This is a genomic window from Paenibacillus sp. Y916 (genome assembly GCF_056786435.1).
The window spans coordinates 1-56669 of record NZ_JBXCJA010000019.1; the positions used below are offsets into that span (position 1 = coordinate 1).

The window sequence follows — 56669 nt, forward strand, 5'->3', positions numbered from 1 at the left end:
TGTTCTCACTTTCGTGAAAACCACTCACTCGTTGTTCAGTTTTCAAAGATCAATTTCTCTTTCGTTTGTCTCCGATTGTTCTCGGCGACAACTTCTATAATATATCACACCTACCAAATGTTTTGCAAGTACTTTTTTTAAAAAGTTTCAAAGTCATTTGGAATGAAATCTTCTCGCATCTTAATAATTACTATTATGACGCGAGATTTAATTTATCATATATCAATCAATTTAGTCAATAGTTTTTTATTATTATTTTGTTTGAGGAAAACGATTGTTACGAGCATACTTCGATAATTCCTTTTGTGGCGCGAATCTAGCGTACATACGGAACACCACTTTATACCGCCTAGCAATGGATTGTCTTATATCTTGATCTAACCTTTTATCATCTAAATCCATTAACATTTCATCTAATTCTTTGCGAATTACATAATCTAACTCCTTACACTCTTTATCATTAAATAACATCCCTAACATATTTTCTTACCTCCTCATTAAACTCACAAACGGATATACGTCGAACTCCTTCATACCCATCTCATATAACCGTGTTATTGTTATGCACATATTTTGGGAAATTTATGATTTCATTTTTTAATTCTGCTTACTTCATGAGCCAAAAGGTCAATGTACTCTCAATAACGGCAGCGCCTAAGAGCAAGATCACGATCCACATGGAGATAGGACCAACTCTTTTAAAAAAAGAACTCCACTGTTGTCCCACATTCGCTCGCTTCTCCCTACTCCCTACTCCCATACTAATCCACACCAAAGTTCCTAACCGAAGTCCAAAGGCGCACGCAATGATAATGGCTGGAATCTCAATAATACCGTGAGGCAATAGTCCTTTTACAATAACTTCAAACATACTCTCGCCTTGAATCGATAAATGATGTACTAAATATCCTAGAACCATACCGTTCACCATCAAAAATATAATGGGAAGGATGCCAAAAAATATTCCTAAGAAGATAATCATTACACCTTTAATACTGTTGTTTAAAAAAATAAAAACAAAAAAGCTCCACTCTGGGTTGTCTGATTCGCTTAAGCCTTCGCTTATAACACGAATCCCTTCAATTTGTTGATTAATGAACTGCGCTATTGAATCTGTCCCTACCCACCCAATCAGAATCCCTATACCGAATAGCAAGGTAGATAACATCATCGTTCTCTTGATCGAGGTAACATCTTTTATAAAAGTTGAAAATTTAAACATAAGCCATCTCCTTAAAAGTTTTGGAACAAAACTTACATCGTAAGCATAGTCCTTAAAAGTTTTGGAACAAAACTTACATCGTAAGCATAAGCCTTAAGTGTTTTGGGACAAAACTCACTTCGTAAGCATTATCTTAGTTTTGGAACAAAACTCACTTCGTAAGCATCATCTTAGTTTTTCGAAAAAACTACTTCGTTAACTCCTCATTTTAGTATTAACTCCCCTGTACGAGCATAGAATTTGAAGTAAACAAGCTTTCACGCAGGAAAGGGGCGGATTAATCCAATGAATTCATTTTTTTATGTATTGAGCTGGAAGAAAATCAAAAGGTTCTTATTAGTTACGGCGGCTGTAATATTTGCACTTGGAGTAGTCTACATCGAACGGGATCAAATCACCGTGTTCTCTGAAGGGGCTCCCTCAGCTATTTATAGTGTACCCACGGAGAAAAAATTAATTGCCTTGACCTTTGACATTAGCTGGGGCGACACAAGGCCAGGTCCTATTATACAAATTTTGAAGGATAAAAAAGTGCAGAAGTCTACATTCTTCCTTTCGTCACCCTGGAGCAAGAGTCATCCAGACATCGTCAAAGATATTAAGGATAGCGGCTTTGAAATAGGGAATCACGGCCACAAGCATGTCAATTACACGACTCTGAGTGATGATGAGATCCGTAACCAAATTTCAATCTCTAATTCAGTATTAACCGATATGATAGGAAGTGAACCTAGACTGCTCCGGTTACCGAACGGCGATTTCGACAAAAGAGTTCTTCGGATTGCAGATAGTATGAATTATAAAGTGATTCAGTGGGATACCGACTCGTTAGATTGGAAAAACATTGGGGTTCAAAATATCGTCGATCGTGTGTTAAAGAAAGCTCATCCAGGCGATATCGTCTTATTACATGCAAGTGATTCCTCTAAACAAACACATGAAGCACTCCCCATCATTATTGATGAACTGCGCAAGCAGGGGTATGAATTCGTAACGGTTTCTGACTTACTTAACCAAACAGAGGCCAAAGGCACTGAAATCCGTGATCAAGCATTGGTTCAAAATTTCTTCAAAGGTTCAGATGACCTCTAGATTTATTAAAAAAGAGCTAAGTATTCTTAGCTCTTTTTGTTTTGTACTATGCGATGAAGAATTAAAATTTGAAATACATTACAAGCTAATAATGGAATAACAATAAGAACTGTAGCATTATCAACATTAATCTTGAGTCCACCTACAATTTCTATAATTGTAACAGCAATCATAAAGAACATTGTCGGAATCCACGCTGATGTATTCGTCAATCTCGCTTTAATAAAAGCTGTCATTACAGCCACCACGAGAATTACAATACTCAGAATAAGGTCAGATGATTTTCCAGTTTGTCCACCGACAAACGTACGGAAGAACATTAATTCAAGTAATGCCAACACGGTTAGGACCATCTGTATGTATTGCCAGCCTTTTTTTGAGAAAACACCACTACCCATATAATTCAATATTAAATAAGCAAAGAAACCCATTTGAGAGTAAACGCTGGCAAGCATACCAAATCCGGATAAAAAGATGAAATAGGCTACATAATCAGAAAAACCATTAAATGAAATGCCACCACTTCCAAAATTAAATACGATGCCAGTAATAAGCGAAGCTACAGCACCAACTAATACGACCTGCCAGAACAATATGAACCATTTTCTTAATGTCAAAAACTCACCTCCCTAAGAATGTATTGTACCAACGTTTTTTATAAAAAACCATTACCCTCCAAACATATTTTTTGTTCCAGCTTCACATACTACACATAGTGTTCTTATGTTAAGGAGGTGCACATAAATGAAACCAATGGACATACGCTCAATTGTAATGATATTTGTTCTTGTAACAACTCTAACTGCCTGCGGCTCGGAGAGCAGTTCATCTTCCCCCATGGGATATAAAGAAATGAAAACCATGGTTGTGGATATTCTTAAGAGTGATGACGGAAAAAAAGCTGTAGAAGAAGCATTAAGCACTCCCAGTTCTGAAAGCGGCAGTTCTGGCGGAGGAATATTAGGGATGAAGATGTTATCCTCAGCTTCTTCAGAAGAAATTCGAACCGCAGTTAAAGATACAATTACAGCTCCCGAGTATACAAAAGAAATCGAAAAGATTATGAAAGATCCTAAATTCGCAGGAGATTTCGCCAAGGCGCTTAATTCACAAAGTAAACAACTCCATATGGAATTGATTAAAGACCCTACTTATCAAAAAGCTGTTTCCGACATTATGAAATCACCTGAAATCTCAAAGATGTTCCTCGATCTAACCAAGACATCTGATTTCCGCAAACAAACGATGGCCGTCATGAATGAAGCTATGCAAAACCCTTTGTTCAAAATGGAAGTGATGGAATTACTTAAAGCAGTTGTGCTAACCGAACTTCAGCCTAAAGAGGAAGAGAAAAGCGAGAATGGCGATAGTGAAGCTCAAGGTGAAAGTAAGGAGAGTAGTGGCGGTGGTGGTGAGTAAAATGCACACTTATATTCGGCCATATTCCACTATTAGTACTTTTAGTTGCATAAAGGGCATCTAATTATTGGAAAATCATCTATTCTCACGTGATCTTTATGTATGAAGTGTTCTTCCAAATGAAGTGTTTCAACACCCCTGGATGAACTCTATCTTAAGACTCATAATAAATAGGCCTAGGAGAAGAGTCAGCCAAAAACCTTATACTTTTCTATTATATCAAGAAAAGAGTTCCCAACATTATACAGGGAACTCTTTCTTTATTCCTTGAACTACCCTCAGACTAGTTCTGCTCACATTTGCCAATAATGGAATTAGCGATATCTGCATAAATTTTGCCACTCGTTGTTTCAGCCTTATATATTGAGGGAGAGAAATCCGGCTCAGACAGATGATTATTAGGAATACCCAATGGTAATTGGGCTAGTAACTCCGTGTGAAGCGTTTCAGCCAATTGTCCGCCACCGCCTCTACCAAATATATAGTCACGATTCTCGCAGCCAGGACATTCATAATAAGCCATGTTCTCGACTACTCCCAAGATCTCATGATTCGTTTGTAGCGCCATCGCTCCGGCTCTAGCGGCTACAAACGCAGCTGTTGCATGTGGTGTAGTGACAATAATCTCTTTACTCTGAGGCAACATTTGGTGCAAATCAAGAGCGACATCACCTGTACCAGGAGGTAGATCCAGTAACAGATAATCTAAATCCCCCCACCTCACATCACTCAGAAATTGCCGTAACATCTTGCCTAACATAGGCCCACGCCATATGACTGGATTATTCTCGCGGATAAAGAATCCCATCGACATCACTTTCACGCCAAAACGTTCCACCGGTATAATGACGTCGCCTTCAACGATAGGACCCTCTTCCAACCCCATCATATCCGGAACGCTAAAGCCATATATATCTGCATCAATCAGACCTACACGTTTACCTTGACGTGCTAAAGCAACAGCTAAATTGACAGTGACGGTTGACTTACCAACGCCGCCCTTACCACTTGCTATCGCTATAAAGTGTACTCCCGAATCCTCTTTTATTAGAGCATGATCCTCTAATCCAGCAGCATGACCTTTCTTCAATACCGCCTCATCCTCCGGTGACATTTCTTCTCCGAAGGCTAATTTACGATCATAATCCGTAGCTTCACGTAAACGAATATGAATATCCTCTACTCCCGCCTGCTCAAGACGTTGTCGGATTACCTTATCGAGTTCAGCTTGATACTCATCACTAGAATCTATAAATATAGCTGAAAGTGAAACTCGATTATCTTTTATTACAATATCTCGTATGAGCTGCAATTCAATCAAGCTTTTACCACTAGTAGCCTCAGTAATCGGCTGTAAGATTTCCTGCACTTGCTCTCTTGATAACATAACAGCAGCACCTCAATTTCGTATATTAGTATCTGCTTATTATACCATTTCTAATCTTACTCTGACGACACCTAAGGTTTTTCTCCTGAAGTATAACGTAGAATACCTTTATAAATTGAAGCTGCCACTTTCCGTTGATATTTCTCATCTTTTAATAACAATGCTTCTTCCGCATTCGATAAAAAGCCGACTTCAACCAGTGCCGATGGAATCTTCAGAGCCTGAAGGATATACACAGTGTTAACTGTCTTAGCTATTCGATCCGTATTTTCTAAATTACGTTTCATTTCTTCTTGCATGAGAGCAGCCAAGTCTGCGTTATCCGGGTGAGAGGGGTAATAGAACACTTGAGCACCCCTCCAGCGATTGGACGGTATACTATTCATATGAACGCTGATAAATAGATCCGACTCATTTTCCTCTATTACTCTCACACGCTGTTTCAAATCCTCTGTCTTACGTTTAGAATAACCCTTTGTTTCAGGCGAAGCTAAATCATAGTCGCCTTCCCGTGTCATTTTCACAATCGCCCCCGACTGTTGTAAATAATCACGCAAGGTTAAAGTAATAGCAAGGTTAATATCTTTTTCAATAACGCCCTGACGACTTACAGCACCTCCATCAGGCCCACCATGCCCAGCATCGAGGGAGATTACTTTACCCGCTAAAGGCAAGCTCCAATACTTCGTTGCTTGTTCAGCAGGGATTTCATATGTAACTATAGCCACGAACACAATGAGCAAGCTCAGCCCTAACAGTAACTTTTTGATTGTCCTTATCTGAATCCACACCGATATCACATCTCGCTTAGGCTTGGACATACACAAAAACACCCCCTGTCCCACATAGACTCTTATCATCTATATGGGAGGAGGCGGACAAATAGTACCTTATAGAGGAAGTTCAAAAAGTCGACTTTTGAACTCTCAGTTATATCGTAACTTGCTCAGCCATTCCTTCAATAAGAATCTTAGCTACCTCAGGACGTGTGAATTCAGGTGGTGGACATTGGCCATCGCGTAGTAATGCCCGTACCTTTGTTCCCGACAGTGTCATATGATCTTCTTTTCCATGAGGACATGTTTTACTTGATGCCATGTTGCCACATTTGATACAAAAGAAGCTATGCTCAAAAAATAAAGGCGTAATTCCTATTTCTTCGGCTGTAAAGTTCTTGAATATCTCTTGCGCTTCATACGTGCCATAGTAATCGCCAACACCCGCGTGGTCACGCCCTACGATAAAGTGTGTACAGCCGTAGTTCTTACGCACAAGAGCATGAAATATAGCTTCACGTGGGCCAGCGTAACGCATTGCAGCAGGGAACACACCAAGAAAAGCACGATCCTTTGGATAATAGTTTTCTAAAAGTGCGAAATAACTGTTCATTCTTACATTCGCAGGAACATCGTCAGATTTAGTCTCTCCGACAAGCGGATTCAAGAATAGAGCATCAACAATTTCCATAGCACTCTTCTGAATATATTCATGAGCTCGGTGAACAGGATTACGAGTTTGGAATCCAACGACCGTCTTCCAACCTTTATCCGCGAACAAACGGCGTGTTTCAGCAGGAACAAAATAGAACTCTTTGAACTTCGCAGGCTCAGGTCTATTCAACACTTGAATGGAACCACCCACATAGGTTGAAGAACGCTCCATTAGCTTCTTCACTCCCGGATGCTCTGGATCATTAGTTCTAAAAACGTTAATAGCTTCCTCTGCTTGATCTACTACATATATGCTTTCTACAGTAAGTGTTCCGTACACAATTCCATCTGCCTCACCAACTAAAGCAACTTGTTCTTGAAGTGCCAATTTCGAAGCTAGGACTGGATCAATAGCTAATGTAATAGGAATACTCCACACTGTACCATTAGCCAATTTCATCGAAGAAATAACCGATCTATAATCCTCTTCATTCAAGAATCCTGTGAGTGGTGAGAAGGCACCTACGCCGATAAGATCCAAGTCTGAGATGGTCCACGTATTAATAGCAATTTGCTTAAAGCTTTGTGCAGCCTTCAATAACACTTCTCTTTCTTCACCCTGTACAACCCGCTGAACTAATTCTCCGCCATGCGGTAATATTGAAGTCATCTACCCATCTCCTCGTAAACAGTTATATTGTTCAACTCTTTATTTATGAAGTCCACATTCCGTCTTCTCACTACCCGCCCAACGCCCAGCACGAGCATCTTCTCCAGGCATAACTTGGCGTGTACAGTATTCACAACCAATACTAGGATAATTTTGATCATGCAATGGATTGTAGATAACATCATTTGTACGAATATAATCCCATACATCCTCGCTACTCCAAGAAGCGATTGGATTGAATTTAATCAGCCCAAATTTAGCATCATACTCTACTTTTCTACTATTGGCACGTGTTGGCGCTTGATCACGACGAATGCCTGTAATCCAAGCATCGTACTCTGTTAGAATTCGAGTTAGCGGTTCAACTTTACGGATATTGCAACATTGGGTAGGATCCACCTTCCACAAAGCATCTCCAAACTCCAATGCCTGTTCTTCTGGCGTTATCTTAGGAGACACACGAACAAAATCCATACCATACTTCTTTACCATCTTATCGCGTGTCTCATAGGTTTCTTTAAAATGAAAATCCGTATCTAAATAAAATACATCGGTAGATGGACTAATCTTTTGAATCATATCCACTAATACAACATCTTCCGCTCCGAAACTACATGCAAAGGTAATGTTAGGAAATGTCTCTATTGCCCAACGGATGACTTCCTCAGGTGATGAGTGTTCAAATTCATCTGCCTTCTCCTGAATAAGTTTCTCTTTCTCCAATAAATTCATGATTTTATCTCCCCCGTTTCAACTAAATATTAAAGCCGACTATCTTAATATGAATTATATACTATTATAAATCTTAATCCCTTTTTGTCAACAAAACAATAGAAAAAAGCCCTTGACCATGATGGCCAAGGGCTTAAAAATGTTAATAAATAAGTAATATTAACGTTTCGAGAACTGAGGAGCACGACGTGCTGCTTTAAGTCCGTATTTCTTACGTTCCTTCATACGTGGATCACGTGTTAGGAATCCTGCTTTCTTAAGAGGGGAACGCAATTCTGGATCTACTTTAAGCAATGCACGTGAAATACCGTGACGAATTGCTCCAGCTTGACCGGATGTTCCTCCACCATGAGCAATTACGAGAATATCGTATTTACCTAGTGTTTCTGTTAAGTTAAGTGGTTGTTTAACAATCAACTTAAGTGTTTCAAGACCGAAATATTCATTAATGTCGCGTTTATTAATGACAATGCGTCCTTCACCCGGTATAAGGCGTACACGTGCTACCGAATGTTTACGACGACCTGTCCCATAGTATTGTACTTGTGCCATGAAACTGTCCTCCTTTTAAATTAGCCGCGAAGTTCGTAAACTTCTGGATTTTGTGCTACATGTGGATGTTCCGTACCTGCATATACTTTAAGTCTCAATTGCATCTTATCACCCATACGAGTTTTAGGGATCATACCTTTAACGGCTGCTTCAATAATACGCTCTGGGAAAGTCTTAAGCATATCTTGAGCTGTCGTTACTTTCAATCCGCTCATGTGTTGTGAGTGACGGTAGTATTTCTTGTCTGACCACTTTCTTCCTGTCAGATGAATCTTCTCAGCATTGATTACGATAACGAAATCGCCAGTATCAACGTGTGTTGTGAATTGTGGCTTGTGTTTGCCGCGAATAAGAGCAGCAACTTCTGTTGCCAAACGACCGAGCGTTTTACCATCGGCATCTACAATATGCCAGTTGCGCTCTACTTCATTTGGCTTAGCCATATAGGTGGTACGCATAAATATTTCCTCCTTGTTGTCGTCCTAAAATCAAATATATTTCATTTATCTTCGATCATAGTAGTTAGTTAATGTTATTTATTAAATATAATTATACTGTGAATATCTTATTTGGGGCTGTGGGAAAGCCATTAAGAAAACACAATTACTATTGTACAGCATCCACAGACAAATCGCAAGTGATTTATAAAGTTTCATTCGTAAATTCATTGTATTCTACATCCCATAGCATAAGGCCTTTTCCTTCCGCAGTTGGACCCGCCTGTGTTCGATCTAAAGCTGCTATAATACGTGGAATATCCTCCGGAAGTTTCTTGCCTTCGCCAACCTCTAGTAGTGTCCCCATCATAATACGAACCATGTGCTGAAGAAAGCCACTTCCAGTAACGTAAGTATGGATGACTCCTTGATCACGCGATGAAGTCCGACACATTGATTCATCCACTTCGATATAAGCGTCAAACAATGTGCGAATATGAGATGTCTTCGTAGAAGCTCGTGAAGCAAATGATGTGTAATCATAAGTTCCAATGAAATACTTTATAGCACTCTTCATCGCCTCTATATTCAATCTCCCGTGATGATGAAATTGAGTATGACGCTGAAACACATCAATATATTGATTAGCATTTACTGTGTAACGATAAGTCTTGCGCTTGGCGGAGTAACGAGAATGAAATTGTTCAGACACTTCAATTGCTTCTATGACAATAATATCTGTAGGTAGTCTCGTGTTGAGTGCCATAGCCCATCGCTCTACAGGAATGGTAGAACTTGTTGGGAAATTGAACACCTGACCGTAAGCATGCACACCTGCATCCGTACGACCCGATGCTATAATCTTCACATCTTCACCTGAGAGCATCTTAATAGCCTTCTCAAGCTGGTCCTGAATCGTTCTGCCATCAAGCTGTGTCTGAAAGCCGTTATAGTGTGTCCCATCGTAACTGACTTTCATGCATAAGTTGCGCAATTACATCACCCTATTTCATTTAAAAAGGAAGCCCCTTCAGGAGCTTCCTTTTCCCGAAATGAAGTGAAAAAAGGGTTAGTACAGAATCTGTGATTCCTGCTTACCCTTTCAACATTTCGATAGTTACGCGCGGTCTACTAATTCCAAATAAACCATTGGCGCAGCGTCACCACGACGAGGTCCTAGTTTCAAGATACGTGTGTATCCACCTGGACGCCCAGAGTAACGAGGTCCCAAATCGCTAAACAATTTTTGAATAGCATCTTGCTCGCCGTCCACTGTCTCACGACGAACGAATGCAGCAACTTGACGACGTGAATGAAGATCACCTTTTTTAGCTTTAGTAATCAGCTTTTCAGCAATCGAACGAACTTCTTTTGCCTTCGCTTCCGTTGTTTGGATGCGTTCGTATAAGAAAAGGTCCGTTACTAGATCACGAAATAATGCTTTACGTGCACTAGCATCGCGGCCCAACTTTTGGTATGCCATGTTTTTCCCTCCTTCACTAACGATCTTAAGAAGCTATTCTTCTGTCCGAAGTCCCAAACCTAGTTCCTCGAGCTTCTCTTGTACTTCCTCCAAAGATTTGCGGCCTAAGTTACGAACCTTCATCATATCTTCTTCGGTCTTAGTTGTAAGTTCTTGTACTGTATTGATACCAGCACGTTTGAGACAGTTATATGAACGAACGGATAAATCCAGCTCTTCAATCGTCATCTCAAGAACTTTTTCTTTCTTATCTTCTTCTTTTTCAACCATAATTTCAGCATCTTTAGCTTCGTCAGTAAGACCAACAAACAGCATTAAGTGCTCAGTCAAAACTTTGGCTCCAAGACTCACTGCTTCTTCTGGTCTGATGCTACCATCTGTCCAGATTTCCATTGTAAGCTTATCATAATTCGTTACCTGACCAACCCGAGTGTTCTCAACGCCATAATTGACACGAGAAATCGGTGTGTAGATAGAATCAATCGGAATGACACCAATAGGCTGATCATCACGTTTGTTCTTATCTGCTTGGACATAACCACGACCACGATTAGCAAAAATGCGCATATGAAGTCTAGCTCCAGGATTCAATGTTGCAATGTGAAGATCCGGGTTAAGGATTTCTACATCACTATCCGCACGAATATCAGCTGCCGTAATTACTCCTTCACCTTCAGCATCAATCTCGAACACTTTCTCTTCGTCAGAATGAATTTTAAGGGATAGAGCTTTCAAATTCAGAATAATCTCCGTAACGTCTTCTTTTACTCCCGGAACTGTTGAGAACTCATGCAGAACACCATCAATCTGAACAGAGTTAACGGCTGCACCAGGCAAGGAAGACAGTAAGATTCGGCGAAGTGAATTCCCCAATGTCTGACCGTACCCTTGTTCTAGTGGTTCTACTACGAATTTACCATAGTTACCATCTTCGTTTACGTCAATGGTCTCAATCTTTGGCTTTTCGATTTCAATCACGCATGTACCCTCCTTCAAACGTCGCTCCTATATGAACCAGTCACCTTGTCAAGCGTATCCCAAGTAGTATGCCTAAACAACCATTGTTAGCAGATTGCGCCGGTTTTATACCACATTGTTCAGGTTGACCTTATTAGACACGACGACGCTTAGGTGGGCGGCACCCGTTATGTGGAACTGGAGTTACATCCTTAATCAGGTTGACTTCCAGACCAGCGGCTTGCAAAGAGCGAATAGCTGCTTCGCGACCAGCACCAGGGCCTTTGACCATAACTTCTACCGATTTCATGCCATGTTCCATCGCTGCTTTTGCTGCTGTTTCAGCGGCCATTTGTGCAGCAAACGGTGTTGATTTACGTGAACCTCTAAATCCAAGGCCTCCTGAGCTAGCCCATGAGATTGCATTACCATGTGGATCAGTGATTGTTATGATTGTATTGTTGAACGTGGAACGAATATGAGCCACGCCAGATTCAATATTTTTACGGTCGCGACGCTTAGTGCGTACGACTTTTTTTGGTTTTGCCATTGTCTTTTATCCCCCCTTATTATTTCTTCTTATTCGCTACCGTACGACGAGGGCCTTTCCGTGTACGTGCATTCGTCTTAGTACGTTGTCCGCGAACCGGCAACCCACGGCGATGACGCACACCACGATAGCAACCAATCTCAACGAGACGCTTAATATTCAAGGAAATTTCACGACGTAGGTCACCTTCAACTTTAACCGTTTTGTCGATCGTTTCACGCAATTTGCTTACTTCATCTTCTGTCAGATCTCTAACGCGAGTTTCAGAACTAATGCCTGTTTCTTGTAAAATTTTCTGGGAAGTCGTTCTACCGATTCCGAAAATATAAGTTAAGGCGATCTCAACGCGCTTATCACGTGGTAAATCCACTCCAGCTATACGTGCCATTTTACGCTACACCCCCTTCTTAACCTTGTTTTTGTTTATGTTTCGGATTTTCACAAATCACCATTACAATCCCTTTACGACGAATGACTTTGCATTTCTCGCACATGGGTTTTACAGAAGGTCTTACCTTCATGTTAATTACCTCCCTAAAGTTTTGCGAAGCAAAACTAACTTCGTAAGGATTATCTTAATTACTTGTACTATTTACGGTACGTTATACGACCTTTGGTTAAATCATAAGGTGATAACTGTACGACCACTTTGTCTCCAGTCAGAATACGAATAAAATGCATCCGTAGCTTTCCTGAAACATGACCTAATATTTGATGACCGTTCTCAAGCTCAACCTTAAATGTTGCGTTAGGCAACAATTCAAGAACTGTACCTTCTACTTCAATGACATCTTCTTTAGCCACAATTAGTCTCCTTTCTCTTCTACATATGATTCGGTAGATTGTCTAAACTTCATCACTGCATGACGCAGCTTTCCATTTGTCACCCGACCGTTTTCCATTAAACTGTTTGCAACCTCACTGCTAATGTAGGATTGGGTTTCCAAATGAAGAAGATTCTTCTTCTTCGCTTGGTCAAACTTTCGTTTATCCCCATCCGCAATATAGACGAACTTGTTATCGTCATGCGAGAGGACAACCGCCAACTGTCCGGCATCCTTACCTCTCAATATCTTCACAATCTGACCAGCATGGGGTACGGATCGGTTATTCAAGGTCCATCACCAACCACTTCAGTTATTTTGTGAAAACCCACGATACTTCGCTCTAATGTCTAGCATAACAATGTGCCCATCGTTTAATTTACGTTTAGCGGTGGATCCAAAGACTAAGACCGAAGTGTAAATGCTAGTAAGAAGACCATGGTAGCCCATATTGGATGGCACTAATGTTACACTGCGAAAGTACTGGTCAGCAAGTTGACTTGTAGCCACAACAGGTTCTGCTTCATTCATTAGCCCAAGTTCCGTTTCGGACTTAACTATGATCATTACAACTAACCTCTTAATATAGATACGATATCTGTTGAAACCGTATCTATATCTTGTTCACCATTGATCTGACGCAATAAGCTTTTACTCTCATAAAAATCTAGGAGTGGTGCTGTTTTGTTGATATATTCGTCAAGCCGTTTCCCAACACTCTCTTCATTATCATCAGAACGTTGGTATAATTGCCCTCCATCTATATCACATACACCTTCCTGCTTGGACGGGTTAAAGATCACATGATATGTGGCTCCACAGTCCTTACAGATCCGTCTTCCAGTTAAACGCGCCAATAATTTGTCGCGATCCACCTTCAAATTAACGACATGATCCAATTGGGTATTCAATTGAGACAGAATTCCTTCCAGCGCTTCCGCTTGCGAAAGGGTTCTTGGAAAACCATCCAATAAGAAACCTTTTTCGCAATCGGACTGCTGTAGACGCTCAGCAACAATTCCAATTGTTACATCATCCGGTACCAATAAGCCTTGATCCATATATTCTTTGGCCTTAATTCCAATAGGAGTCTCCTGCTTAATCGCTAAACGAAATGCATCGCCAGTCGATATGTGAGGAATCCCAAATTCATTAATAACCGCCGCTGCTTGTGTACCTTTGCCTGCCCCAGGAGGTCCCATGAAAAGAATGTTCACGATTATCACTCCCATCAAGAATTCCTATTGCAAGAAAACCTTTATTTATTGATGAATCCCTTGTAATGACGTTTGATCAATTGGCTCTCGATTTGCTTCATAGTATCCAGCGCTACACCGATCACGATCAGTAGTGCTGTACCCCCGATTTGCACCGATTTAGGCAAACCAGCCAACGTACCTAAGAATATCGGCGTTAATGATACAACCGCTAGAAATATAGCACCAGTCATAGTCAAACGAGTCATGACTTTAGTCAAGTATTTCTCAGTGGCTTTCCCTGGACGAATCCCTGGAATATATCCGCCGTTCTTCTTCATGTTCTCAGCCATTTGTTGTGGATTCATCTGTACAAATGTATAGAAGAATGTAAATCCAATAATCATTATAACATAGAGGACCATACCCAGTGGTTGATCATGACTTAAGTTTTTAATAACCCAGTCAGCCCATAGGTGTGTCGACCAGAAGTTTGCAAGGATAACCGGAAATTGAAGCAATGATATAGCGAAGATAACTGGAATAACACCCGCCGCATTAATCTTAAGCGGTATATGCGTATTCTGTCCGCCATACATTTTGTTACCAACGACACGCTTTGCATATTGTACAGGAATTTTACGAATCGCTTGCTGGATGTATATAACACCAACAACAATTAGTAAAAGCACAATTACTAGAAGAAGTGTCTTCAGGGAATTCATAAATACTTGGTTCTCCTGAATAAAGGATGAGTTTGCTGTTGTCGTAATATACGTTGGAATATTGGCAACGATACCTGCAAAGATAAGGATCGAAATCCCGTTTCCAATACCTTTTTCCGTAATTTGTTCTCCCAACCACATAAGGAAGGCAGTACCAGCAGTCAACACAATAGCGATCAGAAGATACTTTGTAAATGTTGCATTTGGAATCATCACCGTACCATACATACGGTTAAATCCGATTGACATCGCAAATGCTTGAATTGTTCCCAAGATAATCGTACCGTACCGTGTTAGTTGAGCTGACTTCTTCTTACCGTGTTCGCCTTGTTTGGCCCACTCGGCAAGCTTTGGAATAACATCCATAGAGAGCAACTGCACTATAATGGATGCGGTAATATAAGGCGTAATTCCTAGGGCGAAAATCGAGAAATTCTGAAGTGCGCCACCAGAGAATGTATTAAGGAGACCTAGTAGGTCTGCTCCAGCATTGTCCGCTTGAGCTAACACTGATTTATCAACACCAGGTACAGGTACGAAAGTACCAATACGGTAGATAAACAGTACGAACAATGTGAATAAGATCTTTTTACGTAGATCCTCTATATGCCAAATATTTTTGATCGTCTTAATCAATTAGATCACCTCGGTTTTACCGCCGGCAGCCTCGATTTTCTCCACCGCAGATTGAGAAAACTTATTCGCTTTGACAGTCAGCTTAATAGTTATTTCGCCGTTGCCTAGAATCTTGATTCCGCTTTTAGCATTTTTCACGATTCCGTTTTCGAACAAAAATTCAGGTGTTACTTCTGTATCTGCCGCAAAGTTGTTAAGATCTTCAATGTTGATAATCGCATATTCTTTACGCGTAGGATTCGTAAATCCGCGTTTAGGTAAGCGACGATACAACGGGTTTTGGCCACCTTCGAAACCAGGGCGTACTCCACCGCCGGAACGAGAATTTTGACCTTTATGGCCACGGCCTGATGTCTTACCCGTGCCGCTACTAGGACCACGTCCAACGCGTTTGCGTTCCTTTTTGGATCCAAGGGCTGAGGACAGCTCATGTAATTGCATCGTTCGTTGCACCTCCTTAATTTTTGTAGACTAATCTCTTAGGTCAATTAACCTTCGATTTCAGTAACTGATACTAAATGGGACACTTTATTGATCATTCCGCGAATCGCGGGATTGTCGTTATGAACAACAGTTTTGTTGAGTTTTTTCAAGCCTAGTGTGGTGACAGTCGCACGTTGATCTTCTGGACGACCAATCAAGCTACGGACGAGGGTAATTTGCAATTTTGTCATGACGTTCCCTCCTTAACCGAGCAATTCTTCGACGGATTTGCCGCGTAATTTCGCAACATCCTCAGCGCGTTTTAGACGGGATAAACCCTCTATAGTTGCGTTGACCATATTCATGGAATTCGAAGAACCCAGAGATTTTGTTAAAATATCACCTACACCAGCAAGTTCAAGTACAGCACGTACAGGACCGCCAGCGATTACTCCAGTACCTTCTGATGCTGGTTTCAATAAAACTAGACCAGCTCCGAATTTACCTGTAACAAGGTGAGGAATAGATGTTCCTACAAGAGGAACAAGTATTAGATTTTTCTTAGCATCTTCAATACCTTTGCGAATCGCATCAGGTACTTCGCCAGCTTTACCGATACCGACGCCAACATAACCTTTGCCATCGCCGACAACTACTAACGCGCTAAAGCTAAAACGGCGTCCGCCTTTTACAACTTTTGCTACACGGTTAATATTTACAACTCTTTCAGTCAGTTCTAAAGTATTCGGATCTACACGCAAGTCGTTAACCTCCTTTTTTAAAAATATCTTAGAATTCTAAGCCAGCTTCGCGAGCTGCATCAGCAAGTGCTTGAATCCGTCCGTGGTATAAGTAACCTCCGCGGTCAAAAACAACCGAAGTATAACCTTTATCTTTCGCACGTTTAGCTACGAGTTCTCCAACTTTGCGAGCGGATTCTACGTTAGCTCCATTGGTAATTCCTTCACTCAATTCTTTGTCAACCGTAGATGCTGCTACTATTGTAACACCAGCTACGTCATCGATTAATTGAGCATAGATATGTTTGGAAGAACGGAAGACGTTGAGACGAGGACGTTCAGCTGTTCCAGTAATTTTCTTACGAACACGAAGATGTCTTCTCACACGCGCCTTGTTCTTATCTTGTTTTGTAATCATAAATTCCTTTTCACTCCTTTCAGTTTGCCTTCAAAGCTCCACTGTAAAACGTAAAGGATATATCGAAAATAAGTAATAACAACTTATTTCTTCTTACCAGCTTTACCTTCCTTACGAATAATACGTTCACCTTCATACTTAATCCCTTTACCTTTGTAAGGTTCAGGTTTACGTACTGAACGTATTTGGGCAGCGTAAGCACCTACACGTTCTTTATCGATCCCTTTTACAATAATCTTTGTGTTTACAGGCACTTCAAATTCGATACCCGATTCTGGAGTGATTTCAACAGGGTGAGAGTAACCCACGTTCAATACGATATTATCTCCGGATTTACTTGCACGATATCCGACCCCAACCAATTCCAGAGATTTAGTGAACCCTTCAGTTACACCATTTACCATATTGGAGACAACGGTGCGGGTTGTGCCGTGTAGAGAACGATGCAATTTGTTGTCGGATGGACGCTCAACAAGAATTTCATTATTATCTACGGATACTTTCATATCTTTATGAAGTTCACGAGTCAAAGTTCCTTTAGGTCCTTTTACTGTGATTACAGAGCTATTCAAAGTGATTTCTACACCACTTGGTACTGCGATTGGTTTACGACCAATACGTGACATATATGTTGCACCTCCTTGTCTTGTGACATTATATTACCAAACGTAGCAGACAACTTCTCCGCCAGCTTTTGATTGTCGAGCTTCTTTATCGGTCATAATCCCTTTTGAAGTAGAGATAATCGCAATACCTAGACCGCCTAGAACACGAGGAACTTCTGTGCTTTTCGTGTACACGCGGAGGCCTGGTTTACTGATTCTCTTCAAACCAGTTATAACGCGTTCGTTATTTTGTCCATATTTCAAGAAAATACGGATAATCCCTTGTTTGTTGTCAGCGACAACTTCTGCATCACGAATGAAGCCTTCACGCTTTAGAATATCAGCGATTTGTTTCTTCATCGTTGAAGCAGGCATTTCTACCGTTTCGTGACGTACTGTATTAGCGTTACGAATACGAGTTAGCATATCTGCAATTGGATCAGACATAGTCATGTGTGTAAACCTCCTTCCCGTTTATGGACTTCTTACCAGCTTGCTTTTTTCACGCCAGGAATCTGGCCTGCATGAGCTAATTCACGGAAACAAATTCTGCAAATTTTAAACTTTTGCAGCACCGAGTGTGGACGACCGCAACGTTCGCATCTTGTATATCCACGCACTTTAAACTTAGGTGTACGTTGTTGTTTCACTATCATTGACGTTTTTGCCACTTAGACTGACACCTCCTAATAATTTTCGGAGAAATGGATTTGCGAAATTATTTCGCAAAAGGCATTCCCATTTGAGCGAGCAGCTCGCGGGACTCTTCATCAGTATTAGCTGTCGTTACAATAACGATATCCATACCACGAACCTTATCAATCTTATCATATTCAATTTCCGGGAAGATCAATTGTTCTTTAAGACCAAGTGTATAGTTACCGCGGCCATCAAACGATTTGCTTGATACACCGTGGAAGTCACGGACACGAGGAAGAGTAATGCTGAACAATTTGTCCAAGAAATAATACATACGTTCACCGCGTAGAGTTACTTTTACACCGATTGGCATATTTTCGCGCAATTTAAATCCAGCAATGGATTTCTTAGATTTAGTAATAACTGGCTTTTGACCAGAAATCATTTGCATGTCGCTAACAGCGGCATCAAGAACTTTGGAGTTAGAAACGGCTTCACCAACACCCATGTTGATAACAACCTTCTCAACCTTAGGAACTTGCATTACTGTTGTATAGTCGAACTTCTGCATCAAAGCAGGAGTTATTTCGTTCAAGAAACGGTCTTTTAGTCTTACTGCCATGAATTACAAACCTCCTTTCTTCACTAGTCGATTAGTCGATAACTTCTCCGGATTTTTTCGCTACGCGAACCTTTTGTCCGTTATCCAATACTTTGTATCCGATACGAGTTACTTTTCCGCTCTTTGGATCTATATGCATCACGTTCGAAACGTGAATTGCTGCTTCTTGTTCAATGATACCGCCTTGCGGATTAGCTTGGTTCGGCTTTTGGTGTTTCTTCACCATGTTTACACCCTCAACTAACACACGGTTATGACGGGGGTAAGCAGCGATGACACGACCTTTTTTGCCTTTGTCTTTTCCGCTAATCACCATCACTGTATCATCTTTTTTGACGTGCAGCTTGTGGCTATGCGATTCTAGAACTTTTTTCACTTTTGGCATTTATTACACCTCCTGCGGCTTGCTATATGTTGCAAGTTAAAGGTTATTTGGTTTAGATAACTTCTGGAGCCAAGGAAACGATCTTCATGAAATCTCTGTCGCGAAGTTCACGAGCAACAGGTCCAAAAATACGAGTTCCGCGTGGGCTCTTATCGTCCTTAACAACAACTGCTGCATTCTCATCAAATGTGATATATGAACCGTCTTTACGGCGAACCGTACGTCTTGTACGAACTACAACCGCTCTAACAACATCACCCTTTTTGACAACGCCGCCTGGTGTTGCTTGTTTGACAGAACATACGATCAAATCTCCAATTGCAGCTGTACGACGTCCTGTTCCGCCTAGAACTCGGATACACATCAGTTCTTTCGCTCCGGAGTTGTCGGCAACATGCAAACGTGTAAATGGTTGAATCATTTATATTTCCTCCTTTCGAACAAAAGGTACTAGAGTTTAGATAATAATCGCTTTTTCTACGATTTCGACCAATCTCCAGCGTTTATCCTTAGATAGTGGACGTGTTTCCATGATTTTAACAAAATCACCGATTTTCGCAGTATTGTTCTCATCATGCGCTTTAAATTTCTTAGTGTACTTAATGCGCTTGTGATACAAGTTATGCTTTTTATGAGTTTCAATAGCGACAACAATCGTTTTATCCATTTTGTCACTAACTACTTTACCGAATTGTACCTTTCGAGCATTACGTTCTTCACTCATTGTAAGCCTCCTTCCTGAATATAGACAACATCAGTCCGATTCAATTAACTAATCCCAAGTAATCTTTCATGGATAATAGTTTTAGCACGAGCTATTTCTTTACGAACATCACGAATCCGAGTTGGGTTGTCAAGCTGGCCAGTAGCCAGTTGAAAACGAAGATTAAAGAGTTCTTCTTTAAATCCGGATATTTTTTGTTCTATCTCAGCGGAGGTTAAGTTACGAAATTCACTGGCTTTCATTTGCTTCACCACCCACTTCTTCACGTTTTATAAACTTTGTTTTGATTGGAAGCTTATGTGCTGCAAGACGCATTGCTTCGCGAGCAATATCTTCCGGCACTCCACCAAGTTCAAACATGATTTTTCCAGGTTTAACTACTGCTACCCATTTTTCCACGTTACCTTTACCACTACCCATACGAACTTCTAGAGGCTTCTGTGTAATTGGCTTATCCGGGAAAATTTTGATCCATACTTTACCGCCCCGTTTGATGTAACGCGTCATAGCAATACGCGCTGCTTCAATCTGACGGTTCGTAATCCAAGATGGTTCAAGAGCTACTAGACCGTATTCACCGAAGTTCAATTCAGTGCCGCCTTTAGCTTGACCTCTCATATGTCCGCGTTGTTGCTTGCGGTGTTTTACACGTTTTGGTACCAACATGATTAGTTGCCTCCTTCCTGCGCAGCCTGTTTCTTAGCCGTAGGAAGAACCTCTCCACGATAGATCCATACCTTCACTCCGATTAGACCGAAAGTAGTAGCTGCTTCAGCTGTACCATAGTCAATATCAGCACGAAGCGTATGAAGTGGAACAGTTCCTTCGCTGTAGCCTTCTGAACGAGCAATCTCAGCACCGCCAAGACGTCCGCCAACTTGTGTTTTAATCCCTTTTGCACCAGAGCGCATAGTTCTTTGCATTGCTTGTTTCAAAGCACGACGGAATGAAACACGACGTTCCAATTGTTGTGCAATGCTTTCTGCAACTAGAATAGCATCCAGTTCAGGGTGTTTGATTTCCGATATGTTAATATGAACTTTTTTACCATCAGAGATTTTAGTAATTTGGCTACGAAGTACTTCTACTTCAGCACCACCCTTACCAATAACCATACCAGGTTTCGCAGTATGAATAGTAACGTTCACTCGATTAGCAGCTCTTTCAATTTCAATATGGGAGACAGCTGAATCTTTTAATTTAGCCTTAACGTAATCACGAATTTTAAAGTCTTCTACCAATAGAGTACCGAAGTCCTTGCCTGCGAACCACTTTGATTCCCAGTCACGAATAATACCTACACGCAATCCAATCGGATTTACTTTTTGACCCACTCGTTATCCCTCCCTTATTTTTCAGATACCACTAAAGAAATGTGGCTAGTGCGTTTGTTTATTTTACTAGCACGTCCCATCGCACGAGGACGGAAACGTTTCATCGTCGGCCCTTGGTTGACATAAACTTCACTGACAAACAGTTTGTTAATATCTAGTGAATAGTTGTGCTCAGCATTAGCAATCGCTGAATTCAACAACTTTTCCACAACCGGGGAAGCGGCTTTCGGAGTGTGGCGAAGAATTGCGATTGCAGCGCCAACTTCTTTACCACGTATCAAGTCAATTACCAATTGAACTTTACGTGCTGAAATCCGAATAGATTTAGCATGTGCTTTTGCTTCCATTGTGTTACCTCCTCTCAGACAAAGAGCTTAAAATATTATCTTCTTGTTTTCTTATCATCATCCGAATGACTTCTGTAAGTACGAGTTGGAGCGAACTCGCCCAATTTGTGTCCTACCATATCTTCCGTTACATATACAGGAACGTGTTTACGTCCGTCATACACACCGAATGTGTGTCCAATAAATTGTGGGAAAATAGTGGAGCGACGAGACCAAGTCTTAATAACTGCCTTTTTAGCCGAATCTTCCATAACTTCTACTTTTTTCAGCAAGTAACCGTCAACGAAAGGTCCCTTTTTTAAACTTCGACTCATATGTGAATCCTCCCTTCATCAAATCTTCTCGTTACTTTCGCATACTTCACAATGTTATGCACAATGTGCATTATTTTGTGCGGCCACGAACGATATATTTGTCAGAAGCTTTACCTTTTTTACGTGTTTTCCAACCAAGAGTTGGTTTACCCCAAGGTGACAATGGTGATTTACGACCGATTGGAGCACGTCCTTCACCACCACCGTGTGGGTGATCGTTAGGGTTCATAACTACTCCGCGGACTGTTGGACGATTACCCAACCAACGACTACGACCCGCTTTACCAATCTTGATTAGTTCGTGATCCCCATTACCTACAGAACCGATAGTAGCACGGCAAGTTTTAAGAATGTGACGAACCTCACCTGAAGATAAACGTACAGTTACGTACTTTTCTTCTTTACCAAGAAGTTGAGCCTCAGTACCAGCTGCGCGTACCAATTGTCCACCTTTACCTGGTTGTAATTCAATGTTATGAATGACAGTACCTACTGGAATGCTTCCTAGAGGAAGAGCATTACCAATTTTGATATCAGAAGTAGGTCCTGACTCGATTACATCTCCAACCTTCAGACCTTGAGGAGCGATAATGTAACGTTTCTCGCCGTCTGCATAATTGATCAGAGCAATGTTGGAAGTACGGTTCGGATCGTATTCAATCGTAGCAACGCGACCTGGTATGCCGTCTTTAGTCCGTTTAAAGTCAATAATACGGTATTTACGCTTATGTCCGCCGCCGTGGTGACGAACAGTGATTTTACCTTGGTTATTGCGGCCCGCATGTTTAAATAGTGGGCTCAACAAGGATTTCTCCGGTTCGTTTGTAGTTATTTCTTCAAACGTAGACACAGACATATGTCTTCTAGCCGGGGAAGTCGGTTTATACTTTTTGATTGGCACTGAATTTCCCTCCTTACTTTAGCGATTTTATTACTCTACTGCTTCAAAAAATTCTAATGGCTTACTATCTTTGCTTAGCGTTACAATAGCTTTCTTCCATTCTGATCTGTAACCAGAATATTTACCATAACGTTTAGGTTTCTGTGGAACACGCATTGTGTTAACACTTGTTACTTTAACCTTGAAAATAGCTTCAATTGCTTGCTTAATCTCGGTTTTATTAGCACGGAGTTCTACTTCAAAAGCGTACTTCAAGTCGCTCATATATTCAGCCGTACGTTCCGTAATAACTGGACGCTTGATCACATCGCGAGGATCCTTCATTACGCGAACACCTCCTCTACCTTCAGAACTGCTTCCTTCGTAATAATCAACTTGTCGTACATCAGTACGTCAAGGACATTAATGCCGTCCGCAGCTACAAATTTCACACCAGGAATGTTACGAGCAGACAAAGCTACTGTATCATCATAAGCAGGTGTTACAATTAGTGCTTTACGATCGACTTTCAAATTACTCAAAATTGCTGCAAACTCTTTCGTTTTTGGCGAACTCAATGTCAATGCATCCAGAACAATAATATTATTATTGATCACTTTGGAAGACAAAGCAGATTTGATTGCCAAACGACGAACCTTCTTAGGCAGTTTGAAAGTATAACTGCGTGGTGTTGGTCCAAATACCACACCGCCGCCCTTCCACTGTGGCGAACGAATTGATCCTTGACGTGCGCGACCCGTACCTTTTTGTTTCCAAGGTTTACGTCCACCGCCACGTACTTCAGAACGTCCTTTAACTTTGTGAGTACCACGACGTAACGAAGCTCTTTGTAGCAAGACAGCTTGATTCATAACATGGACATTCGGTTCAATACCGAATACCGTGTCACTCAATTCCACTTCTCCTACTTCACTTCCGCCGACATTAAAGAGGACTAATTTGGGCATTGTTGTTTCTCCTTTCTAAAGGTGATTATTTCTTCACCGTTTCTTTAATTTTCAAATAACTGTTTTTAGGTCCTGGAATAGCACCTTTAATGAGTAGAACATTACGTTCCACATCCACTTTAATTACTTCCAGTCTTTGAACAGTAATCGTTGTATGACCCATATGTCCTGCAAGCTTTTTACCTTTAGGAACACGGTTTGCTTGAATGGAACCCATGGAACCTGGTCTACGGTGATAACGAGATCCGTGAGACATTGGCCCGCGGCTTTGTCCCCAGCGTTTAATTACACCTTGGAAACCTTTACCTTTAGAAGTACCTGTTACGTCAACAAATTCACCTACAGTGAATACATCAGCTTTCAATTCTTGACCCACTTCAACAGTTGTGGAGTCAATCCCGCGAATTTCGCGAACGTAGCGCTTAGGCGCAGTGTTTGCCTTTTTCGCATGACCTATTTCAGGTTTGATCGCGTTTCTTTCCTTTTTATCGGAAAAGCCTAGTTGAACTGCTTCATAGCCATCGTTCTCTAGATCTTTCTTTTGCAAAACAACACAAGGTCCTGCTTCAACTACTGTTACAGGAATTACATTACCTTCAGGGGTAAATACTTGAGTCATCCCGAGTTTTTTTCCTAAGATACCTTTCATGTTGACACCTCTTTTCGTTTAAAAATTTCATTGCTTGATATTACAATTTTATTTCAATATCTACACCGGACGGCAGGTCCAAGCGCATTAAGGCATCCACTGTTTGTGGAGTCGGGTTCACAATGTCGATCAAACGCTTATGTGTGCGTTGCTCGAACTGTTCCCGCGAATCCTTATACTTGTGTACCGCACGTAGAACGGTAATGATTTGCTTCTCAGTCGGAAGTGGAATCGGCCCGGATACACTAGCACCCGAACGTTTTGCAGTTTCAACAATTTTCTCAGCGGATTGATCAAGAATTCTGTGATCATAAGCCTTCAAACGAATACGAATCTTTTGTTTTGCCATTTTAGTCCCTCCTTTTATCGCCCAATTTGGTATCGGACATACTCCGCGAAAATTTTCTAACAACCGCTCCATGGCAAAGGGGCCTGGTGTGTCAGTAACCTCTCACTTCATCGCAACGTCTCAGAACAACATTCATTATTATATATAATAGTAAGAGATTATGCAAGTATTATTTCAAACTTATTGAAAAGAAAATGGAGGGTCTTATCCATGGAGGACAAGACCCTCTATTGTAATTGCGTTCACATCACAATGTTGCTCGTTACAGTACACTGTTGCTTATGATTAAAGACCGAAGTCCTTTATTACTTAGTGATAGTTGCAACGGCGCCCGCACCAACAGTACGTCCACCTTCACGAATAGAGAACTTAGTTCCTTCTTCGATCGCGATCGGGTTGATCAATGCAACAGTAACACCGATGTTATCACCAGGCATAACCATTTCAGTACCTTCTGGCAATGAGATAACGCCTGTTACGTCAGTTGTACGGAAGTAGAACTGTGGACGGTAACCTGTGAAGAAAGGCTTATGACGTCCTCCTTCTTCTTTGGACAACACGTAGATTTGTGCAGCGAATTCTGTGTGAGACTTAACAGTACCTGGTTTAGCAAGTACTTGACCACGCTCGATCATTGTACGGTCAACACCACGAAGCAATGCTCCAATGTTGTCACCAGCTTGAGCGGAATCTAGCAATTTACGGAACATTTCCACACCAGTAACAACTGATTTCTTGGATTCTTCAACGATACCGATGATTTCGATTTCTTCTCCGACTTTAACAGTTCCACGCTCTACACGACCTGTAGCAACGGTACCGCGACCAGTGATAGAGAATACGTCCTCGACAGGCATCAAGAATGGTTTGTCAGTGTCACGAACTGGATCTGGTACATAAACGTCGATCACTTCGAACATCTCAACGATCTTCTGAGCCCATTCTCCAGTTGGATTAGCCAATGCTTCACGTGCAGAACCCTTGAAGATAGGAGTATCGTCACCTGGGAAATCATACTCGTTCAACAGGTCACGAACTTCCATTTCAACCAATTCAAGAAGCTCTTCGTCTTCAACAACGTCACATTTGTTCAAGAATACAACGATGTAAGGAACACCAACTTGACGAGACAACAAGATGTGCTCGCGAGTTTGTGGCATCGGACCATCAGCTGCAGATACAACTAGGATAGCCCCGTCCATTTGAGCAGCACCAGTGATCATGTTCTTAACATAGTCGGCGTGACCTGGGCAGTCAACGTGTGCATAGTGACGTGTAGGAGTTTCATATTCAACGTGAGATGTAGAGATTGTGATTCCACGTTCGCGCTCTTCTGGAGCTTTATCGATTTGATCAAACGCGATTGCAGCACCCCCGTAAGTTGTAGACAATACAGTAGTGATTGCAGCAGTCAAAGTCGTTTTACCGTGATCGACGTGACCAATAGTACCGATATTTACGTGTGTTTTATTACGTTCAAATTTAGCCTTTGCCATTTTAAATACATCCTCCTTCAATATATAAATTGTTTATGTTCATACATCGCAGAGCTAGGCAGGTTCACCTTTAACTCCGTTCTGTATGGAAAACTTGAATTATTCTTCACCTTTATGCTTCGCAGCAATTTCTTCGGAGATACTCTTCGGAACTTCTTCATAATGAGAAAGCTCCATTGAGAACACACCGCGTCCTTGCGTACCAGAGCGAAGCGTTGTTGAGTATCCGAACATTTCGGAAAGAGGAACCTTAGCACGAACAACCTGTGCTCCTGCACGAGCGTCCATACCTTCAATCCGTCCTCGACGGGAACTCAGAAGACCCATTACATCACCCATGTACTCTTCAGGCACTGTAACTTCTACCTTCATGATTGGCTCAAGAAGAACTGGCTTACACTTATCTTTAGCAGCTTTGAGCGCTAGAGAACCAGCAACCTTAAACGCCATTTCATTGGAATCGACATCATGGTAAGAACCATCAACGATAGTTGCTTTAACGTCCACAAGCGGGAAGCCTGCAATGACACCATTCTTCATTCCTTCTTCAATTCCTGCAAGAGCTGGAGCGACATATTCTCTAGGAACAGATCCACCGACAACCTTGCTTTCGAATTGGTTACCAGTACCTGCTTCAAGTGGTTCGAATTCAACCCATACGTGACCGTATTGACCACGACCACCGGACTGACGTACGAACTTACCTTCTACACGTGCTGGCGTACGGAATGTTTCACGATAAGCAACCTGTGGTTTACCCACATTGGTTTCGACTTTGAATTCACGACGCATACGCTCGATGATGATGTCTAGGTGAAGCTCACCCATCCCTGCCAGAATCGTCTGGCCTGTCTCTTCATCTGTATGTGCACGTAATGTTGGATCCTCTTCAGTCAATTTACCGAGAGCTACACCCAACTTATCTTGGTCTGCTTTAGTTTTAGGTTCAACTGCAATAGAGATAACTGGATCCGGGAAGTCCATTGATTCAAGAATTACCGGGAATTTCTCATCACATAGTGTATCACCTGTACTTGTATCTTTCAAACCTACAGCTGAAGCAATATCTCCACAGTAAACTATGGAAATTTCTTGACGGCTGTTGGCATGCATTTGAAGGATACGTCCGATCCGTTCGCGTTTACCTTTCGTTGCATTCAGTACATATGATCCGGAATTCAATACACCGGAATATACACGGAAGAACGTAAGTTTACCCACGTAAGGGTCAGTCATAATTTTAAATGCAAGCGCTGAGAATGGCTCATTATCATCAGAATGACGAACAGTTTCTGTACCATCTTCCAAATGACCAATAATAGCTGGTACATCGGTTGGTGCTGGAAGATAATCAACAACAGCATCCATCATTAGCTGAACTCCCTTGTTGCGATAAGAAGATCCACAGATAACTGGGAATATCTTCGTATCAACAACACCTTTACGAAGTGCCGCTTTTATTTCTGGAATTGTAATTTCTTCACCTTCAAGAAACTTCATTGTCAAATCTTCGTCCAACTCTGCCACTTTTTCGACTAGTTCTGCACGAAGTTCTTCTGCTTGAGCTTTATACTCTTCTGGTATTTCAACAACTTCGATATTTTGACCCATATCATCTTTATACATATGAGCTTTTTGCTCAATTAGGTCAATAATACCGATGAAGTTATTCTCTGCACCAATTGGCAATTGAATAGCCACCGCATTCGCACGAAGACGATCACGCATAGCATCAATTACGTTTAGAAACTCAGCACCAATGATATCCATCTTGTTCACGTATGCAATACGTGGTACGCCATAACGGTCAGCCTGTCTCCATACGGTTTCGGACTGAGGTTCTACGCCCTCTTTTGCACTGAACACACCTACTGCCCCATCCAACACACGAAGAGACCGTTCAACTTCAACTGTGAAGTCAACGTGTCCCGGGGTATCAATGATATTGACGCGGTGACCTTTCCAAGAAGCGGTCGTAGCTGCGGAAGTAATCGTAATTCCGCGCTCTTGTTCTTGTTCCATCCAGTCCATAGTCGCAGCACCTTCGTGTGTTTCACCGATTTTGTGCGTTATGCCTGTATAGTACAAGATTCGCTCCGTGGTAGTTGTTTTACCTGCGTCAATATGAGCCATGATCCCAATATTACGTGTATTATTCAAGGAGAACTCTCTTGTCATAAAAATAGTCTCCCTTCAACATCTCGTTTATTATAAAACAAATTCTACCAACGGTAGTGAGCAAACGCTTTGTTCGCTTCAGCCATTTTATGTGTATCTTCGCGCTTCTTAACAGCAGCGCCTGTGTTGTTGGAAGCATCAATAATTTCTGCTGCCAAACGTTCTTCCATTGTCTTCTCTCCGCGGTTGCGAGAGTAGTTCACGAGCCAACGTAGACCTAAAGCTGTACGTCTCTCAGGTTTCACTTCTAGTGGTACCTGGTAAGTAGAACCTCCTACACGACGAGCTTTAACTTCTAGAACTGGCATGATATTCTTGATAGCAGCCTCAAACACTTCCATCGGATCTTTCTCCGTACGTTCTTGAATAAGCTTGAACGCATTGTATAGAATTGTTGCAGCAGTACCTCTCTTACCATCCAACATGATGCGGTTGATTAGACGTGTAACTAACTTGCTGTTATACAACGGATCTGGTAATACGTCTCTTTTAGTAACTGGACCCTTGCGTGGCATGGATATCCCCCTTTCTTAAATCATTGAACCCTTCAGGATTCACTATTATTTTTTGACTTTCGGACGTTTCGTACCGTACTTGGAACGAGCTTGCATCCGATTGTTAACACCTGCAGTATCAAGTGCACCACGAACGATGTGATAACGTACTCCTGCAAGGTCCTTCACTTTTCCTCCACGAACCAATACGACACTGTGCTCTTGCAAGTTGTGTCCGATTCCTGGAATATAAGCAGTCACCTCTATGCGATTCGTCAAACGAACACGGGCATATTTACGAAGTGCGGAGTTTGGTTTACGTGGAGTCATTGTACCTACACGAGTGCAAACGCCACGTTTTTGCGGAGCCGTTAATCCAGTCTCTTCACGCTTCAAAGCGTTATACCCTTTATGCAATGCTGGGGATTTAGACTTGTAAATCTTGGATTGGCGTCCTTTACGAACTAGCTGATTAATTGTTGGCATTTTGTTGCCACCCCCTTCCCATATTAATGTCCCTTTATAACCTTTCCCAAGTCCACAGAGCCAGGCGGTTCATAAAAAGACAAATGAAAAGTTCTTGCCGAAAGAATATCTCTCCTCCGTAACAAAAACGTCTCTCAAAACTATTGTTTAATGACGGCAGCCATTGCTGCACCCACTTCAATGCTGCATGCTTCGCCCAATTCAACCATGGTATCCACATACGTTATGTTCACACTATGCTTCTCGCATAGCGCTACAATCTTTGAAATAAGCCGTTGATCCGCATCTAATGCTACATAAACATCTGTAGCTTGGCCTAACTCCACAGTTCTTGTGGTTTGTTTAGTACCGATTCGAACATGAAGATCCTGCAATCCTTTATCATTAGACATCTTTACGATTCCTCCAAAAGAACAGGCATGACGAAACTACTCGTGCACCTATGATATATTAGCACCCAATATTAATGATGTCAAGAAGTTTCTTGAATCTTTGTTTATAATAGTCGGTGCATTGAAGCCATGTACATTACACCATGACCTCAATGCAACCACTACCTTTATTCTACTGTAACAGCTTCCATTGCTTCTTTATCTTTGTTAACTCCTTCTGGATCAGCATATGTCACACTACGATAACGATTCATACCTGTACCCGCAGGTATCAACTTACCGATAATAACATTTTCCTTCAAGCCGAGAAGCTTATCGACTTTACCCTTGATAGCGGCATCTGTCAATACGCGAGTCGTCTCTTGGAAGGATGCTGCCGACAAGAATGAATCGGTCTCTAGAGAAGCTTTCGTGATTCCAAGAAGAACTGGTTTAGCAACTGCTGGTTCTTTACCAGATAGAATAGCTACTTTATTAGCTGCTTCGTATTCATGAATATCCGAGAATGCACCTGGAAGGAGCGTAGTCTCTCCAGCATCCACTATACGAATCTTCCGAAGCATCTGTTTAATCATAACTTCAATGTGTTTATCGTTAATTTCTACACCTTGGTTACGATATACACGTTGTACTTCTTGCAGAATGTAGTTCTGTACGCCACGAATACCTTTGATCCGTAAAATTTCTTTCGGGTCAATCGAACCATCCGTCAACTCGTCCCCAGCTTCGATCTCCTGTCCTTCGCTAACACGAAGACGAGAGCCGTAAGTAACCAGGTACGTTTTTGTCTCAGCTTCACCCTGAATTTCAATTTCACGACGGTCTTTGGTTTCGCGAATTTCTTTAACAACACCATCAATTTCACTGATTGTTGCTTGACCTTTCGGAATCCGTGCTTCAAAGAGCTCTTGAATACGCGGCAAACCTTGTGTAATATCGTCCCCGGCAACACCACCGGTATGGAACGTACGCATCGTAAGCTGAGTTCCTGGTTCACCGATAGATTGTGCCGCGATAATACCAACCGCTTCACCAATCTCAACGTGCTTACCAGTAGCTAGATTCCGTCCGTAACAAGTCTTACATACACCGTGACGAGCACGACAACTAAGAACAGAACGAATTTGTAGTTTCTCAACGCCAGCTTCGACAATAGCACTCGCTTTATCAGAGTCAATTAGTTCATTGCGCTTAACAATGACCTTACCTGTCTCTGGATGACGAACGGTCTCGAAGCAATAACGCCCTTCAATACGGTCATATAGATCCTCAATAACTTCTTTACCATCTTGAATCTTAGATACGCTAAATCCTTTATCCGTACCACAGTCCTCTTCGCGCACAATAACATCTTGTGCAACGTCAACGAGACGACGCGTTAGATAACCTGAATCGGCTGTACGCAGTGCAGTATCGGCAAGTCCTTTACGCGCTCCGTGAGTAGATAGGAAATACTCTAGTACAGTCAACCCTTCACGGAAGTTCGATTTAATCGGAATCTCTATGATACGTCCTGATGGATTGGCCATTAGACCCCGCATACCACCCAACTGCGTGATTTGCGATTTATTACCACGGGCTTTAGAGTCAACCATCAACATAATATTGTTATAACGATCCATCGATTTCATGAGCACATCTGTAAGCTCATCTTTCGTCTTGGACCAAATATCAATAACTCTGTCATATCGCTCTTCATTCGTAATCAAACCACGACGGTACTGATTCGTAACAACAGAAACTTTCGCATCAGATTCACGAAGGATTCCGTCCTTCTCTTCAGGAACGATAACGTCAGACACAGCGACGGTAATACCCGCACGTGTTGAGTACGTAAATCCAAGTTGTTTAATATCATCCAGAATAATGGATGTTTCCGTTGTATGGTAAGTCTCGAAACAACGAGCAATGATTTGTCCTAGATACTCTTTACCTATTGCCCCAGCTGTCGGAAGTTCCATCATTAGCTGACGAATATCCGCACCCTTCTCATATACGAAGTATTGTTCAGGTGTCCCTTGGAATAAGTTCTCACGTGTCGCTTCGTTAATATACGGGAAGCTACTTGGATAGATTTCATTAAAGATAATCTTACCGATCGTTGTAAGTAACATCGCGTCTTGCTGTTTCTCTGTAAAGTTAGTTTTACCCAGAGCCTTAACAGGAATCGCTACACGCGCATGTAGACCAGCTAATCCCCGTTGGTACGCAGATATAGCTTCATTTACAGTTCTCAGAATCAACCCAGTACCTTTTTCTTCTTTGTTATCCATCGTTAGATAGAATGTTCCCAGAACCATATCCTGAGAAGGTGTAACAACTGGCTTACCATCTTTCGGATTCAGTATGTTACCTGATGCTAACATAAGAATACGTGCTTCCGCTTGGGCTTCAGCAGACAATGGAACGTGAACAGCCATTTGGTCACCATCAAAGTCGGCATTATACGCCGTACATACGAGTGGATGAAGTCGAATAGCATGACCTTCAACTAGAATCGGTTCAAACGCCTGAATTCCCAATCGGTGAAGCGTAGGAGCACGGTTCAGTAAAACTGGATGCTCTTTAATAACTTCTTCAAGCACATCCCATACTTCAGGGCTTACGCGTTCAACTTTGCGTTTGGCACTCTTAATGTTATGAGCAAGGCCTTTATTAACCAATTCTTTCATTACGAAAGGCTTGAACAATTCCAAAGCCATTTTCTTAGGAAGACCACATTGGTACATCTTCAGATACGGACCTACGACGATAACGGATCGACCAGAATAGTCAACACGTTTACCTAGTAAGTTCTGACGGAAACGCCCTTGTTTACCTTTAAGCATATGGCTTAGAGATTTCAATGGACGATTACCAGGACCCGTAACCGGACGACCACGACGGCCATTATCAATTAGAGCATCCACAGCTTCTTGAAGCATACGTTTCTCGTTCTGAACGATAATGTCAGGCGCTCCAAGATCAAGTAGACGCTTCAACCGATTGTTACGGTTAATAACACGACGATATAAGTCATTCAGGTCAGACGTTGCGAAACGTCCACCATCCAACTGTACCATCGGACGAAGCTCAGGAGGAATAACCGGTAGCACATCCATGATCATCCACTCTGGCTTGTTCCCAGAATTACGGAATGCTTCAATGACTTCAAGGCGCTTAATCGCACGATTACGACGTTGGCCTTGTGCAGTACGGAGTTCTTCTTTTAGGAATACTAATTCTTTATCCACTTCAATATCCTGCAAAAGTTTCTTGACAGCTTCTGCACCCATGCCAGCATGGAATCCGTAACCATATTTCTCACGATAGCTACGATATTCTTTCTCAGACAAGAGTTGTTTCTTCTCCAGCGGAGTTTCACCAGGATCTGTTACAACATATGATGCGAAGTATATGATCTCTTCAAGTGATCTTGGAGACATATCCAAAGCTAGACCCATCCGGCTTGGAATTCCTTTGAAATACCAGATATGAGATACAGGTGCTGCAAGTTCGATGTGTCCCATACGTTCGCGACGAACTTTCGCCCGTGTGACTTCAACGCCACAACGATCACAGACAACGCCTTTATAACGGACACGCTTGTACTTACCACAGTGACATTCCCAGTCTTTCGTTGGGCCAAAGATCTTTTCACAGAATAGGCCTTCTTTTTCCGGTTTAAGCGTACGATAGTTAATCGTTTCCGGTTTTTTAACTTCTCCGCGGGACCATGATCGAATCTTCTCGGGAGAAGCAAGCCCGATTTTCATGTATTCAAAATTATTAACGTCCAACAAGGAGCAACCCTCCTTAATCTAGTACTAAATTAGTAAGTAACGTGAGTCGGGCAGTAAGGCAAGCCCAACCGCCGACCACATTTCTTTTATTCCCGTCCGACTTCTGCGCCTTCCAAGTTGAGGCTCAGCTTATCGCCCGATACCTCATCTTCATCATCGAGTTCTTTCATCTCGATTTCTTGCTCATCACCACTAAGGATCTTAACATCCATACCAAGGGATTGAAGTTCTTTAATTAGAACCTTAAATGACTCTGGAACACCTGGTTCCGGCACATTCTCACCTTTGACGATGGATTCGTACGTCTTCACCCGACCTACAACGTCATCGGATTTAACTGTTAAGATTTCTTGCAATGTATACGCGGCACCATAAGCTTCCAATGCCCATACTTCCATCTCTCCGAAACGTTGACCACCGAACTGAGCTTTACCACCCAGCGGCTGCTGTGTAACGAGAGAGTAAGGACCTGTGGAGCGAGCATGGATTTTATCGTCAACCATATGTGCTAACTTGATCATATGCATGACACCTACAGTAACTTCACGTTCAAACAAGTCACCCGTACGCCCATCATACAATTTCGTTTTACCATTACGTTGCATACCCGATTCTTCCATTGTATCAAACACGTCTTCCTCATTCGCACCATCAAATACCGGCGTCGCCACATGAATACCAAGTCGCATCGCTGCCATACCAATGTGCACCTCAAGAATCTGACCGATGTTCATACGAGACGGAACCCCCAACGGATTCAGTACAACTTGAACTGGTGTACCATCTGGAAGGAACGGCATATCTTCTTCAGGCAAAATGCGAGCTACAACACCCTTATTACCATGGCGCCCTGCCATTTTGTCACCTTCAGAAATTTTACGTTTCTGTGCAATATACACACGAACCATTTGATTAACACCTGGAGGTAATTCATCGCCGTTCTCACGGGTGAATACCTTCACGTCCACGATAATACCATCACTACCATGAGGAACCCGTAGAGAGGTATCACGCACTTCACGAGCCTTCTCACCAAAGATAGCATGAAGCAGACGTTCTTCTGCAGTCAACTCCGTTACACCCTTCGGTGTAACTTTACCAACTAGGATGTCGCCAGCGCTGATCTCAGCACCGATGCGGATAATGCCTCGCTCATCCAAATTCCGAAGTGCATCTTCCCCAACGTTAGGGATATCACGCGTGATCTCTTCAGGTCCCAGCTTCGTATCACGAGCTTCCGACTCATATTCTTCAATATGAATTGAAGTATATACGTCTTCTTTAACCATCTTCTCACTCAGAAGAATAGCATCCTCGTAGTTGTAACCTTCCCATGTCATGAATGCAACCACTACGTTACGTCCAAGAGCAAGTTCGCCCATTTCCGTAGATGGTCCGTCTGCAAGGATGTCCCCTTTTTTCACAACATCTCCTCTGTTAACGATTGGACGTTGGTTAATACAGGTTCCTTGGTTCGAACGCATAAATTTATGGAGTTTATGTTTCTCGATATCACCCTTCACTTCATTGCCGTCTACAACTTCAACACGGCGCACCCAAATCTCATTGGCAGAAGATCGTTCAATAATACCGTCATAATTGGATACAATACACACACCAGAGTCTTTCGCTGCTTTATGTTCCATCCCTGTACCAACCAATGGCGCTTTAGGAATTAGAAGCGGCACCGCTTGGCGCTGCATGTTAGATCCCATCAACGCACGGTTGGAGTCATCATTCTCAAGGAACGGAATCAGTGCCGTAGCGACCGATACCACTTGCTTAGGAGATACATCCATATAATCGACGCGATCGCTTGGCATCGTCAGAATATTATCCGCTTGTTTGTTATAACGCACGATGACAGTGTCATCACGAAATTTACTATCTTCTGTCAATACAGCGTTCGCCTGAGCGACGATATAGTTATCTTCTTCATCAGCAGTAAGGTAATCGATATGTTCCGTAACAATCCCTGTCTTCGGATCCACCCAACGATATGGAGCTTCAATAAAGCCATATTCATTGACACGGGCAAATGTAGACAATGAGTTAATCAACCCGATATTCGGACCTTCCGGCGTCTCGATTGGACACATCCGACCATAATGACTCGGATGGACGTCACGAACTTCAAAGCCAGCACGTTCACGAGTCAGACCGCCGGGTCCTAAAGCGGATAGACGACGTTTATGCGTCAATTCACCAAGTGGATTAGTCTGATCCATAAATTGTGACAACTGTGAACTACCGAAGAACTCCTTAATCGATGCAATGACAGGTCGAATGTTAATCAACGCTTGTGGCGTAATAACGTTCGCATCCTGAATGGACATTCTTTCACGGACAACACGTTCCATTCTTGAAAGTCCTATGCGGAATTGATTCTGAAGCAACTCACCAACAGAACGCAAACGACGATTACATAAGTGGTCAATGTCATCTGTGTTCCCTACGCCTTGAAGCAAGTCAAGGAAGTAGCTGATGGATGAAATAATATCAGCCGGTGTAATATTCTTAATTGNCTAAGTGGTCAATGTCATCTGTGTTCCCTACGCCTTGAAGCAAGTCAAGGAAGTAGCTGATGGATGAAATAATATCAGCCGGTGTAATATTCTTAATTGATTTATCAATATTAGCATTACCAATCACTTTGATAACTTTACCCTCTTCAATAGGAGAAAAGACATCGATGCTTTGAAGTGGTACTTCATCTGCATCAAGCGCGCCGTTAGCTACATGATATGTCTTAAGGCCAACACCTTTTTCCAAATAAGGGATCAGTTCGTCCAACAAGCGGCGATCTACCATTTGACCGGATTCAGCTAAAATCTCTCCTGTTTCTGGATCAACTAAATTTTGCGCCAACTTTTGATTGAACAAGCGATTTTTAATGTGTAGTTTTTTGTTAATCTTATAACGACCTACATTAGCTAGATCATAACGTTTCGGATCAAAGAACCGTGCTACCAAAAGACTCTTTGCATTGTCAAGTGTAGGAGGTTCACCCGGACGAAGACGTTCGTAAATTTCTATGAGCGCTTTCTCCGTTGAATCCGTGTTATCTTTATCCAGTGTATTACGGATATACGGATCGTCACCTATCAAATCTAGAATTTCAGCATCACTACCAAAACCTAATGCGCGAAGTAGAACCGTTACTGGTATTTTACGAGTACGATCAATACGGACATACATGATATCCTTCGCATCCGTCTCCAGTTCTAGCCATGCTCCACGGTTAGGAATCACTGTTGCTGTGTAATTCCTTTTACCATTCTTGTCGATTTTGGTGCTAAAATAGACGCTAGGAGAGCGTACCAACTGACTGACAATTACCCGTTCTGCACCGTTGATAATAAATGTACCAGTCTCCGTCATCAATGGGAAGTCGCCCATGAACACTTCTTGTTCTTTGACTTCTCCTGTTTCCCTATTGATGAGTCTTACCTTAACGCGTAGCGGAGCCGCATACGTGACGTCACGCTCTTTAGCGTCGTCCATGTTATATTTAGGCTCACCAAGGCTGTAGTCTATAAACTCCAGAACCAAATTACCTGTGAAATCTTGGATCGGCGAAATATCGTGAAACATCTCCCGCAATCCTTCCTCTAGAAACCATTGATAAGATTTCTCTTGGATTTCAATCAGGTTCGGAATTTCGAGTACTTCGTTAATTCGTGCATAACTTCGCCGAGTGCGTCGACCATACTGAACAAGATGTCCCGCCAACTTTAACTCACCCCTCATGTCTACTCACTTTAAAAATACATTGCGAACCTCTGTTTGGACATTTATAATGAAACCATACAGAGGAACTCCCACAAATCAAGAAAAGCCCTTACCCGAAATTTTCCGAACAAGAAGCACTTTCCAGTGGGTCTTACATCACACAGACCTCAGACTCAATAGAATAGCTCCACATACCACACTTAGACATATACTGTCTATGTTATTTAACTAACACAGGTCAATATATTTGAGCAAACTAAAGACAAGAAGCCTATCCTAATACTGACATTCCATAATAGTATCACATCTGAAATGTCAAGTCAATAGACTTATTGCGGATTATTCCAAGGTTTTATAGCCTTGAATATACGATATCCTTTTTCCTTCGTCACTTCTTGCACTTCTCCGAAACATTGTTCTAACTTTTCCTTTGCCGATGGAGCTCCCTGCTTCTTTTGAATAACAATCCACAGTGCGCCACCTTCTCGCAATTGATGATAAGCCTGTTCAAATATGGCATGAACCGTTTCCTTACCTGCACGAATTGGAGGATTACTTAAAATAACATCGAAACTTCTCCCTTTCACTGCAGTAAATAAATCACTTTCCATAATCGTAACATTCGTGATCCCGTTCAGTTGAGCATTCTCCTTAGCTAGTTCGATCGCCCTCGCATTAAGATCCAGCATGGTCACGTGTCCATTCTCCACTAACCGTGCCGCTGCAAGTCCAATCGGGCCATAACCGCATCCCACATCAAGCACTTCAGCTCCAACCGGTAAGTCCATAGCTTCAATTAATACTTTACTACCGAAATCTACACCTTTTTTCGAGAACACTCCAGCATCACTTATGAAGCGATACTTCACTCCTCTTAATTGCTCATCAATGGTCCTGCGATCATGCTCTGATTCCGGTTGGTTCGAATAATAATGCTGTGGCATCCTAATCCTCCGAATCTTCAATTAGAAACAAACCCCTTGAACTAAATTCAAGGGGTTTGTTTTTTTGAATATGTGCAAGCATTGCTGCTCACAGAAATTAGATGTAGATATTATTTCACTTCTACAGAAGCGCCTACTTCTACCAATTTAGCTTGTACAGCTTCTGCTTCTTCTTTAGATACTTTTTCTTTCAATGCTTTTGGAGCGTTATCTACCAAGTCTTTTGCTTCTTTCAAGCCAAGACCAGTAATTTCGCGAACTGCTTTGATAACGTTGATCTTAGAAGCGCCAGCGCCTGTCAAGATTACGTCAAATTCAGATTGCTCTTCAGCAACTGCTGCAACAGCACCTGCTGCAGCTACTGGAGCTGCTGCTGTTACTCCGAATTCTTCTTCGATTGCTTTAACAAGATCGTTCAATTCCAATACAGACATACCTTTAATTGCTTCCAAAATTTGTTCATTAGTCATGGTGGAACCTCCAATTTTATATTAAAATAATTTTTTTATTACGGAACTCACAAGATTCAAAGTGCTTACGCGCTTTGTTCTTCTTTTTCAGCAACAGCTTTAACCGCAAGTGCGAAGTTACGCACAGGCGCTTGCAATACGCTGAGAAGCATGGAAAGAAGTCCATCGCGAGAAGGAAGTTCAGCCAACGCTTTAATTTGATCAACGCTTACGACTTTACCTTCAACGATACCACCTTTTAATTCCAATGCAACATTCTTCTTAGCGAAATCGTTAAGAATTTTTGCAGGTGCTACAGCATCTTCTCCACCAAACACTACTACAGTTGGACCAACTAGAACGTCATCCAATTCTGTAAGTTCAGTAGCGGCAGTCGCACGACGCAACAAAGAGTTTTTCAATACTGTCATCTCAATACCCGCTTCACGAAGTTGCTTACGCAATTCAGTGATTTGAGTAACGTTCAATCCCCGATAATCGGCAACAACAGTTGTTACGCTTTTGCGTATCTTTGCTGTAACGATATCAACGGAATCTTGTTTAGCTTGAATAGTTTTTGCATTTGCCATTCTCTACACCTCCTGATCAATTACTATGCAGCAGTACTTCATACCACTGACTATTCCTACTTAGGCATTTAAAAAGCCTCCGCAGAATCTACGAAGGCCTGATGAATCATCATTTGTAAGGACTTTCGTCCAACCATTACTGACGTTCTATCACAACACCTCGGTAGGAATTTATGCCACAGGCACCTACTGTCTACGGTAAGCATATTCAACTTTATAATACAATACCAAGTCATTCACAACAACTTTTACATATTATCAAATTACACTGAACAAGTCAACATAATAATCTTATTTGTAAGAAGCTGCATTCACACGTGCACTTGGACCCATCGTCGAGGAAATAGCAATCCCCTTCAGATACACACCTTTAGCAGATGCTGGTTTTGCACGGTTCAACGCTTCAATCAACGAATTAAGGTTCTCATTCAACTGTTCTTCAGAGAATGAAGCCTTACCGATTGGCGCGTGAATTTGACCTGCTTTATCAAGGCGATATTCGATCTTACCGGCTTTAATTTCTTGAACAGCCTTAGCAACATCAAAAGTAACTGTGCCAGCTTTAGGGTTAGGCATTAGACCTTTACCACCAAGCAGACGACCCAGTTTACCAACCTCACTCATCATGTCAGGTGTAGCTACGCAGACATCGAAATCGAACCAGCCTTGTTGAATTTTGTTGATCATATCTAGATCACCAACAAAATCTGCACCAGCCGCTTCCGCTTCCTTCGCTTTGTCACCTTTTGCAAATACCAATACGCGTTGTGTTTTACCTGTGCCGTGAGGCAAGACAACTACACCACGAACGGCTTGATCTTGTTTACGAGGGTCAACACCCAAACGAACAGCTGCTTCAACAGTTTCGTCAAATTTAGCAGTCGCTACCTTTTTCACCAATGCTACGGCTTCTGAAGGCTCATATACTGTTTCGCTATTAATTAGCTTAGCAGCTTCTTGATATTTCTTACCATGTTTAGCCATGAAATGTTCCTCCTTTGTGGTTTTAGCGGAAATTCCTCCCACATATTGCCGGCCATATACAGACCTGCGTGTCGTAGAAAAATCTAAAACTATTCTTCGATTGTGATACCCATACTGCGGGCAGTACCTTCAACCATACGCATAGCAGCCTCAACGGATGCAGCATTAAGGTCAGGCATTTTTTGCTCAGCGATTTCACGTACTACTGCACGCTTAACTGTAGCAACTTTCACCTTGTTCGGTTCGCCAGAACCCTTCTCGATCTTTGCAGCTACGCGAAGTAGAACTGCAGCAGGAGGAGTCTTGGTGATGAATGTAAAGGAACGATCTTCGAACACCGAAATCTCTACTGGAATAATCAATCCAGCTTGATCCGCTGTACGAGCATTGAACTCTTTACAGAATGCCATAATGTTGACACCTGCTTGACCCAACGCTGGACCTACCGGTGGTGCCGGATTCGCTTTACCTGCAGGAATTTGCAGTTTTACAATTTTGATTACCTTTTTTGCCATGTAAAACACCTCCTTGACTCAATAGTGGTAAGCGGACATCGCTGCCCTCCCACAAGAAACCTAAAGATTAATCAATCTTCTCCACTTGGTCGAAATCCAACTCAACTGGGGTTTCCCGTCCAAACATATTAACGTGTACCTTGACCTTACTCTTGTCCACCAAAATTTCTTCCACGGAGCCGACGAAATTCGCAAAAGGACCGACTTTAATCTTAACGGATTCCTTAAGTTCAAATTCGACAAGGGGCTTCGGTTCATTCATTCCCATATGTTTGAGAATCTGCTCCATTTCTTCTGGAAGCAGGGCTGTAGGTTTAGAACCTGAGCCAGTCGAACCAACGAAACCTGTCACTCCTGGTGTATTGCGAACAACATACCAAGAATCATCAGTCTGGATCATTTCGACAATGACATATCCGGGGTAAACTTTACGCATGACAGTCTTAATCTTGCCATCCTTGTTTACGAGTTCTTCTTCCATCGGAACAAGAACACGGAATATCTTATCTTCCATACCCATAGACTCTACGCGTTTTTCTAAATTGGCTTTCACCTTATTCTCATACCCTGAATAGGTATGAACAACATACCAGCTTTTTTCCATATCATGCCACCTGGGACCCTTCTTAAATAATCGCTTCGATCACAGCGGAAATACCGATGTCGAGCACCCAAAAATAAATAGTGACAAACGTAACAGTCCCAATAACTATAAGAGTATAGTTCGTCAGTTCTTTACGATTAGGCCAGCGAACCTTTTTAAGTTCAGCCCAGCTCTCAGAGAAAAAGGAAAAAATTGACTTGAATCTGCGTTTCACGCCGACTACACCTCCAATAAGACTAACTTATCTGGTTTCGCGATGAGGAGTTTGCTCGTTGCAATACTTGCAGAACTTCTTCATCTCCATGCGGTCGGGGTGGTTCCGCTTGTTCTTCGTGGTTGCGTAGTTTCTTTGTTTGCAATTCGTACAAGCCAAAGTGATAATTACCCGCATGATGTGCACCTCCCGTAGATGTCTCCTTTAAGAAGACTCTATATTGATCCCAATTAGAAACAGTTTCACTTCCATTGCTGAAAGAAAAAGCCGTTTCTGCGAGATGAATAAGAAAGAATACAAGATGACTTTTGCTCTCTTATTCATTAAAACCACGCGAATTTAGGCTTACCTAAACCACTTTATCACATGGCTCATATCATGTCAACGAAAGATTGGCTTCATTCATAACCACATATTCCTATTTGAGAGTTTATCCAAAAAGCCTACCTTTTGAACTCGCACTGCTAGAAATCGTCACAATCCTAATTTCCTATTACTTAAGTATCCGCCTGCAATTCTGTACTAGTATCGTCATTCTTGCAGGGCCTAAACATTGGCATTCCATCATGTGATAAAAAAAAGACTCGTTATCGAGCCTTTCTAATCTGAGCGTCTGTTCAGTTATCTCTTATCTCTAAATATTTCTCCAACTTACGCTTCACACGCTGAAGTGCATTATCTATCGACTTCACATGTCTGTCCAAATCTACCGATATTTCCTGATAGGATTGGCCATCCAAATACAACATAAGAACCTTACGTTCCAAATCACTTAGAATTTCCGACATTTTGTCTTCAAGACCCATGAACTCTTCTTTGTTAATAGCTAGTTGCTCCGGGTCACATATTTGTGTCCCTGAAATAACATCTAGCAACGTTCGATCAGAATCTTCATCATAAATGGGCTTGTCCAACGATATGTATGAATTCAATGGAATATGCTTCTGTCTAGTAGCTGTCTTAATCGCCGTAATAATTTGTCTTGTAATACATAATTCGGCGAAAGCTTTAAACGAGGACTGCTTATCCGCTCTGAAATCCCTTATCGATTTATATAACCCAATCATTCCTTCTTGAACGATATCTTCACGATCAGCACCAATCAAGAAATAGGATCTGGCTTTAGCACGTACAAAATTTCTATACTTGTTGATCAAGAACTCCAGTGCTTCACTCTCCCCTAAGCGGAAAGCTTGGACAATGTCCTCATCACTGAGAGACACATAATCTGACACCATTAAATCCTTCAAGTCGACACTCACCAGAATCCCCCCGGTTGCAACGAAAGGTACACCGTTACTCTGTGAAATATAGCACCAGTATATATGATGTAACCTATGAACGTCAACCACAACATAACCAGTAAAGGCCATCTATAACAAGATTGTCAAGAGTTTGAAGTTTGTAATATATTCCTCATCTTCATTCGCGCCGCCAACGTTCGAACAGTATCCGCTGCTCTTTACTCAATTTGGCATCTAATGTATTGCCTTTAGAGACATACTTATCTAGTTCAATCTGTTTCTGAATTTCACGCTCACAATTCTCAACTTCAATAAGAAGTTCACGAGCGGATAGGCGAAGTGCCCCTTTAGCAAAAATAACATGCTGCTCAATTAAGTCGCTCGTTGCCACATAAATCTGACGTCGCCTACGAGTCATTTCACCCACTAACCGTTCAATGGTTTCATCGGCAGTTTCCTTTTCTTTCGTGAAAAAGACTTGTATTTTACTCTGAGAGAAGGACTTTCCTAAACCAGGGACACGATAAGCATCAAAGACTGCAATGATTTGTCTTCCTGAAAATGCCTGATAATTTGCTAGCCGCTCAAGTAGACGATCCCTCGCTTCTTGCATACTCTTTGTTGCCAATTGGGCAAGTTCGGGCCATCCCCCAATCATGTTGTATGCATCTACAAGAAGCACATCCCGCAAGTCTGCCATATATACTACTCTGGCTTACGACGTTGGCGCAGCACCTCATACATCACTACTCCGGCAGCTACAGAAGCATTTAACGAGTTAATCTTACCTGCCATAGGCAGTTTCACTAATACGTCACATTTCTCTCGGATCAATCGCCCCATACCTTTGCCTTCATTGCCCACAACGACGGCTAAAGGACCTACGAATACATCCGTTTCATATATTTCCTGCACAGCTTCAACATCAGTACCCACTACCCAAATACCCGATTCTTTCAACTTATCAATAGTCTGTCCTAAATTGGTCACTTGCGCTACTGGCACATATTCAACAGCACCCGCAGATGTTTTAGATACCGTTGCCGTCACTTGAGCAGAACGACGTTTGGGAATAATAACACCATGTACTCCAGTACAGTCTGCAGTCCGTAAAATAGAACCCAAATTATGAGGATCTTCGACTTCATCGAGCAACAACAAGAAGGGTACCTCACCTTTTTGTTCAGCAATAGCTAGAATGTCATCCACTTCCGCATATTCATATGGAGCAACTTGAGCTACCACCCCTTGATGCTGAACATCTGGGACCAATTGATCCAACTTTCGTTTATCCACTTGTTGAATAACAACCCCGCGTTTTTTAGCTTCAGCGATAATGGGTAATGTTAAATGCTTCTGTGCATTTTCAGATATCCATATCTTATTAATGCTTCTTCCCGAGCGAAGAGCTTCGGTAACAGAATGCTTTCCTGCGATCATTTCCTCTTCCATATTGTTTATTCCTCCTTCTCTCCACGTTCATTTTTTAAAAAAATACTATTGATCTATATACTGAATACTTAACAGGATTAATTCATTCATTCTTTCTATCTGTTCCGTGTAGTACAGATATCCTATTAGAGATTCAAACGCTGTAGCATGGCGGTATTCCAACACATCCGCGTTCTTAGGAACACTTCCCGATTTGGCATTGCGCCCTTGTCTAACGACATCTCGCTCCTTTTCCGTTAAGAACGTCTCAAGATGCGCTACGATTCTACTCTGTGCCTTCGCTGATACCATCTTCGTTGCCGAGGTATGAAGATGATGTGGTCGCAGATTCGGTTTAGAGATCAGATATTGGCGTACCGCTACTTCATAAAGTGCATCCCCAATATAGGCTAATACAATGGGTGGAAGCAGATTCGCCTTCTTTGCGGGGGGAAATGGATACAATCCATTCTCAAATAGCTTCAGATCATTTCCCTCGCTCATTTCCGTCTCCAGCGCATACCTTGCGCTGTATCCTCTAATATAATTCCACGGGAAGCAAGTAAATCACGGATTTCATCAGCACGACTCCAATTCTTATCCTTACGAGCCTGTTCTCGGTCAGCAATAAGCTTATCAATGTCTTCATCGATCAGTTCAGCTTCATTCACAGCGTACAATCTCAGTACTTGATTCATTTCATCAAAAACATGCAATAAAGCGTATATATCGACAGCTTTCACAACGGGATGTTCCAATAAGGAATTGGCTTCATTTACCCATTCGAACATAGCCGTAATCGAATCTGCTGTATTGAAATCATCCTGCATTTTGGCATGATACATTTCTAGAATATCCGAAAGTCTGACCTGCAATGACTCATCAACAGCATCCGTCATGTTCACTATAATAGAAGTTAATCGATGTTTGAGATTGTCGACCGCATTGCGAATTCGTTCTGTACTCTTCTCCGCTTGGTTAATCGTTTCGTTATTGAAATTCAGTGGATTACGATATTGGCTAGATAGCATAAAGTAACGAATCGACTCCCATTTATACTGTTTACGCAAATCTTTGACCAATATACCATTGCCTAGCGACTTAGACATCTTTTCATTGTCTATATTGATATATCCATTATGCATCCAATAATTAGCGAATGTCTTGCCCGTCAACGCTTCCGTCTGGGCTACCTCACATTCATGATGTGGGAATTGTAAATCTTGTCCCCCCCCATGAATATCGATAGTATCTCCTAAATATCGACGAGCCATAGCGGAGCATTCAATATGCCATCCCGGTCTTCCCTCTCCCCATGGACTTGACCAAGATATTTCCCCTGGCTTAGCAGCCTTCCATAGCACAAAGTCCTCTGGGTTCTCTTTGCGTTCATCCACACCAATGCGAATACCGAACTGTAATTCTTCTACATTCTGATGAGATAACTTACCGTATTCCTTGAATTTATGAGTACGATAGAATACATCTCCACCGTTCTCGTAGGCGAATCCCTTCTTCTCAAGCTCCTTTATAAACTCAAGGATCGATTCTATATTCTCCGTAACACGTGGATTAATCGTAGCACGAGTCAATCCTAACCCCTCTAAATCTTCATAATAAGCACCGATAAATGTATCCGCTACCTCTGGCACGGTACTACCTGTTTGTTCTGCTTTACGAATTAATTTGTCATCCACATCCGTAAAGTTCACAACATAATTCACTTCATTACCTAGTTGTTCTAGATAAGTTCGAACGACATCAAATACAATCATTGGACGAGCATTACCGATGTGAATAAAGTCATAGACGGTTGGTCCGCATACATACATTTTCACCTTCCCGGGTTCCTGTGACACAAAGAGTTCCTTGTTACGGGTTAGCGTGTTATACATTTTTAGTGCCATGTATTCAAATCCTCTCGTTCTTGTTCTTATTCTTATTCTTATTCTTTGACTTGCCCATGTAACTGCTGATTTTCCCGCTTCACATGATCCAGCTCGATACGAAGCGCTTCAATCTCTCCTTGAAGTAAACGAATAGCATCCACGACGGGATCGGGTAACTGATGACTGAGGCGATCAACGCGTCTTCCATCCTTCTTAACAATTTTACCCGGAATACCTACTACGGTACTATTCGGTGGGACCTCTTTCAGAACAACAGAGTTAGCTCCAATATTAGATTGGTCACCTACCGTAAAAGAACCTAATACTTTGGCTCCTGAGGCAATGACGACATTATTACCAATAGTAGGATGGCGTTTGCCCTTTTCCTTACCTGTCCCTCCAAGAGTCACCCCTTGGTAAATGACCACGTCATCTCCAATTTCACATGTCTCCCCAATAACGACGCCCATCCCGTGGTCAATAAACAATCTATTTCCGATTGTGGCACCAGGATGGATTTCGATCCCTGTCATGAATCGACTGACTTGCGAGATGATCCGTGCTATTGTAAACCAACGGCGTTTGTAGAAGCTATGTGCAATCCGCTGCGCCCAAATGGCATGAAGTCCCGAATAGGTGAAGATGACCTCGAATAATCGTCTAGCCGCAGGATCGTTTTCAAATACCGCTTGGATATCTGATTTCATGTTCTTAAACATATCGTTCTCCTCTTCGACACTTTTCGGTTCTCCTTATTTCGCTGCTTGTGTCCATATTATCACTTATAGAAATCAAAAAATCCCCTGCAGCATACGCTGCAGAGGCGTTGATCGCGGTTCCACTCTGCTTGAGCTGTTCATCACATTAATAATTTATATTATTAACATGACTTGCATCTCTTCTTAGCGTCCAATAACGGGTGACGATCCGGAAATGATCTAACGTCAGGATAGAACCCCTCTCCTTCGCTCGATCAATCAGCTCACAGGCGCATTTCGATTACCGACATATGGATAACTCACAGCACTAGGCGAGTATGAACTCTCCTGGTTATCCTCTCTGGATCATGCCACAGTAACGTACTTTTCCTGATCCTAGCTATTCGTATATACTCTCAAGTCTCATAATACTCCATCCGCCAACCTAGCACAATATCCTTTTAGAGGTTGTTCAAAAAGTCATCTTTTGATCACGATGTATACCAAGAGGCTTACTCGACATCGAATATTGAATTCAGCCGGTCTTTCCGGTGCTCACGTAGGTACTGCCTACGCTCCGCTCCTCTCTCCCTTGCTTCATCCAATCTTCTCGGTGCTGAAAAGTCGACTTTTTGAACACGCACTTTTCACAAGATATGTTATGATCCAATAATTTGTGACTTCAGTCTGTTCTTCACATTATCCAATCCAAGCAGGTAGATCGTTTGATTCAGATCACGACCATGCATCTGACCTGTCAAAGCTACGCGAATTGGCATGAACAATTGCTTGCCCTTGAACCCTGATTCCTTCTGAACTTCTTTAATCAGAACGGCCATCTTTGCTGGGGTGAACTCGTCTGTTCCTTCCAACTTAGCAAGAAAAGCTGACAATACTGTTGGCACCTGTTCTTCTGCAAGAATAGCCTTCGCTTCCGCATCCAGTTCAATGTCAGCACGGAAGAACATCTCAGACAATGCCACAATATCAGAAGCTGAATTCAGTTGTTCCTGATAGAGTGCAATAAGCAACTTCGCCCATGCTTCCTGCTCCTCATTCAATTCCTCTGGCAACCTGCCTGCACGTTGCAGATGTGGGATGGCTAACTTAGCAATTCGATCTGGATCTGCCTGTTTAATATAATGATTGTTCAAATAAGCTAATTTATTCTGATCGAACACAGCCGGGCTCTTAGACAAACGTTCCGCGTTAAATATCGTAATTAGCTCATCTTTAACGAACATCTCCTCTTCACCCTCTGGCGACCAGCCGAGCAAGGAAATAAAGTTAAACAACGCTTCCGGTAAATATCCCAATTGATCATACTGCTCAATGAACTGCACAATCGACTCATCACGTTTACTCAACTTCTTATGATGTTCATTCACGATCAAAGTCATATGGCCGAACAACGGTGCGTCCCAACCAAGCGCTTCATAAATCATCAACTGACGTGGTGTGTTAGATATATGATCTTCTCCACGCAGTACATGCGATATTTCCATGAGATGGTCATCGATAACGACGGCGAAGTTATAGGTTGGAATCCCATCCTTCTTCACGATAACGAAATCACCTGTCTCATCTGTGTTGAAAGAAATACTTCCCTTAACGATATCCTCGAAAGTATAAGTTCTATCTTCCTGCACACGGAAACGTATACTCGCTACACGACCTTCCGCTTCAAATGCACGGCGTTGTTCTTCGGTTAAATGACGATGCTTACCTGAATAACGAGTCGTTTCCCCACGAGCGATCTGTTCTTCCCGCTCCAGTTCCAGTTCCTCTTCTGTACAATAGCAACGATAGGCAAAACCTTTATCCAACAGTTCCTGCCAGTACTTTCGATAAATATCAAGACGTTCTGTCTGGCGATAGGGCCCATATTCGCCCCCTACATCGATACTTTCATCCCATTCCATGCCCAGCCACTTCAAATATTTCAGTTGGCTCTCTTCTCCGCCTTCTACATTTCGTTTCAAGTCCGTATCTTCAATTCGAATAATAAACTTCCCGCCTAGATGGCGAGCAAATAAATAGTTAAAAAGAGCCGTTCTTGCATTACCAATATGTAAATGTCCGGTTGGACTCGGTGCATAACGTACGCGCACTGCATTGGTCATTATTATCCCTCCAATTCGTCAATCTTACACGTCATTTATATTTTAAGATGATAGCATATTTCGGGTTAAGCATACAACAGATTGGGCGGCGATCCCTTCGCCTCTTCCTACGAATCCTAATTGCTCCGTTGTCGTTGCTTTCACATTAACTTGAGTCACGTCCGCTTCAAGCGCCTTGGCGATCACTTCCACGATTTGAGGAATATAAGGTGCCATCTTCGGCTTCTGAGCCATAATCGTCGAATCAATATTGCCAAGTTGATAACCTTTTTCTTTGGCAAGAGCCCATACCTCTTCTAATAACTTCAGACTGTCAGCATCCTTATAACGAGGATCTGTGTCTGGAAAGTGCTTCCCGATATCCCCTAGACCTAGCGCTCCAAGGATCGCATCTGTGACTGCATGCAGAAGCACGTCAGCATCCGAATGTCCTACTAGACCTAACTCATAGGGTATCGTAACCCCACCAATAATACATGGTCTACCCTCAACCAATTGATGCACATCAAACCCTTGTCCTACTCGTATCATTATTTTCCCTCTCCTTTACGATTCTCTATAAATGCTGCATACTCCAAATCATCAGGCGTCGTTAACTTGATGTTGGCATAGCTCCCCTGTACGACAGCGACAGGAATGCCTAAGCGCTCCACTAGCATCGAATCATCAGTTCCTACGAACTTCGCACCCTGTGCCTCCTTATGGGCCCTCAGAAGATCTGAAACACGAAAAGTCTGTGGGGTCTGAATAGCCCACAGACTTTGACGATCTGGCGTCGCCACAATAATACCCGATCCATCAACTTGCTTAATTGTATCCTTCACAGGGACAGCTAATACAGAAGCACCGACGCGAAGGGCGACCTCATAACATTCTTCAATATCGGACTCTTCCACAAACGGCCTTACCCCATCGTGGATCATGACCCATTCCGTATGGATCTCTAATAAGCCCTTGTATACAGAATGTTGTCTCTCGCTTCCCCCTGAGATAACTTTGACTACTTTGTCCAAGCTATACTTCTGTACCCATGCCTCAGCGCGGTCGACATCTTCCTGACCCGTTACCAATACAATCTCTTGCACCAAAGGTAACCTATTGAACACTTCTAGTGTGTGAATAATAATCGGCTTATCCGTAAGCATAAGATACTGTTTACTTTCTTCAGTACCCATTCGAGAACCTTTACCCGCCGATACAATAACGATTCCCAGACCCTTGTCCATAATGATACCCCTGTCTTCCTTCCCATGTACTAGGAAATAGTTATCTCCATCATACCGTTTCTACTGGGCTTTTTCCAACAGTTTCGGTTTCGCAAAGATCATTCGTCCTGCAGAGGTCTGAAGAACGCTTGTCACCAACACTTCCATCAGCATACCGATATATTCACGTCCACCTTCCACAACAATCATCGTTCCATCATCAAGATAAGCTACACCCTGCCCATGTTCTTTGCCATCTTTGATCACCTGAACCATAATTTCCTCACCTGGAAGCACGACAGGCTTAACTGCATTCGCAAGATCGTTGATATTCAGTACTGAAACACCTTGCAACTCACAGACTTTGTTCAAGTTGTAATCATTCGTAACCACTTTCCCCTTCAACACCTTAGCCAGCTTCACAAGTTTACTATCGACTTCCGATATTTCTTCGAAATCCCCCTCGTAGATTAACACTTTAATATCTAATTCTTTCTGAATTTTGTTCAAAATATCAAGACCTCTGCGGCCACGATTACGCTTAAGTAGATCCGATGAATCGGCGATATGCTGTAACTCTTCAAGAACGAACTCAGGAATAACAATCGTCCCTTCTATAAAGCCCGTCTTACAGATATCCGCAATCCGTCCATCTATAATGACACTCGTATCGAGAATTTTATGCTCTTCTAGTTTTCTTTCATCGGAAAGTTCCTCCCGACTCCATCTCCCAGATGTCCATAATGTCGCCAATTCAACTTTTTTCTCCATAGCAATTCTAAGCCCCAAATAACCACATGTAAGCGTCACTCCTACTCCGAGCAACTGTCCTGCCGTTCCAAGCCATCCAAGGCTAGGATACAATAACAGGGCTAGTATGAGGCCTCCGGTTAATCCAGCCGCCCCCGCCGTCAACTCATTCATAGGCATTGTTGTGAAAGAACCGACGAATGAATGTAATCTGTAAACCGCCTTTTCTGCACTTACAGAGCCAACCAACATAAATAAAATAGCACCTAACGCTGCGAAGGCTAAACTACCTCCCACACTATCACTTCCACCAAATTGGGTTATCCAATCCGGGAATGATCGTCCTAATAAACCATATATCGCATATCCAAACCAAACACCACATAGCCCAATGAATGCTAAAATAGCTTTTTTTAACATGATTACCCACACCTCCTCCAAAATATTTACCATAAGAGGTAGTTCAAAAAGTCACCTTTTGATCACGAAGGTTAGCAAGAGGTCTATTCGACATCAAATATTGAATTCACCCGGTCCTTCCGGTGCTCACGTAGGTACTGCCTACGCTCCGCTCCTCTCTCCCTGGCTTCATTCAATCTTCTCGGTGCTGAAAACCTGACTTTTTGAACTTTCACTCATACATATCCTTATCCAGTATGATCCAGTTCAACGATGAATAACCCTACCCCGCATAATAATTTATGTTCATCACTTCATAGCCTCATGACCTAGCTATTTGGGATGATTGTAGTTTTTCTAGTTGAAAATAAGTAAACGACTGGCATATAATGAATGCAATTCATAATACTAGAGGTGATTGATAAAATGGGTTCATTAAGTTTACAGGATTTCCAGAATCAAGTATCAGACCTACTACTCCGTCACCGCAGCCTACTTGATGTCTTGTCTAAGAATGGACAGAGCAGTGCATCATTGAATAGGGCCGTTGTCAAAGCAGTTACTGACTGTGGATGCATTGAAATTCATGCTACCCAACAAACTTTTGAGCCAGAGTTAAACCTCTCATCATCAAAAGAAGTTGTAGGATCTCACGTATCTGGTCATTTATGCGAGAACTGTAAGGAATTCATCAGCACGGAATTGGGACGGAATATGTTCTATTTGTCAGCCCTTTGTAACTTACTTGATATTAATATGGATGACGTCGTTGCAGAAGAATCGACGAAATGCTCTACCCTTGGACTATTCAATATGTCTTAATATTGATTTATACATGCTGGGGAATGATAAGAAAAACTCCTTGCGACGTTCTTGGCGAAAGAGTTCGTTCTATTCCCTTCTTTGGCTTACTTTCAGGGACTTCTACTAGCTACTGCCTACTATTCACTATTCACTATTCACTTTCCACTATCCACTATCTACTTCACAGCTACCTAACATATACCGTCCCCCCAATCACCAATAGCTGCATTAAGTACACTTAAATTTGGTCATATTCCCTTTTCACTACGTTTAGTTGTATAAAGGTCATCTAATTACTGGAGAATCATCTATTCTCATCATTTCCCCTGTTTTAAGTGTGCTTTGTGCAACTAATTCTTCTTCAGCCACCCTTTTCTTCTGAGTAAGTATCATTTATGCAACTATTCCATCTTATTCAAGCGAACTTCTTGTATAAAATACTCTTCCAAATGTTACAATGACATACTATGTACTTTTGGATTGATTCCACCCTGAATAGGACAAAAAAAGCATTTATCTCGTTGCCCTAGAGGCATGAAATAAATGCTTTTTATTTATACATATATCGAGGCTCTTAATCCTCATTCAGTTAATTATCCATATGAAGAGGATCCTCTTCCGTCTTCTCTTTGTTACGGCGTCTTAAAGCTCTGTCTATACTCTTCTTCACACCATATACAGCATACGTGGCTAACGGTATAAAAATTACCTTGGATATTTGTTCTGGATATATCACTGCAATAGCTACAGCAATAATAATGACGATTGGTGCACCTATAACTACCTTTCTAGGTAGGCCAATCTTCTTAAAGTTCGGATATCTTACCCTGCTAATCATTAAATAGGATAACAATAACATGATTATAACCATATAAGTGCCAGATATTTCTTTATGAAAAAGAGTTAATGTTGCTAATACTCCCCCAGCTGCTGGAATCGGTAACCCGATGAAATAGCCTGTTGTTCCTCCTGTTCGTACATTGAACCTTGCTAAACGAAATGCCCCACACATCGGGAATATGGCTGTAGCTGCCCAAGCGATGGAATACGGCATATCTTGCAATGTAACCATATACATCAGGATTGCAGGTGCTGCACCAAAAGAGACCATATCTGAAAGAGAATCTAACTCTTTCCCGAACTCACTTTGTGCATTCAATGCCCTTGCGACACGTCCATCAAGACCATCTAATAACATCGCAATAATGATCATAATCGCAGCCATACTAAACTTATCATTCAGTGCCAACATCATGGCAATCATTCCCAGAGCCAAGTTCCCCAATGTGAACATATTCGGAATTGATTTTGTCATTCATTATTCACCTCAATCTAGTTCAAATCAGCCTTGATCATTCATTGATTGTATGGCATTTATACTTGCCTGTCAATGAATACTTGCTCTTGTAAGCGGTTCAGGCCTTCCTTAATATTCTTCGCCCTAACCTCTCCAATCCCGTCCACTTCGTCCAACTCTTCGATAGTTGCTGTCATAATTTGCGGCAATTGTTCGAATCGTTCCAACAGGTTATTAATGATTACATTAGGCAATCGAGGTATTTTGTTCAGCACTCTATATCCTCGCGGTACGATGGCTTCCTCCGATGTAACCGATGATGCTGAGTATCCTAATAATCGAGCTATGTAATGAAGATCCAGCAATTCATCGTCGGTGGCACGCTTCAGCCCAGCAATAATCTCACGAATTTTCTCTTCCTTATCCACTTTGGCATAGTCTCTATATAGAAGCCAAGCCTCCACTTCCATATTACTAACCAGTTCCTCCAATTGCATGCTGATCAGACGACCCTCATTACCTAATTCAGTAATATATCGTTTGATCTCCATTTTAATTCGAACGACTCTTTCCACGCGTTGAACTACGCTAACAACTTCAGGTACCGTAACGAGTTCTTCAAACTCCGATGCAGACAGATTGGTTAGTGCTTGATTCAGTACGGACCGATACTTCTCCAATGTCTGAATGGCTTGGTTCGCTTTGGTCAGAATGACACCTATCTCCTTAAGCGAGTAGCGTAAGCCTCCTTGGTATAACGTAATAATCGTGCGACGCTGTGAGATCGAAACGACAAGCTTTCCTGTTTGTTTCGCCACACGCTCAGCGGTTCTATGCCGGATCCCTGTTTCGGAAGACGAAATGGAGGAATCAGGGATCAATTGCGTGTTCGCATACAGAATTCGTTTGAGATCCTCACTCAATATGATAGCCCCATCCATCTTCGCTAACTCGTATAAATAATTGGGTGAGAAATCGCAGTTGATCGAGAATCCACCATCCACAACCTCCATCACCTCAGGACTGTATCCGACAACGATTAACCCGCCTGTCTTCGCACGCAATACGTTCTCAAGTCCCTCCCTGAAGGGAGTTCCAGGTGCAACTAACTTCAATAGATCATTCATTATATCTACCTGATTGGCTTCCTTCATTAAAGTTAATACCCCCTAATCTAATGCAATGGATAAGTCTACAGCAGATTTATAATCTAAAACGGAACTAATCTAACGCAGCTGCCAATGCTTGGGCAACAGTCGTTACACCAATAAGTTCTATCCCTTTAGGATGGCGCCATCCCTTCAAGCTCTTCTCGGGCAGAATAACTCTTTTGAATCCTAATTTCTCTGCTTCCTTCACACGCTGTTCTACGCGAGATACACCCCTCACTTCACCCGTCAAGCCAACCTCACCAAAGAACACATCATATGGCCTTGTCGGTGCGTCTCGAAAACTAGATGCAATACTCACTGCGATCGCTAAATCTACCGCGGGTTCATCAAGCTTCACGCCTCCGGCAACGTTAAGATACGCATCCTGATTCTGAAGGAACATCCCCATTCTTTTCTCTAAAACGGCAATAATAAGACTCATTCTATGATGATCAATCCCAGTACACATTCGACGTGGGGATGGGAAATTGGTAGAAGTAATTAGCGCTTGCAGTTCAACAAGGACAGGTCTTGTACCTTCCATACTTGCAACAACTGTTGAGCCCGCTACTCCAAGAGGTCTCTCTGAGAGGAATAGCTCCGATGGATTCTCCACTTCATTAAGACCGCTTTCACTCATCTCAAAAATGCCAATTTCATTCGTCGATCCGAACCGGTTCTTCACCGCCCTAAGCAAGCGATACGTATGATGTCTTTCTCCTTCAAAATAAAGCACACAATCCACCATATGTTCAAGCATTCTCGGTCCTGCAATCGCTCCTTCTTTAGTAACATGACCCACTAGAACGGTTGCGATACCTTGACCTTTAGAGACACGCATAAATCGGGCAGTACATTCCCGAACCTGAGATACACTTCCAGGAGCACTTGTTACCTCAGGCAAATAAACAGTCTGAATCGAATCGATCACTAGAAAATCAGGTTTAACGCTTTCGATAGCTTCTTCGATGGCTTCCATATTCGTCTCACATAGAACGTATAATTCGGCAGATAGCGCACCGAGCCGATCAGCTCGTAACTTCGTCTGTTGTACGGATTCTTCACCTGAAATATAGAGCACCCGAAGTCCTGACATAGATAAAGAATGCGATGTTTGGAGAAGCAATGTTGATTTACCAATACCCGGGTCACCACCAACGAGGACAAGTGAACCTGGAACGATTCCTCCACCTAGTACTCGATTTAGTTCGGCAATCCCCGTGTCCACTCTTCCTTCTTTGCTACTTTCTATACTTATGATGGGGAGTGGCTTTTCTTTACTCTGAAAAAGGGAAGAGTTCATACCTTGTGTCTTAACGACACTTTCGGTCTCCTCCACCATTGAATTCCAGGCCTGACAGCCTGGACATTTCCCATACCATTTCGGCGATTCATATCCGCACTCGGTACAGTTAAACTTTATTTTAAGCTTAGCCATTGTTCTCTCCTTAATTAAATAGCACAGTAAGTTATGCTAATGATGTCGAATTCACGCTATTATTAAGTTTACCACCAAGATGGAATGAACTAAAGGTAAATCCTCGCTCATTTATTCCTTCTATATATGATTTATCGTAAAGAAGGGATGAAAAGTTTACATCATCCTTAATTAAACTGAGATACACTCTGATGAGGCAGAGGACTTTTCACATTATAACCACTTTCCAGCTTCTCCAATCTCCTGTAGTTGCGGATGCAAAAGCGGTTGGAAATGCAGTTACAGTTATAGCTGCAGTTGCATAAAGTGCACTTAAATTCGGCCAAATTCCATTAAAGCTAACTTTAGTTGCATTGAAGGTAGCTAGTTACTGGAAAATATCACTTTTCATCGTTATCACCACTTTTAACTGTAGTTTAAACAACTATTTCTCTCGACCGCACTTTTGTGTATGAAACAACTGTACTTTTTGCATCTATTTCCCTCTACCATACCTTTGTACTTGAATTAACTGCACTTTCTGCAGTTGCGAGCGTGGGGGTGACGGTGGCGGCGGGGAGCATGATGATGGCGGTGGTGATGACTATTCAACGTTTGTGACTACTTAGCTTCTGCAACTGCGGCGGTAGGCCCCGGATGCTGAGTGCATCGGGGAGTGGCGAAGTTTTAAC

71 protein-coding genes, 1 pseudogene and 1 other annotated feature are annotated in these 56669 nt (G+C 42.1%); of the genes and pseudogenes, 3 read left to right on the forward strand and 69 right to left on the reverse strand.

Annotated elements, in window-relative coordinates; genetic code table 11:
• Positions 1 to 252 precede the first annotated feature (252 nt).
• Positions 253 to 480, reverse strand: a complete 228-nt coding sequence (locus AC1TO9_RS23715; RefSeq protein ID WP_482057736.1) for a hypothetical protein — start codon at positions 478 to 480, stop codon at positions 253 to 255.
• A gap of 127 nt (positions 481 to 607) precedes the next feature.
• On the reverse strand, positions 608 to 1222 hold the full coding sequence (locus AC1TO9_RS23720; RefSeq protein ID WP_482060686.1) for a stage II sporulation protein M: 615 nt from the start codon (positions 1220 to 1222) through the stop codon (positions 608 to 610).
• Positions 1223 to 1507: 285 nt separating this feature from the next.
• Between AC1TO9_RS23720 and pdaB the strand changes: the two genes are divergently transcribed.
• Complete coding sequence (gene pdaB, locus AC1TO9_RS23725) at positions 1508 to 2314, forward strand: polysaccharide deacetylase family sporulation protein PdaB (RefSeq protein WP_482060687.1); 807 nt, start codon at positions 1508 to 1510, stop codon at positions 2312 to 2314.
• A 26-nt stretch (positions 2315 to 2340) separates the two neighbouring features.
• Here the strand turns inward: pdaB and AC1TO9_RS23730 are convergent, their stop codons facing one another.
• Positions 2341 to 2931, reverse strand: a complete 591-nt coding sequence (locus tag AC1TO9_RS23730) for a KinB-signaling pathway activation protein (RefSeq protein ID WP_482057739.1) — start codon at positions 2929 to 2931, stop codon at positions 2341 to 2343.
• A 127-nt stretch (positions 2932 to 3058) separates the two neighbouring features.
• Between AC1TO9_RS23730 and gerD the strand changes: the two genes are divergently transcribed.
• On the forward strand, positions 3059 to 3733 hold the full coding sequence (gene gerD / locus AC1TO9_RS23735; protein ID WP_482060688.1) for a spore germination lipoprotein GerD: 675 nt from the start codon (positions 3059 to 3061) through the stop codon (positions 3731 to 3733).
• Positions 3734 to 4016: 283 nt separating this feature from the next.
• Here gerD and AC1TO9_RS23740 read toward each other — a convergent pair whose 3' ends face one another.
• The 63 genes and pseudogenes from AC1TO9_RS23740 to AC1TO9_RS24050 all read right to left on the reverse strand — a co-directional run bounded on the left by AC1TO9_RS23740 (position 4017) and on the right by AC1TO9_RS24050 (position 51329).
• Positions 4017 to 5120, reverse strand: a complete 1104-nt coding sequence (locus AC1TO9_RS23740) for an Mrp/NBP35 family ATP-binding protein (protein WP_482057741.1) — start codon at positions 5118 to 5120, stop codon at positions 4017 to 4019.
• A gap of 71 nt (positions 5121 to 5191) precedes the next feature.
• On the reverse strand, positions 5192 to 5941 hold the full coding sequence (gene cwlD / locus AC1TO9_RS23745) for an N-acetylmuramoyl-L-alanine amidase CwlD (protein ID WP_482060689.1): 750 nt from the start codon (positions 5939 to 5941) through the stop codon (positions 5192 to 5194).
• A gap of 109 nt (positions 5942 to 6050) precedes the next feature.
• Positions 6051 to 7220, reverse strand: coding sequence for a sulfate adenylyltransferase (sat, locus tag AC1TO9_RS23750; protein WP_482057743.1), 1170 nt, complete (start codon positions 7218 to 7220; stop codon positions 6051 to 6053).
• 39 nt (positions 7221 to 7259) lie between these two features.
• Positions 7260 to 7952: a phosphoadenylyl-sulfate reductase gene (locus tag AC1TO9_RS23755; protein ID WP_482060690.1), complete on the reverse strand. Its 693-nt coding sequence runs from the start codon at positions 7950 to 7952 to the stop codon at positions 7260 to 7262.
• A gap of 159 nt (positions 7953 to 8111) precedes the next feature.
• On the reverse strand, positions 8112 to 8504 hold the full coding sequence (gene rpsI / locus AC1TO9_RS23760; RefSeq protein WP_482057745.1) for a 30S ribosomal protein S9: 393 nt from the start codon (positions 8502 to 8504) through the stop codon (positions 8112 to 8114).
• Between the two features lie 20 nt (positions 8505 to 8524).
• Positions 8525 to 8962, reverse strand: a complete 438-nt coding sequence (gene rplM, locus AC1TO9_RS23765) for a 50S ribosomal protein L13 (protein WP_482057746.1) — start codon at positions 8960 to 8962, stop codon at positions 8525 to 8527.
• A gap of 184 nt (positions 8963 to 9146) precedes the next feature.
• Entirely contained in the window at positions 9147 to 9935 is a 789-nt protein-coding gene (truA, locus tag AC1TO9_RS23770; RefSeq protein WP_482060691.1) for a tRNA pseudouridine(38-40) synthase TruA, read from the reverse strand.
• Between the two features lie 123 nt (positions 9936 to 10058).
• Complete coding sequence (rplQ, locus tag AC1TO9_RS23775) at positions 10059 to 10424, reverse strand: 50S ribosomal protein L17 (protein ID WP_482057748.1); 366 nt, start codon at positions 10422 to 10424, stop codon at positions 10059 to 10061.
• A gap of 33 nt (positions 10425 to 10457) precedes the next feature.
• Complete coding sequence (locus AC1TO9_RS23780) at positions 10458 to 11402, reverse strand: DNA-directed RNA polymerase subunit alpha (RefSeq protein ID WP_482057749.1); 945 nt, start codon at positions 11400 to 11402, stop codon at positions 10458 to 10460.
• Between the two features lie 133 nt (positions 11403 to 11535).
• Positions 11536 to 11931, reverse strand: coding sequence for a 30S ribosomal protein S11 (rpsK, locus tag AC1TO9_RS23785; protein ID WP_438348992.1), 396 nt, complete (start codon positions 11929 to 11931; stop codon positions 11536 to 11538).
• A gap of 19 nt (positions 11932 to 11950) precedes the next feature.
• Positions 11951 to 12319 carry a 30S ribosomal protein S13 gene (gene rpsM / locus AC1TO9_RS23790; protein WP_068591185.1) on the reverse strand — a complete coding sequence of 123 codons (369 nt, stop codon included), beginning with the start codon at positions 12317 to 12319 and terminating at the stop codon, positions 11951 to 11953.
• A 19-nt stretch (positions 12320 to 12338) separates the two neighbouring features.
• Complete coding sequence (gene rpmJ, locus AC1TO9_RS23795; RefSeq protein WP_438348991.1) at positions 12339 to 12452, reverse strand: 50S ribosomal protein L36; 114 nt, start codon at positions 12450 to 12452, stop codon at positions 12339 to 12341.
• Between the two features lie 67 nt (positions 12453 to 12519).
• Positions 12520 to 12735 (reverse strand): translation initiation factor IF-1, encoded by a 216-nt coding sequence (gene infA, locus AC1TO9_RS23800; protein WP_068537283.1) that lies wholly within the window; start codon positions 12733 to 12735, stop codon positions 12520 to 12522.
• A gap of 2 nt (positions 12736 to 12737) precedes the next feature.
• Positions 12738 to 13046, reverse strand: a complete 309-nt coding sequence (locus AC1TO9_RS23805; RefSeq protein ID WP_482057750.1) for a KOW motif-containing protein — start codon at positions 13044 to 13046, stop codon at positions 12738 to 12740.
• A gap of 18 nt (positions 13047 to 13064) precedes the next feature.
• Positions 13065 to 13322, reverse strand: a complete 258-nt coding sequence (locus AC1TO9_RS23810; RefSeq protein ID WP_482057751.1) for a hypothetical protein — start codon at positions 13320 to 13322, stop codon at positions 13065 to 13067.
• Positions 13323 to 13327: 5 nt separating this feature from the next.
• Positions 13328 to 13972 (reverse strand): adenylate kinase, encoded by a 645-nt coding sequence (locus AC1TO9_RS23815; RefSeq protein WP_482057752.1) that lies wholly within the window; start codon positions 13970 to 13972, stop codon positions 13328 to 13330.
• A 41-nt stretch (positions 13973 to 14013) separates the two neighbouring features.
• On the reverse strand, positions 14014 to 15312 hold the full coding sequence (gene secY / locus AC1TO9_RS23820; RefSeq protein ID WP_482057753.1) for a preprotein translocase subunit SecY: 1299 nt from the start codon (positions 15310 to 15312) through the stop codon (positions 14014 to 14016).
• Positions 15313 to 15753: a 50S ribosomal protein L15 gene (gene rplO / locus AC1TO9_RS23825; protein WP_482057754.1), complete on the reverse strand. Its 441-nt coding sequence runs from the start codon at positions 15751 to 15753 to the stop codon at positions 15313 to 15315.
• 47 nt (positions 15754 to 15800) lie between these two features.
• Positions 15801 to 15986, reverse strand: a complete 186-nt coding sequence (rpmD, locus tag AC1TO9_RS23830; RefSeq protein WP_482057755.1) for a 50S ribosomal protein L30 — start codon at positions 15984 to 15986, stop codon at positions 15801 to 15803.
• A gap of 12 nt (positions 15987 to 15998) precedes the next feature.
• Positions 15999 to 16496, reverse strand: coding sequence for a 30S ribosomal protein S5 (gene rpsE, locus AC1TO9_RS23835; RefSeq protein ID WP_482057756.1), 498 nt, complete (start codon positions 16494 to 16496; stop codon positions 15999 to 16001).
• 28 nt (positions 16497 to 16524) lie between these two features.
• Positions 16525 to 16893, reverse strand: a complete 369-nt coding sequence (gene rplR, locus AC1TO9_RS23840; protein WP_482057757.1) for a 50S ribosomal protein L18 — start codon at positions 16891 to 16893, stop codon at positions 16525 to 16527.
• A gap of 83 nt (positions 16894 to 16976) precedes the next feature.
• A complete protein-coding gene (gene rplF / locus AC1TO9_RS23845; protein ID WP_482057758.1) occupies positions 16977 to 17519 on the reverse strand; it encodes a 50S ribosomal protein L6 in 543 nt (180 codons plus the stop codon).
• A gap of 33 nt (positions 17520 to 17552) precedes the next feature.
• Positions 17553 to 17951: a 30S ribosomal protein S8 gene (gene rpsH, locus AC1TO9_RS23850; RefSeq protein WP_438348981.1), complete on the reverse strand. Its 399-nt coding sequence runs from the start codon at positions 17949 to 17951 to the stop codon at positions 17553 to 17555.
• A gap of 32 nt (positions 17952 to 17983) precedes the next feature.
• Positions 17984 to 18169, reverse strand: a complete 186-nt coding sequence (locus AC1TO9_RS23855; RefSeq protein ID WP_068591169.1) for a type Z 30S ribosomal protein S14 — start codon at positions 18167 to 18169, stop codon at positions 17984 to 17986.
• A 47-nt stretch (positions 18170 to 18216) separates the two neighbouring features.
• The gene (gene rplE / locus AC1TO9_RS23860; RefSeq protein ID WP_482057759.1) at positions 18217 to 18759 is read right to left on the reverse strand and encodes a 50S ribosomal protein L5; all 543 of its coding nucleotides are present in this window, start codon (positions 18757 to 18759) and stop codon (positions 18217 to 18219) included.
• A 31-nt stretch (positions 18760 to 18790) separates the two neighbouring features.
• A complete protein-coding gene (gene rplX / locus AC1TO9_RS23865; RefSeq protein WP_482057760.1) occupies positions 18791 to 19144 on the reverse strand; it encodes a 50S ribosomal protein L24 in 354 nt (117 codons plus the stop codon).
• A gap of 52 nt (positions 19145 to 19196) precedes the next feature.
• The gene (rplN, locus tag AC1TO9_RS23870) at positions 19197 to 19565 is read right to left on the reverse strand and encodes a 50S ribosomal protein L14 (RefSeq protein WP_482057761.1); all 369 of its coding nucleotides are present in this window, start codon (positions 19563 to 19565) and stop codon (positions 19197 to 19199) included.
• Between the two features lie 36 nt (positions 19566 to 19601).
• The gene (gene rpsQ / locus AC1TO9_RS23875; protein ID WP_438348977.1) at positions 19602 to 19868 is read right to left on the reverse strand and encodes a 30S ribosomal protein S17; all 267 of its coding nucleotides are present in this window, start codon (positions 19866 to 19868) and stop codon (positions 19602 to 19604) included.
• Positions 19869 to 19912: 44 nt separating this feature from the next.
• Positions 19913 to 20110 (reverse strand): 50S ribosomal protein L29, encoded by a 198-nt coding sequence (gene rpmC / locus AC1TO9_RS23880; protein ID WP_438348976.1) that lies wholly within the window; start codon positions 20108 to 20110, stop codon positions 19913 to 19915.
• On the reverse strand, positions 20097 to 20534 hold the full coding sequence (gene rplP, locus AC1TO9_RS23885) for a 50S ribosomal protein L16 (RefSeq protein WP_482057762.1): 438 nt from the start codon (positions 20532 to 20534) through the stop codon (positions 20097 to 20099). Before rplP ends, rpmC begins: the two co-directional genes overlap by 14 nt.
• A gap of 2 nt (positions 20535 to 20536) precedes the next feature.
• Positions 20537 to 21202, reverse strand: coding sequence for a 30S ribosomal protein S3 (gene rpsC / locus AC1TO9_RS23890; RefSeq protein ID WP_482057763.1), 666 nt, complete (start codon positions 21200 to 21202; stop codon positions 20537 to 20539).
• Between the two features lie 14 nt (positions 21203 to 21216).
• A complete protein-coding gene (gene rplV, locus AC1TO9_RS23895) occupies positions 21217 to 21549 on the reverse strand; it encodes a 50S ribosomal protein L22 (protein WP_482057764.1) in 333 nt (110 codons plus the stop codon).
• Between the two features lie 35 nt (positions 21550 to 21584).
• Complete coding sequence (gene rpsS / locus AC1TO9_RS23900; RefSeq protein WP_482057765.1) at positions 21585 to 21863, reverse strand: 30S ribosomal protein S19; 279 nt, start codon at positions 21861 to 21863, stop codon at positions 21585 to 21587.
• 70 nt (positions 21864 to 21933) lie between these two features.
• The gene (gene rplB, locus AC1TO9_RS23905; RefSeq protein WP_482057766.1) at positions 21934 to 22764 is read right to left on the reverse strand and encodes a 50S ribosomal protein L2; all 831 of its coding nucleotides are present in this window, start codon (positions 22762 to 22764) and stop codon (positions 21934 to 21936) included.
• A gap of 30 nt (positions 22765 to 22794) precedes the next feature.
• Positions 22795 to 23088: a 50S ribosomal protein L23 gene (gene rplW / locus AC1TO9_RS23910; protein ID WP_482057767.1), complete on the reverse strand. Its 294-nt coding sequence runs from the start codon at positions 23086 to 23088 to the stop codon at positions 22795 to 22797.
• Entirely contained in the window at positions 23088 to 23711 is a 624-nt protein-coding gene (gene rplD / locus AC1TO9_RS23915; RefSeq protein WP_482060692.1) for a 50S ribosomal protein L4, read from the reverse strand. Before rplD ends, rplW begins: the two co-directional genes overlap by 1 nt.
• A 25-nt stretch (positions 23712 to 23736) precedes the next feature.
• Positions 23737 to 24360: a 50S ribosomal protein L3 gene (gene rplC, locus AC1TO9_RS23920; RefSeq protein ID WP_482057769.1), complete on the reverse strand. Its 624-nt coding sequence runs from the start codon at positions 24358 to 24360 to the stop codon at positions 23737 to 23739.
• A 40-nt stretch (positions 24361 to 24400) separates the two neighbouring features.
• Positions 24401 to 24709: a 30S ribosomal protein S10 gene (gene rpsJ / locus AC1TO9_RS23925; protein ID WP_102715347.1), complete on the reverse strand. Its 309-nt coding sequence runs from the start codon at positions 24707 to 24709 to the stop codon at positions 24401 to 24403.
• A gap of 305 nt (positions 24710 to 25014) precedes the next feature.
• Positions 25015 to 26205, reverse strand: coding sequence for an elongation factor Tu (tuf, locus tag AC1TO9_RS23930; protein ID WP_482057770.1), 1191 nt, complete (start codon positions 26203 to 26205; stop codon positions 25015 to 25017).
• 99 nt (positions 26206 to 26304) lie between these two features.
• A complete protein-coding gene (fusA, locus tag AC1TO9_RS23935) occupies positions 26305 to 28383 on the reverse strand; it encodes an elongation factor G (protein WP_482057771.1) in 2079 nt (692 codons plus the stop codon).
• 44 nt (positions 28384 to 28427) lie between these two features.
• Positions 28428 to 28898 carry a 30S ribosomal protein S7 gene (gene rpsG, locus AC1TO9_RS23940; protein ID WP_482057772.1) on the reverse strand — a complete coding sequence of 157 codons (471 nt, stop codon included), beginning with the start codon at positions 28896 to 28898 and terminating at the stop codon, positions 28428 to 28430.
• 45 nt (positions 28899 to 28943) lie between these two features.
• Complete coding sequence (rpsL, locus tag AC1TO9_RS23945) at positions 28944 to 29363, reverse strand: 30S ribosomal protein S12 (protein ID WP_482057773.1); 420 nt, start codon at positions 29361 to 29363, stop codon at positions 28944 to 28946.
• Between the two features lie 140 nt (positions 29364 to 29503).
• A complete protein-coding gene (locus AC1TO9_RS23950) occupies positions 29504 to 29755 on the reverse strand; it encodes a ribosomal L7Ae/L30e/S12e/Gadd45 family protein (protein ID WP_482057774.1) in 252 nt (83 codons plus the stop codon).
• A gap of 167 nt (positions 29756 to 29922) precedes the next feature.
• Entirely contained in the window at positions 29923 to 33537 is a 3615-nt protein-coding gene (gene rpoC, locus AC1TO9_RS23955; protein ID WP_482057775.1) for a DNA-directed RNA polymerase subunit beta', read from the reverse strand.
• A gap of 86 nt (positions 33538 to 33623) precedes the next feature.
• A pseudogene (gene rpoB, locus AC1TO9_RS23960) lies at positions 33624 to 37269 on the reverse strand (DNA-directed RNA polymerase subunit beta).
• 329 nt (positions 37270 to 37598) lie between these two features.
• Positions 37599 to 38213 (reverse strand): class I SAM-dependent methyltransferase, encoded by a 615-nt coding sequence (locus AC1TO9_RS23965; RefSeq protein WP_482060693.1) that lies wholly within the window; start codon positions 38211 to 38213, stop codon positions 37599 to 37601.
• Positions 38214 to 38323: 110 nt separating this feature from the next.
• Positions 38324 to 38683 (reverse strand): 50S ribosomal protein L7/L12, encoded by a 360-nt coding sequence (gene rplL / locus AC1TO9_RS23970; protein WP_438348959.1) that lies wholly within the window; start codon positions 38681 to 38683, stop codon positions 38324 to 38326.
• 65 nt (positions 38684 to 38748) lie between these two features.
• On the reverse strand, positions 38749 to 39252 hold the full coding sequence (gene rplJ, locus AC1TO9_RS23975; protein WP_482057778.1) for a 50S ribosomal protein L10: 504 nt from the start codon (positions 39250 to 39252) through the stop codon (positions 38749 to 38751).
• Between the two features lie 60 nt (positions 39253 to 39312).
• Positions 39313 to 39469 (reverse strand) — a sequence feature (ribosomal protein L10 leader region).
• A gap of 74 nt (positions 39470 to 39543) precedes the next feature.
• On the reverse strand, positions 39544 to 40236 hold the full coding sequence (gene rplA / locus AC1TO9_RS23980; RefSeq protein WP_482057779.1) for a 50S ribosomal protein L1: 693 nt from the start codon (positions 40234 to 40236) through the stop codon (positions 39544 to 39546).
• 89 nt (positions 40237 to 40325) lie between these two features.
• Positions 40326 to 40751, reverse strand: coding sequence for a 50S ribosomal protein L11 (gene rplK / locus AC1TO9_RS23985; protein ID WP_482057780.1), 426 nt, complete (start codon positions 40749 to 40751; stop codon positions 40326 to 40328).
• Positions 40752 to 40818: 67 nt separating this feature from the next.
• Positions 40819 to 41355, reverse strand: coding sequence for a transcription termination/antitermination protein NusG (gene nusG / locus AC1TO9_RS23990; protein ID WP_482057781.1), 537 nt, complete (start codon positions 41353 to 41355; stop codon positions 40819 to 40821).
• Between the two features lie 22 nt (positions 41356 to 41377).
• Positions 41378 to 41569, reverse strand: a complete 192-nt coding sequence (secE, locus tag AC1TO9_RS23995; RefSeq protein WP_482057782.1) for a preprotein translocase subunit SecE — start codon at positions 41567 to 41569, stop codon at positions 41378 to 41380.
• Positions 41570 to 41596: 27 nt separating this feature from the next.
• Complete coding sequence (gene rpmG / locus AC1TO9_RS24000; protein ID WP_082865682.1) at positions 41597 to 41746, reverse strand: 50S ribosomal protein L33; 150 nt, start codon at positions 41744 to 41746, stop codon at positions 41597 to 41599.
• 440 nt (positions 41747 to 42186) lie between these two features.
• Positions 42187 to 42831 (reverse strand): RNA polymerase sporulation sigma factor SigH, encoded by a 645-nt coding sequence (gene sigH, locus AC1TO9_RS24005; protein ID WP_482057783.1) that lies wholly within the window; start codon positions 42829 to 42831, stop codon positions 42187 to 42189.
• A 160-nt stretch (positions 42832 to 42991) separates the two neighbouring features.
• On the reverse strand, positions 42992 to 43513 hold the full coding sequence (locus tag AC1TO9_RS24010) for an NYN domain-containing protein (protein WP_482060694.1): 522 nt from the start codon (positions 43511 to 43513) through the stop codon (positions 42992 to 42994).
• 5 nt (positions 43514 to 43518) lie between these two features.
• Complete coding sequence (rlmB, locus tag AC1TO9_RS24015) at positions 43519 to 44265, reverse strand: 23S rRNA (guanosine(2251)-2'-O)-methyltransferase RlmB (RefSeq protein ID WP_482057785.1); 747 nt, start codon at positions 44263 to 44265, stop codon at positions 43519 to 43521.
• A gap of 45 nt (positions 44266 to 44310) precedes the next feature.
• Entirely contained in the window at positions 44311 to 44748 is a 438-nt protein-coding gene (locus AC1TO9_RS24020) for a Mini-ribonuclease 3 (RefSeq protein WP_482057786.1), read from the reverse strand.
• Positions 44745 to 46151, reverse strand: coding sequence for a cysteine--tRNA ligase (cysS, locus tag AC1TO9_RS24025; protein ID WP_482060695.1), 1407 nt, complete (start codon positions 46149 to 46151; stop codon positions 44745 to 44747). Before cysS ends, AC1TO9_RS24020 begins: the two co-directional genes overlap by 4 nt.
• Before the next feature lie 38 nt (positions 46152 to 46189).
• Positions 46190 to 46852, reverse strand: a complete 663-nt coding sequence (gene cysE / locus AC1TO9_RS24030) for a serine O-acetyltransferase (RefSeq protein WP_482057788.1) — start codon at positions 46850 to 46852, stop codon at positions 46190 to 46192.
• A 638-nt stretch (positions 46853 to 47490) separates the two neighbouring features.
• Positions 47491 to 48954: a glutamate--tRNA ligase gene (gene gltX, locus AC1TO9_RS24035; RefSeq protein ID WP_482060696.1), complete on the reverse strand. Its 1464-nt coding sequence runs from the start codon at positions 48952 to 48954 to the stop codon at positions 47491 to 47493.
• Between the two features lie 42 nt (positions 48955 to 48996).
• Entirely contained in the window at positions 48997 to 49485 is a 489-nt protein-coding gene (gene ispF, locus AC1TO9_RS24040; protein ID WP_482060697.1) for a 2-C-methyl-D-erythritol 2,4-cyclodiphosphate synthase, read from the reverse strand.
• Positions 49485 to 50180, reverse strand: a complete 696-nt coding sequence (gene ispD, locus AC1TO9_RS24045) for a 2-C-methyl-D-erythritol 4-phosphate cytidylyltransferase (RefSeq protein ID WP_482060698.1) — start codon at positions 50178 to 50180, stop codon at positions 49485 to 49487. Before ispD ends, ispF begins: the two co-directional genes overlap by 1 nt.
• A gap of 60 nt (positions 50181 to 50240) precedes the next feature.
• Positions 50241 to 51329, reverse strand: a complete 1089-nt coding sequence (locus AC1TO9_RS24050) for a PIN/TRAM domain-containing protein (protein WP_482060699.1) — start codon at positions 51327 to 51329, stop codon at positions 50241 to 50243.
• Positions 51330 to 51734: 405 nt separating this feature from the next.
• Between AC1TO9_RS24050 and AC1TO9_RS24055 the strand changes: the two genes are divergently transcribed.
• Entirely contained in the window at positions 51735 to 52130 is a 396-nt protein-coding gene (locus tag AC1TO9_RS24055) for a DUF1573 domain-containing protein (RefSeq protein WP_482057793.1), read from the forward strand.
• Between the two features lie 571 nt (positions 52131 to 52701).
• Here AC1TO9_RS24055 and pssA read toward each other — a convergent pair.
• The 3 genes from pssA to radA all read right to left on the reverse strand — a co-directional run bounded on the left by pssA (position 52702) and on the right by radA (position 55998).
• Positions 52702 to 53427, reverse strand: a complete 726-nt coding sequence (gene pssA / locus AC1TO9_RS24060; protein WP_482060700.1) for a CDP-diacylglycerol--serine O-phosphatidyltransferase — start codon at positions 53425 to 53427, stop codon at positions 52702 to 52704.
• A gap of 59 nt (positions 53428 to 53486) precedes the next feature.
• Entirely contained in the window at positions 53487 to 54563 is a 1077-nt protein-coding gene (disA, locus tag AC1TO9_RS24065) for a DNA integrity scanning diadenylate cyclase DisA (protein WP_482057795.1), read from the reverse strand.
• A gap of 67 nt (positions 54564 to 54630) precedes the next feature.
• Positions 54631 to 55998, reverse strand: coding sequence for a DNA repair protein RadA (radA, locus tag AC1TO9_RS24070; protein ID WP_482057796.1), 1368 nt, complete (start codon positions 55996 to 55998; stop codon positions 54631 to 54633).
• Positions 55999 to 56669 lie beyond the last annotated feature (671 nt).

Excerpts from the sequence above, each read along its gene's own strand:
- AC1TO9_RS23715 (WP_482057736.1), bottom strand. The coding sequence starts at position 480 with ATGTTAGGGATGTTATTTAATGATAAAGAGTGTAAGGAGTTAGATTAT.
- AC1TO9_RS23720 (WP_482060686.1), bottom strand. The coding sequence starts at position 1,222 with ATGTTTAAATTTTCAACTTTTATAAAAGATGTTACCTCGATCAAGAGA.
- pdaB (WP_482060687.1), top strand. The coding sequence starts at position 1,508 with ATGAATTCATTTTTTTATGTATTGAGCTGGAAGAAAATCAAAAGGTTC.
- gerD (WP_482060688.1), top strand. The coding sequence starts at position 3,059 with ATGAAACCAATGGACATACGCTCAATTGTAATGATATTTGTTCTTGTA.
- AC1TO9_RS23740 (WP_482057741.1), bottom strand. The coding sequence starts at position 5,120 with ATGTTATCAAGAGAGCAAGTGCAGGAAATCTTACAGCCGATTACTGAG.
- cwlD (WP_482060689.1), bottom strand. The coding sequence starts at position 5,941 with ATGTCCAAGCCTAAGCGAGATGTGATATCGGTGTGGATTCAGATAAGG.
- sat (WP_482057743.1), bottom strand. The coding sequence starts at position 7,220 with ATGACTTCAATATTACCGCATGGCGGAGAATTAGTTCAGCGGGTTGTA.
- AC1TO9_RS23755 (WP_482060690.1), bottom strand. The coding sequence starts at position 7,952 with ATGAATTTATTGGAGAAAGAGAAACTTATTCAGGAGAAGGCAGATGAA.
- rpsI (WP_482057745.1), bottom strand. The coding sequence starts at position 8,504 with ATGGCACAAGTACAATACTATGGGACAGGTCGTCGTAAACATTCGGTA.
- rplM (WP_482057746.1), bottom strand. The coding sequence starts at position 8,962 with ATGCGTACCACCTATATGGCTAAGCCAAATGAAGTAGAGCGCAACTGG.
- rplQ (WP_482057748.1), bottom strand. The coding sequence starts at position 10,424 with ATGGCATACCAAAAGTTGGGCCGCGATGCTAGTGCACGTAAAGCATTA.
- rpsK (WP_438348992.1), bottom strand. The coding sequence starts at position 11,931 with ATGGCAAAACCAAAAAAAGTCGTACGCACTAAGCGTCGCGACCGTAAA.
- rpsM (WP_068591185.1), bottom strand. The coding sequence starts at position 12,319 with ATGGCACGTATAGCTGGAGTGGATTTACCACGTGATAAGCGCGTTGAG.
- rpmJ (WP_438348991.1), bottom strand. The coding sequence starts at position 12,452 with ATGAAGGTAAGACCTTCTGTAAAACCCATGTGCGAGAAATGCAAAGTC.
- AC1TO9_RS23810 (WP_482057751.1), bottom strand. The coding sequence starts at position 13,322 with ATGATCATAGTTAAGTCCGAAACGGAACTTGGGCTAATGAATGAAGCA.
- rplO (WP_482057754.1), bottom strand. The coding sequence starts at position 15,753 with ATGCAATTACATGAGCTGTCCTCAGCCCTTGGATCCAAAAAGGAACGC.
- rpmD (WP_482057755.1), bottom strand. The coding sequence starts at position 15,986 with ATGACAAAATTGCAAATTACCCTCGTCCGTAGCTTGATTGGTCGTCCA.
- rplR (WP_482057757.1), bottom strand. The coding sequence starts at position 16,893 with ATGATTACAAAACAAGATAAGAACAAGGCGCGTGTGAGAAGACATCTT.
- rplF (WP_482057758.1), bottom strand. The coding sequence starts at position 17,519 with ATGTCACGTATTGGTCGTAAACCAATCGCAGTACCAAGTGGTGTAGAA.
- rpsH (WP_438348981.1), bottom strand. The coding sequence starts at position 17,951 with ATGACTATGTCTGATCCAATTGCAGATATGCTAACTCGTATTCGTAAC.
- rplE (WP_482057759.1), bottom strand. The coding sequence starts at position 18,759 with ATGGCAGTAAGACTAAAAGACCGTTTCTTGAACGAAATAACTCCTGCT.
- rplX (WP_482057760.1), bottom strand. The coding sequence starts at position 19,144 with ATGCCAAAAGTGAAAAAAGTTCTAGAATCGCATAGCCACAAGCTGCAC.
- rplN (WP_482057761.1), bottom strand. The coding sequence starts at position 19,565 with ATGATTCAACCATTTACACGTTTGCATGTTGCCGACAACTCCGGAGCG.
- rpsQ (WP_438348977.1), bottom strand. The coding sequence starts at position 19,868 with ATGAGTGAAGAACGTAATGCTCGAAAGGTACAATTCGGTAAAGTAGTT.
- rpmC (WP_438348976.1), bottom strand. The coding sequence starts at position 20,110 with ATGAAAGCCAGTGAATTTCGTAACTTAACCTCCGCTGAGATAGAACAA.
- rplP (WP_482057762.1), bottom strand. The coding sequence starts at position 20,534 with ATGTTGGTACCAAAACGTGTAAAACACCGCAAGCAACAACGCGGACAT.
- rplV (WP_482057764.1), bottom strand. The coding sequence starts at position 21,549 with ATGGAAGCAAAAGCACATGCTAAATCTATTCGGATTTCAGCACGTAAA.
- rpsS (WP_482057765.1), bottom strand. The coding sequence starts at position 21,863 with ATGAGTCGAAGTTTAAAAAAGGGACCTTTCGTTGACGGTTACTTGCTG.
- rplW (WP_482057767.1), bottom strand. The coding sequence starts at position 23,088 with ATGAAGGATCCTCGCGATGTGATCAAGCGTCCAGTTATTACGGAACGT.
- rplD (WP_482060692.1), bottom strand. The coding sequence starts at position 23,711 with ATGCCCAAATTAGTCCTCTTTAATGTCGGCGGAAGTGAAGTAGGAGAA.
- rplC (WP_482057769.1), bottom strand. The coding sequence starts at position 24,360 with ATGAAAGGTATCTTAGGAAAAAAACTCGGGATGACTCAAGTATTTACC.
- rpsJ (WP_102715347.1), bottom strand. The coding sequence starts at position 24,709 with ATGGCAAAACAAAAGATTCGTATTCGTTTGAAGGCTTATGATCACAGA.
- tuf (WP_482057770.1), bottom strand. The coding sequence starts at position 26,205 with ATGGCAAAGGCTAAATTTGAACGTAATAAAACACACGTAAATATCGGT.
- fusA (WP_482057771.1), bottom strand. The coding sequence starts at position 28,383 with ATGACAAGAGAGTTCTCCTTGAATAATACACGTAATATTGGGATCATG.
- rpsG (WP_482057772.1), bottom strand. The coding sequence starts at position 28,898 with ATGCCACGCAAGGGTCCAGTTACTAAAAGAGACGTATTACCAGATCCG.
- rpsL (WP_482057773.1), bottom strand. The coding sequence starts at position 29,363 with ATGCCAACAATTAATCAGCTAGTTCGTAAAGGACGCCAATCCAAGATT.
- AC1TO9_RS23950 (WP_482057774.1), bottom strand. The coding sequence starts at position 29,755 with ATGTCTAATGATAAAGGATTGCAGGATCTTCATGTTCGAATCGGTACT.
- AC1TO9_RS23965 (WP_482060693.1), bottom strand. The coding sequence starts at position 38,213 with ATGCCACAGCATTATTATTCGAACCAACCGGAATCAGAGCATGATCGC.
- rplL (WP_438348959.1), bottom strand. The coding sequence starts at position 38,683 with ATGACTAATGAACAAATTTTGGAAGCAATTAAAGGTATGTCTGTATTG.
- rplJ (WP_482057778.1), bottom strand. The coding sequence starts at position 39,252 with ATGGCAAATGCAAAAACTATTCAAGCTAAACAAGATTCCGTTGATATC.
- rplA (WP_482057779.1), bottom strand. The coding sequence starts at position 40,236 with ATGGCTAAACATGGTAAGAAATATCAAGAAGCTGCTAAGCTAATTAAT.
- rplK (WP_482057780.1), bottom strand. The coding sequence starts at position 40,751 with ATGGCAAAAAAGGTAATCAAAATTGTAAAACTGCAAATTCCTGCAGGT.
- nusG (WP_482057781.1), bottom strand. The coding sequence starts at position 41,355 with ATGGAAAAAAGCTGGTATGTTGTTCATACCTATTCAGGGTATGAGAAT.
- rpmG (WP_082865682.1), bottom strand. The coding sequence starts at position 41,746 with ATGCGGGTAATTATCACTTTGGCTTGTACGAATTGCAAACAAAGAAAC.
- AC1TO9_RS24010 (WP_482060694.1), bottom strand. The coding sequence starts at position 43,513 with ATGGCAGACTTGCGGGATGTGCTTCTTGTAGATGCATACAACATGATT.
- rlmB (WP_482057785.1), bottom strand. The coding sequence starts at position 44,265 with ATGGAAGAGGAAATGATCGCAGGAAAGCATTCTGTTACCGAAGCTCTT.
- AC1TO9_RS24020 (WP_482057786.1), bottom strand. The coding sequence starts at position 44,748 with ATGAGCGAGGGAAATGATCTGAAGCTATTTGAGAATGGATTGTATCCA.
- cysS (WP_482060695.1), bottom strand. The coding sequence starts at position 46,151 with ATGGCACTAAAAATGTATAACACGCTAACCCGTAACAAGGAACTCTTT.
- cysE (WP_482057788.1), bottom strand. The coding sequence starts at position 46,852 with ATGTTTAAGAACATGAAATCAGATATCCAAGCGGTATTTGAAAACGAT.
- gltX (WP_482060696.1), bottom strand. The coding sequence starts at position 48,954 with ATGACCAATGCAGTGCGCGTACGTTATGCACCGAGTCCAACCGGACAT.
- ispF (WP_482060697.1), bottom strand. The coding sequence starts at position 49,485 with ATGATACGAGTAGGACAAGGGTTTGATGTGCATCAATTGGTTGAGGGT.
- ispD (WP_482060698.1), bottom strand. The coding sequence starts at position 50,180 with ATGGACAAGGGTCTGGGAATCGTTATTGTATCGGCGGGTAAAGGTTCT.
- AC1TO9_RS24050 (WP_482060699.1), bottom strand. The coding sequence starts at position 51,329 with ATGTTAAAAAAAGCTATTTTAGCATTCATTGGGCTATGTGGTGTTTGG.
- AC1TO9_RS24055 (WP_482057793.1), top strand. The coding sequence starts at position 51,735 with ATGGGTTCATTAAGTTTACAGGATTTCCAGAATCAAGTATCAGACCTA.
- pssA (WP_482060700.1), bottom strand. The coding sequence starts at position 53,427 with ATGACAAAATCAATTCCGAATATGTTCACATTGGGGAACTTGGCTCTG.
- disA (WP_482057795.1), bottom strand. The coding sequence starts at position 54,563 with ATGAAGGAAGCCAATCAGGTAGATATAATGAATGATCTATTGAAGTTA.
- radA (WP_482057796.1), bottom strand. The coding sequence starts at position 55,998 with ATGGCTAAGCTTAAAATAAAGTTTAACTGTACCGAGTGCGGATATGAA.